Here is a 57,671-nt window from a genome sequence, read left to right on the forward strand (position 1 = left end):
CGACTTGACTTCGTATTCACTGTATGTTGACCACACGTCCTTATAGATTTCCTTCGACCGGAGTACCGAATTGTTGCAAAGCCAAATGGATACCGTTTCAGGAAGTTCATAGTAACGGTACTTGCGTTCCTCTTCCGGCAAGCCCATGAAATAGTCCGAACGGTTGAACTCGTACTTGCCGCGCAGCGTAAGGTACGAATTGTAGAGCTGCATACGGTCGAAAAAGTAAGCATGAACCTTGTTTTGCATCTCGATGTTGAGATACCGATTGTCCCTAGTATGCACCCAGACGTCGAGGCGTGCGGGGTCATTTTCGGGCATAAAGATGTCGATGGGCTTTTCGAATTCGTATTCGAGGTCGATGATTTCATGGTCATGGTCCAGCTGGAGCAGGCTGTTGAGCACATCGCGGATTGTGTCTTTGTCGTCCATCAAGATGCGGAATGTCGCCGCGTATTTGGGCAGCAGGAATTCTTCGCCACGCTCGTTTGTGACGATGTAGTTTTTTGTCGAATGATTGGTATTAGCAGACATGAGTTTCCTTTCGTGTTAAGTTGAGGCGCACTCCCTCTTTACTAACACGCTTTTTTCAGGCATCTGAATACCAGTTTGAGGGTAAAATGTTTTTAACGGAACGCTGGAGGGTGCTTTACAAACGGGTGCGAAAAGACGATAATATATTGAATTTTCTAAATTGTACCTGAACAAAAAGGATTTATTATGGCTGATTGCAACGAAAAGAAAGAAAATGCCCCTTCCGAGATCATGAAGAAGGCTGAAGAATTCCTTGCCTCCAAGCGTAAGATTTTCCTGTGGGGCGGTGTCGATGACGAAAGCGCCGAACGCATTGTGAAGGAACTTTTATACTTGGATTCCTTGAACCACGAAGACATCTATTTCTTCATCAACAGCCCGGGTGGCGTGATTTCTAGCGGCCTCGCCATTTACGACTGCATGAACGCTATCCAGAGCGATGTGGTCACGGTTTGCTGCGGTCAGGCTGCATCCATGGGTGCGGTGCTTTTGACTTCTGGCGCAAAGGGCAAGCGTTATGCATGGCCGAACGCCCGCATCATGATTCACCAGCCGCTCATTCATGGTGAAATTGTCGCCCCTGCAAGCGATATCCAGATTCAGGCCGAAGAAATGCTCCGTATTCGTAACATTACGGGCAAGATTCTTGCCGAAACCTCTGGCCATACCATGGAAGAAATCGACCGCGACACGGAACGCGACAACTTTATGAGCGCCGAAGAAGCCAAGGCCTACGGCCTGGTCGACAAGGTCGAAAGCATCGTTTAACGATTTTACGGAAATTTTCGAATGGGACTTTTTTCTGCCATTAAGAGTGGCCTTGCCAAGACCCGCGACGCCTTGATGGGCGAACTCAAGGGTATTGTCGGTGCAGGCAAAATCACGGACGACACTCTTGAGGAACTCGAAGAACACCTGATTAAGGCTGACGTGGGCGTCGAAGCGGCATTCCTGTTGACCGATGCCTTGCGCGAACAAGCTTTGGGCAAGTCGCTCACGACCGAACAGGTGTTGGGCATTATGCGCAGCGAAGCGGAACGTTTGCTCAAGGATCCGCCGCCGTTTGAACTCAAGGGCAAGCCCCACGTGGTGCTTGTGATTGGCGTGAATGGCGCCGGTAAAACGACTACGATTGGTAAACTTGCCGCCCGCCTGAAAGACGAAGGCAAGAAGGTGATGATTGCGGCTTGCGATACGTTCCGTGCGGCAGCCATCGACCAGCTTGAAACCTGGGCTGAGCGTTCGGGTGCTGAATTCGTGAAACATCAGGAAGGTTCTGACCCTGCGGCTGTGGCGTTTGATGCCTGCAATGCGGCAGTGGCCCGCGGCTGCGACGTGGTATTGATTGATACCGCCGGCCGTCTGCACAACAAAGACTACTTGATGGAAGAACTCAAGAAGATTGTCCGCGTGATCAAGAAGGTGAGCCCCGACATGCCGCACGACATGTGGCTCGTAATCGACGGTAACACCGGACAGAATACCATCAACCAGACGAAGATTTTCAACCAGAGTTTCCCGCTCACCGGCCTTGTGGTGACCAAGCTCGACGGTACGGCCCGTGGCGGCGCAGTGCTTTCGATTGCAAGCTCGCTGCAGATTCCTATCCGCTGGATTGGTATGGGCGAACGCATCGACCAGCTGGTGCCTTTCAGCAAGGCTGAATACGTGGAAGGTCTTTTCGAAAACGCTCTGGAAGAAAACGAACAGTAATCGAGTGTTGTAGATATGTTGAGGGATGTCGGAAAATTATTTTCAAGTCCGCGTGTCATGCAGGGCTTGGTTCGGCATCTCCTTGTAGCCGCGTTGTTTTTTAGTGCGGCTTTCGGCATGAGCGGCTGTAGCGGCGAAGTCTCGGTCGACCAGAAGTTCGTTGACTTGTATATCGAACTGCGCGTTGCCGAAATTACCTACGGCAAGGATTCTCCGATGGGCCGCCTGGTGCGTCAAGATGCTTTGAAGGCCGCTGGCTACACTCGCGAACAGTTCCTCGCCAAGACTGACGAAATCCTGAATGACGAACGCCAGTGGGTGCCGTTCCAGAAGGCGGTGAACGCCCGTATTGATACGCTGCTGGCGCCTCCGGTAAATCCGAATGCAGCGGCCGAGAATACTCCGGCGAAAGGCAATGGCCCGAAAAAGTTGAAGCCTCAGATGCCCGCGCATAAAGGGGGTGTACATTGATTTTTCGTTTGTTGATGCTTGTGGCGCTTTGCGTGTCGGTCTCTTTTGCAGCCCCCTTGAACGATGCGGTGCCTGCCAAGAAGGCCTCGGCTAGAAAGTCTACGGTCCATTGGATGGACTATAACGAGGCACTTGAAAAGGCTCAAAAGTTTCCGAAGCTGATTTTTGTGGATTTGTATGCGGATTGGTGTATTCCTTGCCGCGTGATGGAGGCGAACGTGTTCAGCGACCCCACGGTGGCCTCGCTTTTGAATACTCGCTTTTACGCCGTTAAACTCAACGCCGAATCGCAGGACTCCATTATGTGCGACGGCCAAAAGAAAACGGTGCAACGTTGCTATTTTGATGTTTGGGAACTGAACGCGCTTCCGGCTTTTGTGCTTATCGCTCCGAAGGGCATGAGCATTTTGACGGTGACCGATTCCATGTCGCCGCAAGAGCTGCAATACATGCTGTACCAGTTCCTTGAAAAAGAGAAGGAGTGGATGTCCCGATGAACGAACAATTCCTTTTTTACGCACAAATTGTTTTCTGGGTAATGATTTTCTTGCTGGTGCATTGCTACCTGCTGTTCCCGATGACGCTCCCGTTCGTGAGCGAAATCTTTAAGCGCCGCAAGTCTCCGGAAAAGGGCAATGTTGAATTGCCGACGGTGTCGATTCTGATTTCTGCCTACAACGAAGAGGCGGTGATTGAACGCAAAATCCAGAACATTCTGGAACTTGATTACCCCAAGGATAAGCTCGAAGTTTTGATTGGCGATGACGGCTCTGCCGACAAGACCGCCGAAATCGTCGCCCGCTATGAATCGCAGGGAATCACGCTGGTCAAGGCGCCCAAGAATGCGGGCAAGGCCGCCATGCTGAACCGCCTGAACAAGATTGCAAAGAACGACATCTTGCTCTTCTGCGATGCAAACACGATGTTCTTCCCGAATGTAGTGCGCAAGCTCGTGATCCCGTTCCAAGACAAGAAAATCGGTTGCGCCTGCGGACACTTGATTCTGTCGGACAAGAGCGGTTCTACGCTGGGTCGCGGCGAAAGTTCTTACTGGGACTTGGAATCTGAAATCAAGAAATTTGAAGGCGTGCTCGACATGCTGATTGGCGGTAACGGCGCCCTCTATGCCATCCGTCGCGATTTGTATACGGAACTTCCGGTCAAGAAGAGCGTCATGGATGACTTCTTCGTGACGACCAAGGTTCTCGAAAAGGGCTATTACTGCACGTTCGTGACAAGCGCTATCGGTACCGAACAGACTTCCAAGGAATCGAGCGGTGAATTCCGCCGCAAGGTGCGTATCGGCCGCGCGAATTTTAACTTCTTGTTCTCTTACTTGCCGCTGTTGAATCCGCTGCACCCGCTGCTTGCCTACTTGTTCTTCTCGCACAAGATTCTGCGCTGGTTCTCGCCGCATATTTTGATTTTGTTGTTTGTCGCGAACGCTTGCCTGCTCACGAGCGGTCTTTTCTACCAGATTTTCTTTGGTGTGATGTCGCTTGCCTTGCTGGTCGCCGGTTTCAAGATTGTCCCGAGCGGTTACTATTTCCTCTCGATGAACTACGCCATGCTTAAAGGTTTCTTTATGGCCTTCAAGCCCGAAAAGAGCGGCGGTTGGGCACGCGAAGCCCGCAGCGACGAATAATTTGAATATATTTAGAGTTATCGCATGAAAAAGATTTTCTCTGCCATTCTGTTTGCTTTAGCATTCGCCGTGGTACCGGCAAGTGCGTTTACCATGGATGTGCAGGGAGGTGTCGTCAATCATGTGAGCGAACTCGGTAAGTTCAACTTGAACGTATTTGGTCACTTTTGGTACCCCATTGACCAGATGCTCTTTTTCGGTATCGGCTCGGGTTATCAAGAAATTGACAACGTGAGCTTGATTCCTGTTTCGGGCAGCGTGTGGGTTCGCTTGCCTATCGGCAGCACAGCGCTCCCTGTAGCAACAGGTGACTGGGGCTATCTCTTTGGCTCGAACAATCAGATGTTCTGGCGCGCCGGTGGCGGCCTTGATATCAAGAATGGCGATTATTCGTCTATTATGTTGATGGGCGGTTACCAGTTCCTTGACCATGACGGCAAAGGCTACGCCTACGTACAGGCGGGAATTCTTGTAGAATTATAAAGGCGATGAGTAATGTGAAATGTGTAATTACTCATTTCACATCTCACATCTCACATCTCACATCCTGTAATTTATTTCCCTAATTCCTGTTCTAGGAACTTCTTGTTCTCTTCGACTTTCTGCTTCTGCGGATTGTCCGGATATTCTGTCAGGCACTTGTCCAGCGGGGCGATTGCTTCGTTCAACAGCTTTTTCTTCTTGGCCGCATCTTTTTGCTTTTGGGCCTTGGCGAACATCTGACTCGTTGTCTTGCGTTGCTTGGTGCAGAAGTTGTCTGCAAGCTTTGTGTAAAGCTCGTTGGCCTCTTTGCGTAGCTTGCTGGACTTAAGCTTGTTCAAGAGCTCCTTGGCCTCGCTGAACTTTTCCTTTTGCAAGAGCGTGTCGGCCTTGGCAAGAGCCTGTGCCGGATCGTGCGATTCCCAGTACTTGGTGGCAGCGGCATCGTTCGCCTGCGCCAGTTCGCGAATGTGGTCGATGAGCGCCTGAATATGGAGGTCGTTTTCAAAGTCGCGGTAGCGCATTTGGAACGTGAGGGCCTGCTTTTCGGCTTCGGCGAATTGTGCCTGGTTGTCTGCAAGATCCTTGATGGCGGCGTATTCTTTCTTTGCCTTAACAAGCGTGTTCTTGTAGGCGACGCTCTTTTGCGCCTTGGCCCACTGGGTCAGTGAATCTCCCGGAGCAAGCGCAATCAAACTGTCGGCGGTTTCGGCCACAAGCCCGTAGTCAGAACTGGCGCGGTTCATGTTCTGAATCTGGAATACCATCGGTTCGTAGGCTTTTGCCTTTTCGGCGCGAACCTTTCCGAATTCATTCAGCATGGAATCGGCTTTAGATTCCCATTGTTCCCACAATGGCTTGATGACGCGGAAACGTTCCAGGTAGGCGCTTGCAGAATCGGTGTAGCCTGCTTTGTGCAAGGTGTTTGCATAATCGAAAATGCTCTGGACAATCGCGGGAATTGCTGTGTACGGGTCGGCAATCGCGGCGGTCGTTTTGCCTTCGCTAGTGGCGGGGCCCTGTTCCGGTGCCGTCGGAATGTTTTCTGGGGTGGCCAGGCGGTAGCCATCGAGAGCCTGCGAATTGAAAATCGGACCCGATTGAGAACCCAGTTCCTGCGGGTTCTGGAGCGACGAATCGCTCGACGGGGTGCTAGGCTGCTCTTGTTCAGAAGAATCGTTTGCAGAAACGTTAGTCGGTTCTGTTTCGGGGGCGGGAGCGTTCCCGACGCACGCCGTCAGCGCGAATGCGCTTGCTGATAACAAACTAAGGATTTTGATTCGCATGTTTTCTTCTTTCGCTAAGTTATGTTAACTGCCTGCTTTTTGCAAATTAGTCTGCTTCGATAGGCACAAAGGCGTTCTTGCTGTCAAAGCCTTCAGGCAAATCCCAGTCGTCGTCCTTGGGCATGGCGGCAGCCTTCGGCTGGGCCGGTTGTGCGGGCTGTGCGGGCACGGCCACGGCGGCAGGCTCCGAGGTAGAGCCTTCGGCAGGAGCACTCGGGGCGGCGCCGGCTACATTGGCAGAATCTGCAGGAGCAGCGGGTGCTGCAGCCGGCATGGGCAAGCTGATCATGATTCCGTGGGCGGCGATGTCTTCGGCTGCCGCGGCGTGTACCTGCGGCGGCGTGAATCCCGGAACTTCAATCCACGGGAGCGGGCGGCCTTGTTCTGCGCTACCGCCTGCAATTACGCTACCGGTCATCGGGTCAACGGTCAGCTGGCCGCGTTCGTTCGGGAGAACCAGCGGAACTTCTCCAGCGGCGAGCATCGAAATGTCGAGGAAGTCAATCTTTTCGGGCAGGCCCAGAATGTCGATTTCTTTCTTAGCGAAGTCGGCCCATTGCGGCAAGCCACCGCTGGCGCCTGCAATACGTGTGCGGCCAGACTTAAGTGGCTTGTTGTCGTCAAAGCCTACATAGCTACCGATGGCAATCACGGAATCAGTAGAAATGCCATTCTTCTCGTTCACATAAGTCGGAAGTGCGCCGAGGAAGGCCACGTTGCGGTAATCGTTTGTGGTGCCGGTCTTACCGAGGGCGGGGTAGCGCAGCGTAATGGCTTTATCCGGCGAGGTCACCGTAATGTGCGTGTACTGGCTGCGGGCGGTGCCGTTCGTGAACACGGAATGCAGCATCACTGCCATCTGCGAAGTAATCGAGTCGCCGAGAACCACCTTGCTTTCGCTCTTGTTTCTAAAGATCACCTTGCCGTCGCGGTTCTTGATTTCCTTGATGAAGCACGGGTCGGTCCAGTCACCATCCAGGCACTTGAACACCTTGCCGGTTAAGAGAGTTTGGTAGGCGGTCGAAATTTCAGCCAAGGTAATATCGTTTACGCCCAGCGGCATACTGAACACTTTCTGCAACTTCTGGTGAATACCGATTTCTTTTGCAAAACGAGCATATTCGGCAAAGGCGAGCGAGCGTCTGTAATCGGGCCAGTAACGCAGGTGTTCTGCGTCCAGGTAATCCACTTCGCTGTCCACAGGTTCGATCATGGTCGAAAGGCGCTTCATGTCGGCCAGCGTAAAGTGGTTAAGCAATACCACGGAATCCAGCGGCGGGAGGTCAATCGACGGGTCGAGTTCTTGTGCCTGGCGTTCGCGCAAGATTTCGGAATAGCGCTTGTAGTTGTGCTTAATGAATCCGAGAGTCTTCGCATCTTTCTTGGACTGCTTCACGGCGATATCGTTAAAGGTTCCGTAGCGCAGGTTCAGCACGTCACGGGCTTTGTCGTCTTTACCTTCGAGCCTGTAGCGTTCGGCAAGGGCGTCGCGTGCCTTGGTGAATTCGATTTCGCGCTTGGTGTCTTCTTTCAGAATCAGACCGTACTTGTCGCGCAGGCGTTCAAAGAACTTCTTGGTGTCTTCGTCTTCGTGGCGGGCCATGTCGTTCACGGCAGCAATGTCGTTGAATTCTTCGAGCGAAAGCTTGTCGAGTAAGTGCTCCAAGAGCCAGATGCTTGCGATGTTTTCAGAACGCGTGGCAGACCAAGCAATGCTTACGACGTCACCCTTGTTCTTGTGGTCCGGGCGCGGAAAATAGAACTGGTTCGTGAACTGGAAAACGTTGAAGTCGTTTTCAAGCATGTCCAGGTAATTCCAGTGGTACTTGAGGGCGAGCGCGTAAAGAATCGGTTTCCAGCTAGAACCCAGCTGACGCACGGCCTTAAAACTACGGTCGAATCCGGTATTGTGGAAACCGCCCTGGCTTGCAATCACGTTGCCGTTCTGAATGGCGAAAAGGGCGCCCTGCAACACAGGTTCTGTTTCAATCTGACAAGGAGCGAATCCGTCAACGGTCTTGTCGTCCATCACGCTCACCAAGAGGATTGCTCCCTTCTTGAGCTGCGGGGCCAAAATCTTGTTCACGTCGCCGCCGGCCTTTTTCGCAAAGTCCTTGACCGATGCTTCAGAAACCATACCCTTGAGCTGGCCGAAGCTGAGCGTCAGAGCCTTAAGTCCGCCCTGGTCGTCGACCATGATGCTGTCTACAGTGCCGTACAGGTAGTCACCCTTGCGCGCCGTCTGGGCGCGGTTTGCGAACTGTGCCTTCGGGAGCACGAAGCCGCCGAGCTGCATCTGGAGTCCACTGATGTTTGCCTGCAAAGCGGTCTTTGCGGCGTCCTGGCTGCGGGCATCTACAGTCGTCGTAATCGAAAGCTGAGCTTTGCGCCAGTCCTCGATACCTTCGGCTTCAAACTTTTTTTGGAAGAATTCGCCGTCCAGCTTTTCTTCGATGCGGTCGAGCATGGTGCTCACGCTAAAGCGGAAGTTGCCGTGGTTGAATTCCAGCGGCTTGGCGAGCGCTTCGCTCATATCTTCTTCGGAGATGTAATTCTCTTCGACCATACGGCCAAGCACGTATTCCAAACGTTCCTTACCGCGGGCTAAGGCCTTTTCGCGGCGTTCGGCGCTGCGCTGAATGAACGGGTCGTAGTTGAACGGACCCTTCACCGAACCTGCAATAAAGGCGCATTCGGCAAGTGTTAAATCCTTGAGTTCCTTGTTAAAGAAGTACTGGGCGGCAATGGCCACGCCCTTTCCGGTACCCGAAACGTGGAACTGGTTCAGGTAGAATTCCAGGATGTCTTCTTTGCTAAAGTGCTTTTCCATGCGGAGCGCGTTAATGAGCTCCTTGCCCTTTTCCTTGATGCTTCGTTCTTCGCGGCCAAAAATGTTCTTGACGGTCTGCTGGGTTAGTGTAGAACCGCCCTGGCGCATGTGCCCGCTCTTGATGTTCGAAATCATGGCGCGGGTAAAGCCGTAAATGCTGAATCCGGAGTGCGTCCAGTAGCCGGCGTCTTCGGCAGCGATCAAGGCGTTCACGATATTGGCCGGAATGTCGCCGTAGGGCACGTACACGCGGTGGTTTGCGTCAAAGAAGGCGCCCAAAAGTTCTTCGCCATCATTATAATAGACTCGAGTTTCGCCCGAAAGCACCTGCAAAATGGTGGAACGGTTGAATTGGTTGTCCGGATCCTGGGTCGGGAGTATTTTGAATACTACGATGTAGGCGGGAATGCAGCAAATGAGGCCGACTAAAGCGAAAGCGGCCACGATTTTGAACAATTTGGAGAAGTGACGCATATATAAAATTTAGAAAATTTGGTTTTTCGCTCCATGTAATGTAAAAAAAAGTGCCATTATGGGGCTAAATTTGCCATTTTTGGGTCGATACCCTTGAAATTTTGCCGAATTTTATCTAAAATTTGTGTCCCCAAGATGGGAAGATGGCCGAGCTGGCCGAAGGCGCGTCCCTGCTAAGGACGTATAGGACTTAATCCTATCGCGAGTTCGAATCTCGCTCTTCCCGCTGCAAAGACCCTCTGGAGCAATCCAGGGGGTCTTTTGCTTTTTATATTTTGGTCGTAAAGGAATCGACGATGAACAACTTCCTGAAACTGTTTTTTTCTTGCGCAGCACTGCTTTTGGCGGCGTGCACGACTGATTCTGGTGAATCTAGTGTAGTCGATGATTTTGACGCTAGCATTGTGTGCCCGGCTGAGGGGACAAACGCCTATGGTCAGGAATACAAGTATACGACTATCGGTGAGCAGGTATGGATGGCCGAGAATCTGAACTACAACGCAGTAGGCAGTATTTGCCAAGGCAAGGATGAGTCGAAGTGTGAACTATACGGCAGATTGTATAGGTATACTTGGCCGGATCGGAATACAGGTCGTGATACCATAAATTGGGACTTTATTGATTCCGTATGTCCGCCTGGTTGGCACTTGCCAAAACTGGCTGAATGGGAAAAACTTCAGGGGTCTGTGGGAGAGGAAGGGAAAATTGCTGCGTTAAGATTGAAATCCGTAAAAGGGTGGGAGCGAAGTCATTGGGGCGCGGGAGTGGATGAGTGTGAGTTTTCGGTTCTTCCAGCAGGTACTTTTACATATCAAAGCTCATGTGAGGGGAATTCGGCTGAATTTCTTACAGCTACGGCTGCGAATGAAACTATGAATTATTGGTATTTTTTTGATGAAGCCATGGGGGCCGGTTATGGTCCTAGTTATTTTACAATCCGTTGTATTAAGGACTAAAAGCCAAATTTTCAAGGATTTGCCCCTAAAAATCCTAAAAAAAGACCTCTTTGGGTCTTTTTTTACTTGATTTTTCTATTTTCAGAATGGATATTATAGGAAAAGATTTTTCAAGGAGCTTAAAAATGAAAGCATCAAGTTTTTTTGCTGGTCTTGCCTTGGGCGCTGTTGCTGCTATTGCCGCTTCTAAAAAACTCAAGGCCATGTGCGACGACGAAGATGATTCTTGCGACAACGATGCCGCGCTCAAGGATGCCGAAGACACCGTCCAGAGCCTCCGCAACTCTGCCGACAGCTTGCTGAACGATCTCAAGACCCAGACCGAAGCCAAGCAGACTTACGCCGCCCAGTGCGAAGATCTTAAGGACCAGCTTGCAAAGAAAGACGCCGAAATCAACAACCTGAAGAATGTCTGCGACAAGCAGGCCGGCGAAATCAGCAAGCTCGAAGCCGCCCAGGCAGGCTAATTAACCTCTTGTTTTTGCAATTTATCCGATTTCCGGCTCGGGAATCGGAGTTTTTTTTATAATAAAGGTATATTTGACCCATGACAAAGTACCTTTTTGTTCTGACTAGTTCCCCGAAGGATTTTTTCTGTGAACAGACGCTGGTGGCGATTGCGTCGCTCCGTGTCCATAACCCGGGCGCCTTTGTGACGCTCTTGACCGACGACAAGACGGCAGCGACTCTCACTGGCCCGCGCGCGGTCCTTAAAGAAGCGGTCGACGAACTCAAGGTACTGACTCTCGACGAAAAGTTTACGCCCATGCTGCGTTCCCGCTACCTCAAGACGGTTATGCGCAATGTGGTCGACGGCGATTTTCTGTACATGGATTCCGATATCGCCATCGTGGGCGACCTCTCGATTCCCGAAGAATGGAAGGGCGGCATTTACGCGGTGCTCGATTTCCACACGAACCTCTCGAAGGCCATCAACCGCAAGAAGGTTTTGAACAACGCAAAGATGATGGGCTTCTCGCCGATTCTGAACGACGAAATCTTTAACGGGGGAGTGATGTTTGCCGCAGACACTCCCGAAGCCCGCAAATTCTTCGAAACCTGGCACGAACTCTGGCTCTATTGCGTGTCCAAGAATTTCCCCTACGATATGGCAAGCCTCGCCGAGACAAATTTCAAGTTCAACTACATTACGAAAAAAATGCCCGGCGGTTGGAACTGCCAGCTGGCTTATGGTAACAGGTTCCTCCCGACGGCGAAGGTATTGCACTTCTTCGGTTCGCGAATCATTGATACCCGCGGCCACAAGGTGCCCGCCAGCATGGATCTGTTCTTGCCCAAGATTTTACGCAAGGACTTCTACACGAACCTGAAGAACATTCCGGTAAAAGTCAACGACGACAAGAGCATTACGATTAACGAGTACTACGACGACGTGATTGCCCACGCCAAGGAAGAATTTGAATTCCAGACCCGTAAGGTGGGGGCTGCGGGCGCCTACATTATTCGCAGCTACGCCTTTGCCAAGTCGCTCGCCTGGATTTATAAGAAGATGCCGTTCCTCGTGTTCCCCTTGAGAGTGCTCGGAAAAATCCTCGGGAGGTAACGATGAACCTGCTTTTCAATTTGGTCGCAGTACAGCCGATTCATAGCGCCAAGTTTCACGGCGGTGGTTCCTACGGCGAAGTGATTTTCTGGGCGCTGGTCAAGCGCGGTGTGCAGTTCAGCTGCGCCTACGATAGCCGCAAGTACCTGGACCCCATGATTCTCGATGCCTGCAAGACGCAGAACATCCCGCTGTTCGACATTAACGAAAAAACGCCGCAGCAGATTATCGACGAAAACCAGATTGATACCTTCTACACCCCGCTTTACTCGCTCGAAAAAAAGTGGGATATTAATGTGAAGGATTTCGTGTTTACCTGGCACGGTGTGCGTGCGCTTGAAATGCAGTACAGCTGGGCGGGCGTCGGTTTCGCCAAAAAGCTCGGTCAAAAGTTCGAAGCTTTGGTTCGTTACCGTGAAAGTTGGAAAAAACATTACTACAAGCCCAAGTACCAGGCGCTCGCGGCCCGCATGGCCGAAGGCAAAGCCCGTACCATTACAGTGAGCGAACACAGCCGCGCTTCGATTAAGTCGTTCTTCCCGGAACTTCTGGATTTGGAAATTCCGGTGTTTTATAGTCCCATGACGGCGTACGAACCCGAGGGATTCTTGCCGCCGGGAGTGGCTGCGAAAAAGTATTTCTTGCTCACGAGCGGTGCCCGCTGGGAAAAGAACAACCTGCGTGCGGCTAAGGCTTTCGATGAACTGGTCGGCATGTATCAGTCGCAAGGCAAACCGTTTGATTTCAAGATGGTCATTACCGGGGCGGCAAACCCCAAGGCCTATTTGTGCCACCTCAAGCATAAAGACCGCTTTGTGCTGCTCGGCTATGTCGAAAATAGGGAGCTGGAATTCTTGCACCAGAATGCCTACGCTTTTGTATTCCCGAGCCTGAACGAAGGCTTTGGCTACCCGCCGGTGCAGTCCATGCGTTACGGCGTGCCTGTGGCCGCAAGTGGTACGACTTCGATTCCCGAAGTTTGCGGCGATGCGGTGCTGTACTTTGACCCGTATTCCGTAAGCGAAATCAAGAACCGCCTAGTGCAATTGCTTGATTCCAAGATTTACGACGAGTATGCGGCCCGTGCGCCCAAGCGCTATCTTGAAGTGCATACCCGCCAGAATGAAGACCTTGAACATACCATTGATTTTATTTTAAAGCGTTAACCCAATGTCCTCCCGGCCTTGTGCCGGGATCTCCTTTGTTTGTAAAGATGAGCCTGCTTAATAAATTGAAGAACCTTCTGAAAAATCCCTACCTAGTAATGGCGCTTGTTGCCCTTGTGGTACAGAGCTTGCTGTTGGTGTTTTTCTACAGCCTGCCCGATCCGCTTGGACTTTCGATGTCCGAAATGTTTGAAGGCAAAACGCTTTGGCAGATTTTCATGGCCTTCGGTGCGGTGCTTGCGATGGCAGGTCTCTTCGGCTTTGCTCGCGCTCCGCGCGGTCTTGCGATTTTTTACGGTCTTTACTTTTTTGCTGCGGTAGCGGACTACGATGTCTTTCGCTTTTCACACCAGCGTCTTTCTTTCTCTTTCTTGCGCACGTATTTCCATATTTCAAACATCACCGATGCCACGACGGTTTCGACTCTCGGTGGCGACATGCTCGGGACGGTGCTTTGGGTAACGATGGTAGTCCTCTGCCTTGCGGGCGCAATTGCTTTTGTAACCGTCTACTCGCTCCGGCTCCGTAAACAGCGCCGTACGCTCGTGTTGAATAATGCGGGTGGCGCCTGGAAGCCCGCCTCCCGTAAAGTTCCCGGCGCGATGTTCGCCATTGGCATGGCTCTCTCGCTTACGCCGCTCGTGCTGTTCCTTACGGGCACTCGCGGCTGGATTGAAATCCCCGTGACGCACACGAAAGTCGACATGCGCTTTACGCTCGGCAAGCATACGCTTACCGCTCCGATTTTGCACATTGCGGCAGTCGAGACTTTTGAATTCATTCATGATAACGCCAAAATCACCGAAGAACTGGTGAACGATTTGGATGCCTTCTTGCCGAAGGACTTTGTGGCAGACCGCAAGAATTCCCTTGAACTTCCGATGTACCGGAGTGCTCCTACGCACGAATACAAGGCGAAAAAGCCTTACAACATCGTGTTCATTATGGGCGAATCGTTCAAGGGCCGTATCTTTAACAAGATGCTCGAAGGCGACACGACTGTGGCGCCGAACATCTGGAAACTTGCGAATGGTGGCTACTTTGAAAAAGATTCTGCCGGCAATTCGCTAGGGGGTGGCCTTTGGTTTAAGCATGCCTTTAGCGGCGGTTATCCCACCGTGCGCGGGACCATGGCGACCTACATGGGTTTCCCTTCACACCCGAATCGCGATGTGCCTAGTTTTTATGCCGCAAACAAGTTCAAGGGCTGGCCTGAATTTCTGACAAATTATCAGCGTGCGTATGCGACGGTTTCGAACCCGATTTTTGACCATACGTTGCCTTTTATCGAAAAATTTTTCGATAAAGATTGGCACTTGATTGGCGAAGAACCGAGCGAGGGCACTGCAGACAGCTTGGGCGCAAGCCTTGCGATTGACGTGCTTGCCAAAATGCCGACCGATAAACCTTGGCAGATTTCCTTTAACACCATCGCATCGCATATTCCGTTCTACGGCTATCCCAGTGATTTTGCAGAAAAATCCGACGATGCCATGGCGCGCTACCGCAATGCGATTCGCTATACTGACAAGCAACTTGGCCGATTCTTTGAATCGCTTTCCAAACGCCCCGATTTCAAGAATACGGTTGTCTTTATTTTGGGCGACCACGATACTCCTGTTGATTCGATTGATTACATGGTGCCGCAACCGCTCGGTCTTTCGGCTTCGCAGATTTTCATTGGTGTTTTCTCGGCAGATTCCGCCTTGTTTAACGGACTTACCGTTCGCGAAGATGTCGCCTCGCAGCTGGATTTGGGCCCGACGATTTTCGACCTTGCGCAGGTGCGTGAACCGAACCATTTCTGGGGCTATGACTTGCTCGCGCAGGAACGCCCCGCAGAACAGCCGACGGTGTTCTTCTCGCAAAATGCGTACTATTTGGGCTTCCGTGATCACGTGCTTACGGGCGGCCTCGAAAACGAAGATGTTTACCGCGCAGGTGTCGGCGGCGAAAGCCCCTACGCGATTACGACCGATGCAAATGACCTTGTCTGGAAAAAGAAGGCCGTGGGCGCCGCCAAGGCGGTGCGCTCCGTGCTGCGAAATGACATTATGATGCCTTAGTGTCCTAGGTCCCAATTTTCTATATTGCGAGTAATTATGAGTAATCTGGAAGCAGACAGCAAGTTTTTAAAGAAGGCTGTGATTATCAATGTGGTGGGGGCAATCCTTAAGGTTTGCGGCCCGCTTTTGACTTTTTTGATGGCGCGTGTTTTTGGCGCCGCTGAATTTGGCATTTTTGTCTCTGCGCAAACGCTCCTTTTGACTATTGCCCACTCGGCAACGCTTGGGCTCGATAAGGGCCTGTATTGGTATCTCCCGCAAAACAAGCTGAATAACCGTCCGGCTTATGACGGCATCATGAATTCTTTTTGGGTGTCGGCCGCCATTGCGTTGTTCTGCTCGCTCGTGATTTTTGTGGGCTCCTTTACGCCCTACATTTCCAAGGAACTGCCTTGGTATGGTATTTCGCTTTTGTTCTACGTGGGCACATTTGTCTTTAGCACAGCTTCCGAAGGCAATCGCCGTCCACAAAACGCCGTGTTCGTAAATTCCTTCCTTACGGTAACGCTTGCCCCGGGTGTGTCGATTGCGCTACACTTCCTGGATATTCCCCATGCGCTTCCGTTGGGCTTGTTTGTAGGCCAGATGGCTGGATTCATTGTGCATTTTGTGCTGGTGCGCCGTCAGTTCCCCGACATGCCGCTTCACCCGGCCTTGCGCGTGCCCATGGTTCTTTTGAAGTATTCGCTCCCGCTGGGCTTTGGTGAATTCGTTGCGTCTTTCTTGATTCGTTCTGCCCTCTGGATGGTCATGCTGTTCCTTGGTCCCGAAAAGGCGGGCGCCTTCGGTATCATGGTGACGATTTCAAATGCTCTCCAGACGATTCACGTGGGCTTTACGCCTATTTTGACTCCGGTGGTTGCCGGCATGGAAAAGCAGCGCCTGAATACGGACTTGAAATTCGTCTATAGCTATTGCGTGTTCATGGTGACACTCATTCAGCTGTTGATAGGATTCTTTATCGTCTTGTTCCCGAGCGAAATCCTGAGCATTGCGGGTAAGGACTTTATCGTGCAGCCCGAAGCTTTGGGTATTTTGCTCTTGGTGCACTTGGGTACCGGATTTGGCGGACTTTCCGTACTTGTTTTGAAGGGTATGGGCAAAAGCCTTTACACGTTGATTATGGATACGATTTCCCTTGGCTTGACGCTTGGGATGGGCTATCTGTTGATTCCGAGATTCGGCCTTGTGGGGGCAGCACTTGCCATGTTGAGCTCTACGCTGTTCTCTGCAATCGTCAACAACGGTTACCTGTACAAAATGGGCTTTAGGCTTTATTCGTCCAAGCTTATTTCGCAGGTGCTTTGGATTGTGGCCCTGGTTGCATTCTATATTGCCGTGAATACAGGGAAGTTGCCCATGGTGTTATGGCAAAAGATTGTCGCATATTTGGTGATTGTGGGCCTGCTTGGCCTTTACTGGAAACTCGTAAAGAAGTATTTTTCTGCAAGCGCTATTTCAAACAAAAAGTAAAAGACTATGATTCCCAAGAAAATTCATTACATTTGGCTTTCTAACGATCCGCTGCCGAAGCTTCCTCAGCTGTGTATTGAAAGCTGGAAACGTCATTGTCCGGATTACGAAATTATCCATTGGGACATGGCCAAGTGCGAACAGATTATCAAGAACGTTCCGTTCGTCCGCGAAGCGGTTGAACTCCGTAAGTGGGCTTTCGCAAGCGACTACATTCGCCTTTATGCGATTTCAACAGAGGGCGGCATCTACTTGGACAGCGATGTTTACCTGTACCAGAATTTTGACAGGTTCCTTGATCACCGCTACTTCACGAATATCGAATTTACGTCTCATTTCAAGAGAAATAAATCCTGGAAAAAACTGAACGAAGACGGTACCAAAAAGAATAAGGACGAAATTCCTTTGCCGGGCCTTGCTTTCCAGGCTGCTATTTTCGGTGGCGAAGCGAATCACCCGTTCTTAAAGAAGTGCATGTCGTACTACGAAAATCAGAAATTCGTTTTGCCGAACGGTAAACTGAATATCGAAAATATCGCTCCGTTTGTTTATGCGCACATGGCAATGGACTTTGGCTTTGTCTATAAGAACCAGATGCAGAACTTGAAGGACGACATGGCCATTTACCCGAGCAAGATATTCTTGCCCAGTTGCGACGATGTCGATTACAAACCTGTGGCCATTCATGTTACCAGCGGAAGCTGGCGACCGCTGTCCCACAGAATCGGGCGCTTCTTTAGGCGCTTGCCGATTATCATCCAAAAGTCTTTCAAGCCCAAGCAGACGATTGATGATGTCTTGAATAGTTACGAATCTAAAAAAGCAATAGAATTCTAATACACCTTTTTATTGAAATCCTGATATGGCTACAAAAAAGACGATTCCCGAAAGATTTTCTAATTGGTACATTCCCCTCATTTGCAAGCACCAGTACAAGGCTCTTGCCTTTTACCTGATTCTTGCGGTGATTTTTGCCATTCCTATCTTGTTTAAGCCAGGCCTTAAACTGGACGCGGATCTTTCGCACTTGTTGCCTCAGGATACTCCCAGCGTAAAGGCGCTCGAAGAATCGTATTTGCGCTTTGGTTCTACCGACAAGTTCATGATCGCAATCCAGAGCGAAGACTTGAACTTGGTGGTGGCCCTGCAAGATTCTATTGCCGAATACATCCACAAGAATTGGGAAGGCGATTTCGTTTCGACTCAGGTCGATAACGACAACCAGTTCTTCAAGGATAATGCATTGCTTTACTTGCCGGTAAAGCATTTGGAAAATATCCGCGACAATCTGGAAGACCTGCAACTTGAAATTGGCCGTAAGAATGGTCCGCTTGTTGTGGATTTGCTGAGCGGTGATTCTGCGGCAGTCGCTGATTCTACGAATGCTTCTGCAGGTGCCGCGCCTGCGAAAAAGAAACGCGTGTGGTTTGATGAAAACTTGCCGCAGGAATTGGGTCTCCCTGACGAAGCGGTGAGTGCCTTTGACGCATTCTTCAAGAAATCCAAGGGCGACACAATCGATGCGAAGGCCGCCTCGAACGAAGAAGTGGAATGGGATTCCAAGTCGACGATTCCTTCTGAACTCAAGAACCGCCTGGTCGGTTCGCCGCGCCCCGACAGCACTGGCAAGATTCTCTATAACGGCGTGGTGAACGCGAAACTCATCAAGCCCTCTACCGACTATGAATTTGTGACGCATATTCTGGCTCGTACCGATTCCCTGCTCGCTTATTTCGGCGGCAAGACGTACCCGGTGCCGACCCGCTTTACGGTGGAAGGCACTTACGAAGGCCTCAAGGAAGTGGACGAAGTTGCGAACGATTCTATTTTCTCGTTTGGCATCAGCCTGGTGCTCATTATCTTCCTCACCATCTTCTTCTTCAGGAGCGTGAAGGGCCCGATTCTGGTGACGGCATCGGTGCTGTACGCCTGCCTCCCGACGCTTGCGTTTACTGCCCTCTTCTACGGAAAGCTGAATCCGTTCACGGTGTTTGTCGCCTCCATTATTCTCGGCATCGGTATCGACTACTCCATTCATATTTTGGGGACTTCGCAGAAGTTGATGCACAAGTATGCGACTCTCGAAGAGGTATTGGAAGCGGCCCAGCGCAAGATGCTCAAACCGTTTATCCTTGCAAGCTTTACGACAATTGCCGCATTCCTCACATTGTTGGCGGCTCATTTCCGCGGCTTCTATGAATTCGGCGTGGTGGCCTCGATGGGTGTGCTGTTCAGTATGCTTACCTCGGTGCTGTTCTTGCCGGTGCTCGTGAAGTGCATGGGCGGTATCCCGAAGGCTCCGGATAATTCGTTGTTGCCCAAGTCTTGGGACGAAGCGAAGATTCTCAAGTTCTTCAAGTACTTGGCCTTTGCAGGCTTTGCTCTCGGTGCAGTTTCTATTTGGTTTGCACAAGATGTGGACTTCGAACACAACCTGCGTAACTTGCGCCGCGTCTCGACGAACGTATCGACCTCGAAGAACAAGATTTCTACGAAGGTGACTCGCGCAACGGGCAAGGCCGTGACCTCAACGCCGGCGGCCGTGATGGGTTCCAAGCCCGAACAGCTCGACAAGCTTTACGACACTTTGATGGTGCGCCTGCATGTGGAACACGATTCGACTCTTGGAAGCTTCCTCACGCTCAAGAGCTTTGTGCCGCCCATGGATTCGCAGAAGGCCCGTCTCGAAATTATCGAAGAAATTCGCGACCTCGCTGAAGCCCGCGTCTTTGACCGCGCCGAAGGCGATGATTCCGTGAACATTGCGAACTTGCGTAAACTTTCTGCCGTCGAAGAACCCTTTACGCCCGAAGATGTCCCGAGCTGGACTTTGGACTTGCTACGCGAAAAAGACGGAAGCTACGGTAAGATTGGCTTTATCTACGGCGATTTCCCGAGCTGGGACGCTCATGCGTTGCACCGTTTCCAGGAGCGTTATGGCCACTGGAATTTCGACGGCGAAGATCTCCGTACGTTCTCGTCGCAGTTCATTCTCTCTGACGTGATTGACTCTGTGAAGAAGGATAGCTTCAGGCTCGCGCTCGTGATCATCCTCGTGATTTTCGGTACGCTGGTGGTTTCGTTCCGCAAGCCGAAATACTTCTTGGCCGGTTGCGTCGCCTTTGGTATGGGAGCATTGCTCACGCTAGGCCTTCTCGGATTCCTCACCGACATGTTCGAATTCGGTAAAATCAGTATCTACAACGTGATTGTGATTCCGATGGCTCTCGGTATCGGTATCGATGCCACCATCCACATGATTACCTCGTGGACATCCGACAATAATAAGGGCATGACTCTGCGTCAGTTGATAGATACCACCGGCCGTAACGTGATGGCAAGTTCCACAACGACCATCGCGGGCTTCGTAGGATTCTTGTTCACGACGCACCGCGGCCTGAAGGGTATTGGCGACCTCGCTTGCATTAGCATCGCGATGTTCCTCATCACGAGCATTGTATTCTGTATGTATCTGTGCGGTTCTTGGCTCAAGAAAAAGTAGTCAAAGCCATAAGCATCGTCTAGCTGCGTTCTCGACCCTCTCGCCGTATTATTTATACGGCTTCGGGGTCTGCGGCCTTGCTATACTCGCTTCTGACTTTGACTGTAGTTAAATTGTACAGCTTCGGTCCTGCGGCGTCGTTCTGCTCGCTTCTAGCTTCGGCTTAGTATATAACGTCGTCTTTTACAGGCCTTTTTCGAGGCTATAGTCAGAAATTTTCAGCAATGTATCGAGGGTCGCTGACAAGCGGCCTTCTTCGTTTTGCTGCTTGCCGGTGAGTTCGTTTTCTTGACGCAGGTCGCTGTCAGCGAAGATATGCGTTTCGTCTTGGGCGGGGTACTTTGCGATAAAGCGGTAACCATCCAGCCCGATGGCCGCATAACCCGAGTATGCTCCGAGCGAAAGGCCCGCGAGCACTTGCGGTGCCTGCGGAGCAATCGTAGAATCAATTGCCGCAGAATCGTTGGTGACCGAGTCAGCCTTCGTTACGTTTCCGCGCAGCAAGTTGTGTCCCATAAAAATGTTCGGGACGGCAAAGCCGGCGAGCTCAAGCACGGTGGGCGCAATGTCGATTTGCGCTGCGGTTGTGGTGTCGCGTACAGCGTCAAGTCCTTTTCCGTGAATAAAGAACGGGATCCAGCTCACGTTCGAAAATCCGCCGCCGTTCATTGTTGAAACGCCGTTTTCTCCCAGAGGGAAACCATGGTCGGCCATGATAATCACGTAGGTGTTCTTGTACCATTCCTCGTTTTCGATCGAATGGAAGAATCGGGCGATTTGCCTGTCGGCGTAATTCATAGTCACGTTGATGCGTTCCTGCAACGGACGGTTCTTTTGTTCGTCGGTCATGCCGGCGGCAAAGTTGAACGGGTAGTGGTTCGAACGCGTCATGAGGGTGGCAAGGAAGGGCTTGCCTTCTTTAGAAAGAGTGTCGCGCACGTATTCAATCGCGTTGTCGATGAAGGTGGAATCGTCTTCGCGTTCGCGGTTGTAATGTTCGGTGGTGTACCACTTGGACATCCATACGCCCAGATTATCCCAGGCGGGGTCGGCGGCCGACATGTAATGCGTGCTGTAGCCGTTTTCAGTCAGGACTTGCACAAAGCTCGGGAGCGTTACGTGGGCAAGGTCTGTTGCCTGAGCCAAGCGAGAGTGATGCGGAATACCGATGTGCGTCGAAAGGACACCGCCTGTAGTCGGAACGCCGCTGGTATGCATGCGCATCCACACATGGGAATGGGCAGCGAGCGAATCCATGAAGGGCGTGGGCGAGGGCTGAATTTGCGGATTCATGTAGCCCGTATTGCGGCCGCGCTGCGATTCCATGAGCACCAGAATAAAGTTCGGTTGCATTGCGCGCTGGGCCTTGAGTTTTTCGCTGTTCAAGAGGCTTGCGCTCGGCACGCGGTAAAGCGGGAGCCCGTTGCCTTCCTTGGCGTCAGAGAATTCCCAATCGGAATCGCCTTCAATTTTCTGCCACAAGTTTTGGTAAGCGGCACGGTAATTGCCAAGGTCAGCATCCGTGAGCCCAACTGTTTTCTTGGCGACAAACAGGTCGTTATAAATCAGCGAAACAACTGGGCGGAGCTTTGTCATGCGGGCGTTACCAGTCCAGATAAAGTAAACGAACAGGTAAGAGGCTATGTAGAATATAAGCATCGCGATTGCGGATTTTTTCACGTAGAAGCCGTCGTCCGGGCGGTACCACTTGCAAAGCAATCTGTAAACGATGTAGGTCAGCGGGAGCATGAGCGCAAGCACCACGAACTGCAAGTACGGTACTGACAAATCGTTCGCCACATAATCGTAGAACACGATAATCGAAGACGTGTCCTTGTAAGTATCCACAAGTCCGAAAGTCAGGTGGCCGCCCAGGAATCGCTGGGTTTCGTTATCTAAAAGGGTCAGGAGCAAAATCGCGGTATGGAAAACGGCATAGAGTACTGTGGCGATTTTCACGACGATCGCTTTGGCTGTCGCCTTGGCGGCGGTAATTCGGTAAACGATGCCACCCAGAATCAGGAACACCACGAGGGCGTTCATAATCCACATGAAATCGATACACACGGCGTGGAAAATGAACCAGTCCGGCTTAGAGACAAACGGGAATCCGTAGGGGTTGCTGCGGAACAGGAGCAGTACGCGAAGCAGAATATGCGTGACCCAGGCCGCAAGCGAAATAAGAACCAGTTTCTGGAAGGGGGCAACGCTGGCCGCCACTTTCTTCAAAAAGCCGAGAATAGTAGGTTTCATGTGATTAAAATAGAAAATCAAATTATGTATATTTGGCCTATGATTCTTCAAAAGTGGGCGTTGATACCTTTATTGCTGATCGGTCTCGTTGTGACCGCTTGCGAAGAAATTGAAGAAGAAAAGCCCTGGCTGCAGGTAGAGCGCCCTGAAATGCTTTTTACCGACACCACCCTTATGGATAGCTACGACAAGGGTGTGCTGGCTTGGAAACTTAAAACCGCTTATTTGGAACGCTGGAGCGACAAAGAAGTCGTGTTTGTGCGCCCGGTGTTGGTGGATATTTACGATTCTCTCGGAGAACGTACTGCTTTCTTGCGTGCCGATTCCGGCCGTATGGATTTGAAGTTTACTTACGTGTATGCCTATGGCCATGTTTACGCCCTTACGCCTAAGGGAGCTTCGGTGCGTTCGGACTCCTTGATTTGGAACAAGGGTGACAACCTGGTGACGACTGAAAGCTACGTGCGCGTGGTGAGCGAAGAAGGTGACGTTTTGCAAGGCCGCGGCTTTGTAAGTGACGCCCACATGGACAACTGGCGCATTCTTTCGAACGTAACGGGTATTTTCCAAGATGCCGCCCGCCGCTTAAAAGAAGAAGACAAGTCCCAGGCAAAAGAAATTGAAACCCGCGACAGTGCTCAGGCGGCAAACCCGGCACCCGCCCCTGCTCCTGCACCTACTGCCAAGTCTGCCCCTAGTGCTGCTCCTGTATCAAGTTCCGCGACGCAATCTGCAGCAAAATCTGCAGAATCGGATTCCTTGAAGAAGGCTGCCGCAAAAGCAGCCACCAAAATGGAAATGGACTTGTTCAAAAAAATCAAGAACCGGAGTGAACGCGCCAAAGCAAAGCCGAGGGACGCCGAATGATTTTGCGTCTTTTACCTTTGTTGCTTGCCGCCCTGCTAGCGACAAGTGCTGCCGCGCAGACCTCGCCCTTGATCATGAAACATGCCGACAGCCTTGCTGTCGCCCGCAAGCGCGGAACGCTCTTGCTGCAAGGACGAGTGCACTTTATTCATGACAGCATCCAGTTCCGCACACAGCGCGCCTTCTGGAACAAGAACGACGAAAGCGTGCAATGTAGCGGCGGGTTCCTGTTCACGCACCCCTCGGGCTACATTAAGGCCGTAAACGGCTTCTATCGAAAGAAATCCGGAATTGCAACCGCCTCGAACGATGTGCATGCCGGCGACTCGGCAAATTCCTACTTATTTACGGGCGAATATCTGGAATACGACCGCGAAAACGAAATCCTCACCATGCCGCAAAAGCCCAAGCTTTACCAGTACGAAAAAATGAAGAGCGGCAAAATCGATACGGTGACGATTTCGGCCAAGCGTATCATTTACAACAAGAAGGATTCCTTCGCACAGGCTTTTGATTCGGTAAAGGTGACGCAGAACGACATGATCGTCACTTGCGATACGGGCTATTTTGACCGCAAGAACAACTGGCTTAGCATGAAGGGCCATCCGACTTGCGACATGAAGAATTACCACCTTACGGGCGATTCCATTTTCCTGGTGCTGGACTCTGCGGGCAAGTCGCTTCGTTCTGCACTCGTGATTCGCAATGCCCATGGCGTGCAGCAAGAAGAACCCAAGCGTAATGCCCCAGGCAGTGTGACCGAAGCTTTTGGCGACACCCTTTATGCGCAATTCAACAACGACAAAATCGAGCGCCTTTACGTGAACTTGAACGCTCGCGGATTCTTCTACGAAACCGACCTCAAGGATTACCGCAACCTAATGGATGGCGACCGCCTGGATCTGTATTTCCATCAAGGCAAAATGGACAAGGCCGTGGTTTCGGGCAAGGCGCAGAGCACGTATTTCTATGTGAAAAAGGACCGCTCCGTTTCGGGCAAGAACGAAGCCGCTGGTGATACCATTCACATTCTATTCGATGCTCAAAAGAATGCGGTCAAGTCGCTTAAACTCTTGGGCAGCGCAACCATGGCAAGCGGTCGTTACATCGACATGGAAAAAACGGAACGCCTCAAGAGAGAGGCCGAAGCTGCCAAGGCCAAGGCGGCAGATTCACTCAAGGTGCAGACTGGTGACAATCCGAAGCCAGAAAACATGAAAGCCAAAATGGATATGCTGCGAAAATTCCGCGAAAAGGCTGTCGCCCCACCGAAAGATTTGTAAATTGAGAGCGTATGAAGAATCTTGTTAGTACCATTCGTACAGAGCACCTGAGAAAGGTCTATGGCGGTCGCCAAGTGGTGAGCGACGTGTCCATTCGCGTGTCGCAGGGCGAAATCGTTGGACTCCTCGGCCCTAACGGTGCCGGCAAGACGACCTCGTTCTACATGATTGTGGGTATGGTACGCCCGGAATCGGGCCATATATTCCTCGACGACATCGAAATGACGGACAAGCCCATGTACAAGCGTGCTCGCCTTGGCATCGGTTACTTGCCGCAAGAAGCTTCAATCTTCCGCAAGCTCAGCGTCGAAGACAACATTATGGCCATTCTCGAAACGCAGAACATGAAGCGTTCTGAACGCAAGCGCCGTCTCGAAGAATTGCTTGAAGAATTTAAGATTACGCACATTCGCAAAACCAAGTCCATGAGCTGCTCGGGCGGTGAACGCCGCCGCTTGGAAATTGCGCGCGCTTTGGCGAGCGATCCGTCGTTCCTGTTGCTCGACGAACCGTTTGCAGGTATCGACCCGATTGCTGTGGCGGACATCCAGTCCATTATTTCGGGCCTTAAGGAACGCGGCATGGGCGTGCTCATTACCGACCATAACGTGCGCGAAACGCTTTCGATTACCGACCGCGCCTACATTATGTACAAGAGCCAAGTGTTGACCGAAGGCTCTTCGGAATATTTGGCGAACGACCCCGAAGCCCGTCGTATTTACTTGGGCGATAGCTTTAGCTTAGGTTAGGGGGCTTCGTGGATATTGGGATTCAACTTGGTACAAATCAGCGGCTGGAGCAAAATCTTTCGCCCCAGCTTAGGCAGTTTGTAACAATTCTGCAGAAGAATTCCCTAGAGCTCGATACCGCGATTAAAGAAGAACTTGAAACCAATCCGCTTCTGGAATTGGACGATGCCGCCCCGATGGAAGAACGCGAAGTCCACGAAGACGAACTTCCGGATTCTGGTGCCGAGCTGCGCGAAGCTAAAGATAATTTTGACGACTACGATTCTGGCGACTATTCTAGCCTCGAAGACAGTGCCATAGGCGACAGCAGCCTTTTGGACGGTAGCAACGATATCGATTACGAACAGTACTTGAAAGACGGCTCCATGAACGAAGACGCGCCTTTCAAGGATTTGAACGTGGGTAACGATTCCGATGACGAATGGGACCGCCCCATTAAGGATCATGGCAAAAGCCTGCAAGACCAGTTGCGCGACCAGCTTTCGCTTTGGTCGGGCACTCGCGAACAGTTGGAGCAGCTTGCGCAAAGCAATTGCTCCGAAAAGAAATTCCGTTCGCTGGTGGAATACCTGATCGACTCTCTCGACGAAAACGGATTCCTGCAAGAAGTTTCTGCCGAGGTGGCCCCGCTTCGTGCGTCCGAAGATCCCCTGATTAACGAAATTGAATCCATGCTCCGTAACGAAGTCCCGCTGGAAGAATGTTCCTTGCCGGTGCGCGAAGCGGTGCATGTATTGCAGGGCTTTAATCCGCGCGGCATTGGCGCCCGCAACCAGCGCGAATGCTTTTTGATTCAGGCTTACGCCCTCCCGAGTTTTCCGCCGCTTGGCATCAAGATTCTCGAAGAATGCTACGATGACTTGCTGGCGCTACGTTATGCTAAAATTGGAAAGGCCTTGGGCGTTTCGACCGAAGACGTGCAGCGTGCGGTCGCAAGCTTTGCAAAGCTTAACCCGCATCCGGGTTTCCAGCTTTCCAATTCCCGCGTGCAGACCATTGCCGCCGACCTCAAGGTGGTCGACAAGCATGGTCACATGGAAGTCGAATCCGTACGCTCTTCGATGCAAAAGCGCCTGCGCGTGAACCAGACCTACAAGGCTATTCTTGACGACAAGGGAGCCTCCAAGTCCGACAAGGAATACGTGCGCACGCACCTCTTTAAGGCGGTCGAATTTATCAAGGCGCTTGACAACCGCTACACGACCATGGAACTGGTGATGCGGGCCATTTTCAAGCGCCAAAAGGATTTCTTTAAGAAGGGCCCGGCATTCTTGAAGCCCATGGTGCAGCAAGACATTGCCGACGATATCAAACGTGACGTAAGTACCGTGAACCGCTCGGTCAACGGCAAGTATGTCGACACGCCCTACGGCATTTTCGAACTCAAGCAGTTCTTTACCTCAGGCGTCAAGCAAGATTCCTCGCCCGATGGCGAAGAACTCAGCTCGGCAACCATCTTGGATGCCATCAAGAAGCTCGTGGAAGAAGAAGACAAGAAAAAGCCTCTTTCGGACCAGGCGATTGCAGACAAACTGATGGAACAGGGAATCAAGGTTGCCCGCCGTACGGTGGCAAAATACCGCGAAGAAGAACTGCATTTGCTGCCCGCCAGCAAGCGAAAAAAGCTCATTTAGGCCGTTTTTCGCCCAAAAAGGCGGCTTTTTTAGCAATTATTCCAATTTGGAATAAATTTTTTTGAAAATTTTTGAAAAACCCTTTGTTTTTGAACAAAAAAAGATGTATATACTCTAGACGTGGGGGAAAACTCCACAAATAAAATAAGAACCCTTTTTAAGGAGGTTAATATTATGGATATTCAGTTCTCTGCTCGTCACTTTAATGCTTCTGCCGGACTCCAGGATCGTATTCAAGAAGAAATGGACAAATTAGCTCGATTCTATCCGAATATCACCAGTGCCTCCGTTATCCTTGACCACGAAGTTGAACATCAGCGCCATTGCGAAATTACTGTGAACATTACCGGCTCTCAGGTTGTTGCCTCCGCCGACGAAGAAAACATGGGCAAGGCTGTTGATGTCACTCTCGAACGCATCAAGGTGCAGCTCAAGAAGGCAAACGACAAGCAGAACGATCACCGTGCCCAGCCCGTTTCCGAAGTTGTATAACCGGTTGCAATCGTGGCTGAGTCTAGATTAAAAGACATAAAGATCCTGCACCGGGAACGTCTCCTGGTGCGGGACTTTTTTTTGCATTACGGCAGAGACCTGCAAATGGCCTGCCATTCTCCGGAATCTGCTATGGACGCCCCTATTGCCGAAAGCGGTATTCACCGCCCGGGCCTTGCCATGGCAGGTTACACCAAGGTTTACAGTTCGCAGCAGATTCAGGTAGTCGGGCACACGGAATGGAACTACTTGGAATCGATTGGCCCCGAAGGCCGTGCGAAAGTCTTTGAGAATTTGTCTGTATTCAAGGCCCCGATGTGGGTGGTGACGCATTCGCAGATGCCGCACCCCGAACTCAAGGCCATGTGTGACCGCTTGAACATCCCGCTGTTCTCGACCACGCTTCACACTTACGAATTCAACAAGATCGCCCAGCGTATCTTGGAAGAATTCTTTGCTCCGCATGCCATTATTCACGGTAGCTTGGTCGACGTCTACGGCGTCGGTATGCTCTATGTGGGCGACAGCAACGTGGGTAAGTCCGAATGCGTGCTTGACCTCGTGGAAAGCGGACACCGCATGGTGGCCGATGACGTTGTCCATATCAGTAATGTGGGCCGCGCCATTATCGGACGTCCGGACCCCTTGATCAAGCACCACATGGAAATCCGCGGCGTGGGCATCCTCGATATCCGCTCCATGTTCGGTATCCATGCTATTCGCAAGGTGAAGAAGATCGAAACCATCGTCGAGTTGCAACAATGGCAGCGCGACGGCGGTTACGACCGTACCGGGCTCAACGAGCAGGAAGAAGAGGTCATGGGGGTCAAAATCCCCAAAGTCGTGATTCCTGTGGCTCCTGGTAAGAACCTGACCGTGATTTCCGAGGTCATTGCCATGAATACCTTGATGAAATATAACGGTCAGAACGTGGCTCAGGACTTCAATGAGTCCCTAATGCAAAAGATTAAGGCCAAGGCCAAGGGCGAGTATGTCGATGATTTGTTAGATTTCGACAATCAGAATTGGTCTTACTATGAATAGAATTTCCAGACGTATCAAAGAGAACCTGTTTCCGTTTATTGTATTTGTCATCATTGTGGCATCTTGCAGTGCGGCATGGTTCTTCTTGCATCCGTCTAGCCCGTTCCATGAACGTTACACTTTCGTTGTGTCTTACGATGCAATCGGTACGCTTTCGCCGGGTAATCTTGTCAAAGTGCGCGGTATTCCGTGCGGCCAGATTACCAAGGTGGAACTGACCGATGACGCCGTCTATGTGACGCTTGAAGTCCTTGCGGAAACAATCATTCCCAAGAACTCCGAGTTCCGCCTGATTACGGCCGGCCTCATGGGCGAGCGCGAAATGTGCGTGCTTACGGGCGATTCTAAGGAACTTGTGCACCAGGGCGATACGCTGATCGGTCATTTTGATCAAGGCATGAGCGGCTTTGGCAAAAAGATTGGCGCTATCATGGCAGACCTTGCCGAACTGAAGGATTCGGCCCGCTCGGTCATGGATTCGCTTTCGAATGGCCAGGCCGGAGAACAGCTGGATCGCGTTTCTAGAAAGGCCAAGACGGTTGTCCGCAAGACCAAGGTGAACGTGAATAGCTGGAAAACTCAGGTCGATTCGCTCTTGGATGAATGCGACCACAGCCTGGGGAATGCCCAAGCTGCCTTGGAGGCTATCGCTCAAACTGGAGCCGCCAAGGTTCACGATCTTGGAAACTTGGTGGACCGCACCCGCAAACTGCTGGAAACGGTCAAGGCTCTCAAGGAACAGTCTGCCTCTGTTTTGGGCAAACTCACGCAAGACGACAATACCGCCGGTTTGATTATCAGTCAGGATTCCCCGTTCAACAAGGGACTGGATAAGCTGCTTCAGGACGTGGATGCCCTGCTGAATGACATCAAAAAGAGCGGTTTGGATATTAATATTGATATTTTCTAAAAAAAGTTTACCCTTTTTCCGAAAAAAAAGTTATTTATCACTTTATTGGTACAAACGAGTTTAATCGCAACCAAGGAGAAAACCATGGCTGAAAAGAAACCTGTAAAAATGAGCGATGCTGACCTCAAGTTTTTTGAGGATATGTTGATTGAAAAACGTAGGCAGATTGTTACGGCCCAGACCGATTTCGATAAGACCGAAACGTTCAAGAATCAGGCACAGGCGGGTGAAGGTGGCGAATCGAACAGTGCCGACCTGGCAACTGACTATAATGCTCTCGAAACGAACTTCTCCTTGGCTGCCCGCGAAGGCAAGTATCTGGTTTACCTCGAAGAAGCGCTCAAGCGCATCAAGAAGGGTACCTTCGGTATTTGCAAGGTTTGTGGCGAACTCATTCCCAAGGCCCGCTTGATTGCCGTGCCGACGGCTACCAAGTGCGTGAACTGCAAGGAAGAAACCAAGCGCAAGGAAAAGGAAGACAGCCGTCTTGAAATGGCTCGTATGCTTGCCGAAGCCCAGCGCCGTGAAATGCAGAAGCGCGCTGCCGGTAAGTAGCCTTCTGTTGAATTTAAAAGAAGCGCCTCGCATAACGCGGGGCGCTTTTTAATTTTGCTGTTTGCTGCCGTTAACCCTTGGCGAGCAGTTCCATGAGCTCGTTGTCGAGGCGGTCCGGATTGTTGTACTGCTCGAGGCTGTTGTGGAGCGATTCGCCCTTCGACACAATGCCGAAGTCGAGGTTCTTGTAGTTCCAGTAGCTGTAGCCTACGTCGGCGTCGCGCAAGATTTCCATGAAGTCGTGCATCCAGGCGAGTTGGTACTTTCTCGGCACCTGTACGTACACACCGAATTCGTTGCAGGCGACGGGCAGGTCGTACTTTGCGCGGAAGTCGAGGGCGTTCTGAATGCTTTCTTGCAGACGGGCCTTGTCCCACTTACCGAATTCCACGTTGAGGCGGGTGGTGGCACCGGCCTCGGGAGCGGCGTAGTCGCCTGGCCACGGGCGTTCAATCTTGAAGAACGGGTCGTTGATCCAGGCGGCACCCTGGTGCGTAAAGGTCACCGGGGTGTAGGTATGAAAGCTGTAGATGGCGTTGTCGTCGTCCATCGGGGTCAGGTACTTGAATTCGTGGGCGCTGTTCCACTTGTTGCTGCCGACCACGATCGTGTTCTTGGGAGCGTGCTTGCGGATTGCCCAGAAAATTTCGTCTTTTACTTTGTCCCAAACCAGGGAGTCGGCCGCAGCGGGCTCGTTCAGGAGCTCCATCATCACGCGGGACTCGCCGCTGTAACGTTCGGCCATAAACGACCAGACCTTGGCGGTATCCTTGCGGGCATCGGCACTTACAAAGAATGGCTGCTCCTGGTAAGAGCCGAGGTGAAAGTCGTGGCCCGGGCACTTGTGCAGGTCAAGAATCACGTACAGGTCATTTGCCAGAATGTCCTTGATGGCCTTGTCCAGCAGAGCGAAAACTTCTTCTTTAGGCTTGATCGTTCCTTCGTCGAACAAGTTGAAGTAGTCCACCGGCAGGCGCACGTGGTTGAACCCCGCACCGCGGATGCGCTTGAAATCCGCGTCGCCGAGGAATGTCTTGATGTGTTCAATGATCCCGGGAAACCCTACGGGATCTTTTTCCTGGATGCAGTCTACCTGACTGAACCATCCACCCAAATTCACTCCCCGCAGTCTTTCATTGATCATTGTATCATCCCTGTGTGCGAAAAGGCTGAATTGCCTTACTCGTTAACAATTGTCAGGTCTTCTTCGGCGATGTTCAAGCTCATGATCACTTCCATGTCATCCGGAAGATCCTTGAAATCAACAACCAGGCCGACCTTCTTCGATTCGTCCTTCTGCTTTTCGAACAGGACGACATCAAAAATCTTCATTCTTACCACCGCCTCTTGTGTGACGGGGATTTCTACAGTCATGCCCTTGCTAATTGGGCCTTCAACAATCTTGCCCTTGAACACCAGAGACGTCTGGTCGTCGCCGAGCGATGTCTTCTTTACATGAAATACAGCCATTATACCTTAGCCATTATCGGTTATTCATCTGTTATTTGAATTTTGACCCTGTTGCAGGTCGTGGCGAAAAATTAACTTTTTTACATGGCTTTACGAGTTGGACGAATCCCATTTTTGGTCTGTGCGCCGTTTTTTCATGACTTCCTTGGTCGAGAGTCTGAATTTAGTGATGTTGAATTTGTGGACGGAGTGCCGAGCGTGCATTGCGCGGGACTGAAAAACGGTTCTATCCATTTGTCGCCGGCGTCGTCGATTACGTTTGCGCAGCAGCCTGGAGACTTTGTGCTTGCGCCCGACATTTGCACGTCCTGTTCTTTTGAAGTGCGTTCCGTAAAGCTGTTTTCCAAGGTGCCTATCGAAGAACTTTCGCGCAAGTCGGTGTGCCTTACGGCGCAGAGCATGACCTCTATCAACCTGCTCAAAATCTTGCTGCAGGAACGGTTCGGACTTTCGCCCGAATACAAGGCCGGGCCTTACGCCGCAAGCGATGACGCGTGCTTGCTGATTGGCGACCAAGCGCTCGAAGAAAACGAACGCCACCGCTTTGCCTACGATTACGACTTGGGTACGCTTTGGCAGGATTGGCAACACGTACCGTTTGTCTTTGGCGCCTGGATTATTGCAAAGAGCGCTCTTGAACCTGGTTTAGAACAAACTTTAAACCGTTACCTGCAGGCGACTCGCGAAAGCATTGAACGGTTCCGCGAGAACCCTTCAAAATGCCTTGACCGCTGGCTTGCCCGGTACCCCGTCGATTTGCCGCGAGCGGTCGTAGAAAACTACTATTCGTCCATCGATTACCGTTTTACCGATGAACGCAAACGCTCGCTTTCGCTGTTTTTTGAGCATGCTGCTGCCTTGAGGCTTATCAAACGGGCGCCTACCCTAGAATTTTTATAGACAATCTCAAAAAACAATATTAATTTAAGGGAATCCCAAGGTTGTTTAATGGGAGGTTGTTCTATGGTTGAAGAAAAAATTCTTGTTGTTGACGACAATGAAGAAATCCTGGACAAGACCAAGGATCTCTTGCAACGTGTCGGCTATAGCGTTGAATGCTGCAATTCCGGAAAAGACGCTCTTGATTACTTGAGTGAAAACAAGGTGGACTTGGTGCTGCTTGACATCAATATGCCGAAGATGAACGGCTTTGATGTCTGCTTGCGCATTCGTCAGCGCCATGCTCTCGATGACCTTCCGGTAATCTTCCTTACGAACCGCGAAGATTCCGATAGCGTGACCAAGGGTTTCCAGGCGGGGGCATCGGACTTTGTGAGCAAGAGTGCCATTGCCGAAATCCTGCTTGCCCGTGTGAACGTGCATATTCGCTTGGCCCGTTCGCTCCGTAACCTCCGCGACATTTCTTTGACCGACGACATGACGGGCTGCTTCAATCGCCGTCATGGCATGTTCTCGCTGCGTGAATGGTTCTCGCGCTCTAAGCGCTATGGCACGCAGTTCGCTATCATTTATTTTGACTTGAACGGTCTGAAGTTCACCAACGACCAGTACGGCCATCAGGCCGGTGACTTGCTGTTGCGTTCGGTGGCGACCGCTGTTAAAGACATCTTGCGCGAAACTGACCAGCTCTTTAGAATGGGCGGCGACGAATTCATGGTCATTTGCCCCGAAACCGATGTGAAGGGCGCGTTCGTTTGTGCTGAACGTATGGAAAAGATCGTGTCTGAAATCAAGATTGTTGACAAGCAGGCTTCTTTTGCCTACGGTGTCGCGCATTCCAGCGAAGACTACAAGGAAGTCGATGACATGCTGCACAGCGCCGACGTTTCCATGTACAAGATGAAGCAGGAAATGCGAAAGTAAAAATGTCATGCCCGACTTGTTCGGGCTTTTCCTTCTGAAAAAGGTCCCGCTTAAGGCGGGCCTTTTCTGTATAAAGTAATCCATCTGCCAGGGGGATGTTCTTTGGTCTGCTATGGAAGAAAGAATGTGCTGAAGAAGAAAAAGTGCTACCAGGTGAATGTTTCAAAACCTTTACGAACGAAGCGTCCGTGACAAAGAAACGTTTGCGAACAACGGGAGAATTTGTATACAAATTCTGAAAAAAGAGTGACGTGAATAAATTTTTACATACAGCTTTACGCAATCCGTTTTTTCGCAGATTCTTTTAAATAAAGGGGTGAAAGGACTTTAGTATGCGCTAAAAATTGCGGATAGTAAATTTTTACAAACTACATTCATTTATTAATAAAATATTATTTTATATTGACAATTTAGATAAATTAAGCAAAAAAGTGTGATTTATGAGCGAAAATAAAAACCCTTCGAACGAAAGCTCCACTCAGGACCCTCCTTCTGTAACCTACTTCATTGAAAAACTGGCGACGGTTCTTTCGCGAGTTAAAGACTGTATCTTACAAGATATATTAGATGAGTTTATAAAAGAAGGTGCCTCCTGGGAAGATTTCCAGAAGGAATTGCAACAGGCTCAGCAGAACAGCTTAAGTGAAAATCTTAAAGATTTTAAGGTCTTTGTTGACAAAATCGTAAAAAAACTCGGCTATGACATTGAAGCTGCTGAGACGGAATGTGGCGAACTTTACGAAGTGCTTGAGCAGCTAGTTGTATCTGGCGAAAAGTTGGGTGTTGCTGTAAAAAAACTTTTTAAGGAATACGAAGACAAAGATCCTCAAGAGGTTGTTGAAAAACTTATATCGGGGTTCAATCTCAAAGTAAATGAAGATAAAGCCGGTGAAAATTCTACGCTTGTCACTTTGTCTGATGTAAAAAATAGCTTCAGTTCTCTTGGTAACCTCTGTGATGAAGCTAAAAAATTGGGCGATAGCGACACCATATTAATCGGAACCGACAAGTTTAATATAAGCTTGGCTGCTGAGGGTGATTATGGCAAAATTGTGCCCATTCTCAACATAATTCAAGAACTTCTTGATCTTATCAAGAAGTTCTCGGATATTGAATGGGGAAAAATAAAGGATGAGCTCAAGGGCGTTGGCGACTTTATATACGATTCGTGTTTTACAGAGGAATTTGGCAAGCGAATCTTGGATTACATCCTTATCCTCGTTTTGAAAAACGCCAAGGATGTTTTCAAGGAAGACCTTAATGCCCTTTTAGATGGGCTCAAGAAGTGTAAAGATGAAGCTGGCAGAGCCCTTAAAGAAACTTTGAATGACCCTAAATATGGGTTTGTTAAAGATGCTGTTGATTTTTTTGCCAAGTTCAGTAACAAAAAGGATGGCGATGTAATTCTGGACTTGTTAGACAAAATTCTTGGTCTGAAAGATGAAATAGACAATCTTAAATCTAAAGTAGCAACAGAACTACAAGATGCTCTAAATAAAGCCAAAGATGAAATTGATGCCGCGCAAAAAGCAATAGGGGACGAGGTAAAAGAGCTCGCAGAAACAGCTGAAAAATCTCCGACTGGTGCGGTTGAAGGTGCTGAAGGAGCTCTCGAAAATCTCGGAGAAACTGCTGGTGATTCCGTTTCTAAGATTGGCGGAATCGCTGAAGATGCGGTGTCAAATATTGCCGACAAGTTAGAGGAAACCGGTTCTCAAATTAAGGATAATATTGAGCAAAAAATAAAAGAGGCTCAAGATCGAATCAAAAAAGAAATTGAAGACCGTATTAAGGAAGAAGTCTCTCGTCGTGTGCAGGCGGCCATTAAGGTTGCCGAAGAAGAGATCAATAAGCTCGTTAAGGAAGCGTTCCCTCAATACGATTCCCTTGCAAGAATATTCCACAAGGTTTATGCCGTATTGGAATTTACCGGCATAATCGGTAAGGAAAAGGTCAAGCTTGAGACCTATATTCCTAAGCAGGTAGACGATAATGATGGCGGCGTTTTGGATCCCATCAAGTCAATAGAAATTCCCGCTTTCCACTGGGAATTCTTGACGAAAATATTTACAAACCCCAAGGAATATTTAGACGAAAACTTCCCGTTGAATAATTGCGACGATGTCGAAAATCTGATTGTCAAGGTTTCCGATTTGTTGGGCGCTTTCGGTTGCGATATTCCCAAGATAAGTTCTATTAAGGATTTCTTATGGGAATTGGTTGCTCGCGTTGAAGCGGAAATTAAGAAAAGTACCGCTCCTGAATTAAAGGAATTTGTTGAAAAATTGAAAGCATTCAAGGCTTATCTTTATACAGCCTTGATTACGTTGGAAGAAATTGTTGCTGAAACAAAGAATCAACTGATGAGCGCTTTTGAACAAGGTGCAAATGACGCGGAAAGCCTTGTTAAAAAGCTAGAAACTCGTGCAATAGCTGAGTTGAACGCTCTCGATAATGATGCTAGGAATGCAATCGGTGCTTTTGCTGAGGAATTGAATTTTGCATCAATAGATAAAGATCACCCTTTGTACAAGATCTTTGTTGAAACCTTGGGTGATGCTGCATATGAGGAAATTTCGACATCCTTTAAAGACGTTAAACTGAGTAAACCCGGAATCCTTGAAAAATGCAAAAAAAGTGCCAATGATTCTGCCAAAAAACTCAGTAAGGAAGTAAATGATTTAGTAACGAAAATCAATACCTTCCTTGATCCTAATGAGTGGGAAAAAAGTTTTAATGATACAGTAAAAAAGCTGAAGACAGAATTTGAAGCTCAGACAGCAGGGATTCCTAAGAATAAAAAAGATGTTGAAAAAGCGGTTGTCGATTCCATTGATGATTTGTTAAGTGGAAATACTCCGAAAAATCCATTTGATGGGATTGATTTTTCCAAGTATTACGATATTGTCGCGAATGCCATTGAAGAACGACTTCCGAAAGATTTAGATAAGGAATTTGAAGATGTCGGCAATGCTTTAAATGAGGCAATAAATGGTTTAACTGAAGCCATCTGTAGGGATGCCGAAAATCTGAAAGATAATGCTGATCAAAATGTTGACGAAATTGTCAAATATTCAGAAGGCTTCCCACAACTTGCTTGCAATATTCTAAATACATGGCTTGAAAAGGTTAAAGAAAAATTCTATGAAATCATTATCAAGCCGATAATCTCTCAAGTTCGTAAAGCAGTAAAGGCTTGGTTCAATGAAATTCTTAGCGTAGTTCTTAAAGAAGTCAAAAAGTCTTTGGCAGATTTGCTCAAAGATCCAAAGATCAAGGACTTTGTAGACACGCTAGAGAAGATTTTTGGCGATGCAAATAAAGCCATTGAAAAAATAACCAATACGATTTCTGAAATTCAGGGAATAGTTGATGAAGCTAAAGGCTTGATCGATGATGCCAAAAAGGTTGACACTTGGAAGAGCGGCTTCCTGTTTGCGGTAAAGGTGATCAATGCCATTCCTGAAGACGTCAGAAATATGCTTCTTGAAGCCTGCAATTTCCCGAAGCTGCCAAAGTGTTTGGAAAATATCAGTCTGCCTGACTACAAGTTTGATGCAGCGAATAGACTCTTGATTGTGAACTTGTGGACTAAAGAAACAGCGGGTGGCAGAAAGAATGCTTCTGGAACGGCCGAAATTTGTCTACAACTTGCGTTGTTTGTGGGTGAAAAAGACGTTGGCGGTTCGAAACATGATGGTCTTTACATTGTGCCCATTGTGACGGGTTCTTTCGGCGCCAAGATTGATGTTGGAAAGAATCATATATTTGAATTTGGTGGAGAAGCGTCGTTAAATAAAGATAGCGGCCCGGAAAAGGAAAAATTGGATGGAACGACATCTATTTTTATTGATGTTGATGAATCCATCGGAAATAACCCAGTTAGTGTAACTGGTAATAAGGAATCTGTTAGCGCAAAAGCTTCCTTAAAGTTTGGAAGGAAAGAAGGCGCGGATGAATTAAGTTTTTTTGATACAGATATTGCTTCCTTGTCAATAAAAAATTACTCTGTAGGGACGTCTGTTTACTACAACAAGGAAAATTCAGGCAAGGGCTTTGACTTTGAAGTAAATGGTTTATTAGATACTTTAGTCCTTACATTGAAGCTTCGTAATCAAAATGATTTCTTCAAGAAGATTCTCAGTGATGATATTGCCATTAAGTTAAGCAAACTTGACGTTGGCTATTCCTTAAATAAAGGTTTCAACATTGATGGGGGACTCTATGTCAAGATACCCATCAACAGTGATATTGACTTGAAATTTGTCAAGTTCAATAACATTGGCTTGGAAATTGGCGGCGAAAAGGGGAATCTCATTGCCAACCTGTTGACGACCTTTGTTGTGGACCTGGAAGGAGTCGTTATCACCTTCCCAGAAATGGGTCTTGGCATTAAATGCAATGTATTGGATTCCGATTTCAAGCCCGGTTCCTTCAAAATATCCCCGAAGTTCAAGTTCCCCAGTGGCCTTGGCATTTCTATCGACGTAGAGGCTGTTAAGGGTTCCGGGTTTGTGGATTGGAACGAAGAAAAGGGCCGCTTCTTTGGACAAGTGGAATTGACCATTCTTGACAAGTGCGGAGCCAGCGGAAGAATCCTGTTTACCACGGGCAAGAACAATTCGCCGTACTCCTTTAGCGGTGCTCTCAGCGTATTCTTTACCCCAGGCATACAATTGGGCATGGGATTCTCGTTAACGGCTATTGGTGGCTCCCTTGGCGTAAACAGAGGCTTGAACATTGATAAGCTGCGTGATGCTGTATACGACGGCACGCTCACTTCTGTTTTGCTGACCAAGAATATTGACAAGGATATTGAAAAGATCCTTGCAAATATCGATAGTTACTATCCAATTCATGAAGGGCAAATGTATTTTGGCCTCTTGGGGCAGATTACCTGGGGCGAAATCCTTAAAGCGGACCTTGGCCTGTTTATTCAGGCTCCGAGCCCCGTTGCCATTATTATTGCCGGTAATGTGGGTGTAAAAATCGAAAATGAAAGCGCCAAAAAATTAATTGCCATTAATGCAAGCTTTATGGGTGGCTATCAGGCCGATAAGGGTATTTTCTTTGACGCCCACCTTTATGATTCCCATATTGTAGGAATTGATCTTTATGGCGATGTAGCCATGCGTATTTACTGGGCAGGCAGCACTAAGGGATTTATATTATCTGCCGGTGGTTTCCATCCGCAGTACAAACCTGAAAGTGGCTTCAATCTTCCAGAAATGAAGCGCATGGGGATGAAACTGGATTATGACATTTTGAAAATGTCATTGGAAGCGTACTTTGCGATAACTTCGAATACGGTTCAGTTCGGCACTGACCTTCAGATGAAAATCGGTTGGGATAAGTTTGGAATCTCTGGATATGCAGGGTTCAATGCGCTGTTCCAATTCCATCCCTTCAAGTTCGTTGTGGATATGTCCGCAGGCCTTGCTGTCAAGGTGGGTAGTTGTACCATTTGCTCCATTAGTTTGTACTTTGAACTTGGTGGTCCTGCTCAATGGCATGCCAAGGGCACTGCCAGCTTCTGGATTTTGTTCATTGAAGTTAAGGTGTCCTTTAATCTTACTTGGGGCAAAAAACAGGTTGAGGATAACCGCAGCCGAATCGATGTGTTGCCGCTTTATACCAACGCCTTCAACGACAGGAACAATTGGAGATTTATTTCCTCAGATCTTGTCGACAACATGGTCACCTTGGTGAAATTTGACAAGAACGAATTTGTGTTGCAGCCATCTGAAAGTATTATGTTCAACCAGTCTGCCGTTCCGTTCTACAAAAAAATGGAATGCTATGGTGAAGACGTTGTAAATGATTACAACTGCTTGACTATTAAAGATATTTTAATAGGTGATACCTCCATCAAAAATTACAAACTTGAGGAAGAGTATTTTGCACCAAGTCTGATTAAGAAGTTGAGCGAAAAAGAAAAGCTTAGTTCTAAGTCATACGAAAAGATGCTTTCGGGTTTCCAGATACAAACGGATCTTGGAGCAACCAATGTAAAGCCCATAGAGCAATATTGCAACTATGATGAACAGGTTTATACAAACGGATGCAGTGAAAAAGAATGGAATGCGTACGTGAACAAATGTAAAGGAAATGGGGATAAGATGGGAAATAACGTGTCAGGGGGCCAAACTGGCTCCAAGCGCTTAAGTCAGTCTAAACTCTCTTCAAGAAGGTCACGTACAGGCTTTGAAAGAAGCGTTAAGCAAATGGATCAGGCGTTGACTAAATCCTCAAAAATTTCCCAGTTGATCAACAAACTTTAATTTTGGCATAAAAAATATGAGCGACATTATTCAAAGAAAAGAAACTTCTGAAGAAAAAAAACGTATTGCGGCTCTTTTGCGCCAAAATATAAGCGAATTAGATTTTTCTGTACGAACCCAAAACTGCCTCAAAGGCGCGAATATAACGACAGTTGGCTCTCTTGTACAGTTTCAAGAAAGTGACTTGCTCCAAGTTAGAAACATGGGGAAAAAATCGCTGTCTGAAATAGATGAAAAAATAAAGTCTATGGGACTGTCCCTTGGGATGAATGTAGAATCATATTTGCCAGAATATCTTTTCCCATTTGTCAGAAAGGGAATCAGTCAAGAAATCAAGCAAAAGGACTTGCTTGGGGAATCCGCTGGCGACGAGCCCCTGTATCGTGAACGCGCGTCAATAGAAATTACCGCTAAAATTGCAGCCGGTATATCGGAAAACGATATAGATCCTCAAAAAAAAGAGGAAGAAAAAAAATTCCAAGAAAATGGAACGGTTATTTCAGAAATAAAGCCCATTAAAATTGTCGGTCCGGGAGACGTTTTGTCCATAAATAGCAATGCTGTTATGAATGTCTCGCCGGCGAACGGAGATGAAGGCTTTTCTCGGGATTATTACCCCTATATTGAATTTTGGGATCCGGATTTCGCTTGGCGTTATACCCCTGCTGCTGCTAAAGATGAAAAACTTCGTCCTTGGATAGCTCTAGTTACATGCGAAACGTCCAAATGTGATATTCAAAAAAATACAAGTGGACAGGATCTTGTTACCTTCAAAATTAGTGGTGATAGCGAATATAAGGCGATATTCCCATCCAAAAAAGAGATTTGGAAAGCGGCTCACGCGCAAGGGCAATGCAGCGAAAATGCAGATTTTTGCCGCATTCTAGGAATAAGGCGTGAGGGTATAAGCCTAAGTGAAAAAACGGACTACACTGCATTTCTCATTCCCGTTTTTGAAGTTGGACGCCTTCGCGGAATTGGCTGTTCTGAAGATAAACTTAAGGATGTCATTGCGCAGTCTGCAGCATGGGAAGATGATTTAGAAAGTCAAACACAACAACATGATATGCCGTTGTGTTTCCCGGTATATTATTCTTGGTCCTTTAAAACAGGTACGTATAGTTTTGATACTCTTGTTGAAAACCTGCAAATATGTCAGGCCCCCCAAAGCGGAATCGATGTTAGTGTAACATCTCTCGGGCAGGGATTTAATTACGAGAGTCTTAAAAAGGCTCCCCGAAAACAAACGATTTTAATGCCTGCCGCAACAAAAGCGCCTGCTCAACAGTCCGAAGCAGTCTTCCCGAATCCTAAAAAAGAAGACGAAGAAGAACTTTTCAAGTCATTAAAAAATTTACTTAGTTTGAGCCCCGTCTTTTCAGAAAATGAACAACTCCGAAACGAACGTGGAAATAAAAATCTTGTTCAGAATGACGACGATCCTTGGGTTGTTCCTCCTATATACGGTGGAAAGCACAGTATGGCGCGGTCGTTTGATTGCGAGGATACTCCAGAATGGGTTCGCCAAGTCAACTTGGATCTCCATTATAGGGCTGTTGCGGGCCTCGGTAAAAAGACCATCCAAAAGTATCAAGAAGAATTTGTCAACCGAGCCTGGAAACAGGTGGAGGCTGTTCAAGCCCTGAACAGGGCGTTGTACCAAAGGATTCTAAGCATTAAAGTTAATGCTTCTGTCAAGGGGATGAACTATGAATGGATGAATCGAAAGAGCGGTGATGGACAAGAATACGATGAAAATGCGTTTATTGCCGGTTTTATGCAGCATTTGCCCATGATGCAGAATACGGGTTCGACAAATACAGGAAAGTCTTTAAGCAATATTTTGAAAGATAAAGGGATCCCGGCATCATTTGCTTCGGCAACATTCCAACGAGTTACGGACCGATTGGCACAAAAGTTCAAAAATTTGAACTTGACGACAATGATGGAGAACATTGCTGCAAAACAAATTTTCAAAGACGAACGGCTGCCGTTCCAAGATCGTCCATCAATTGAACAGTTGGGAAAATTGGTTGACGAAATTTATCCTGGAGCAGTCGCTCATATTATTAGAACGACAATAGGTGGTTTCGTTTCTTTCAAAGAGAAAATGAATTATGTCACTATAAAGTCGAATGAGGAATTTTTATCATTATTTTCAAAATATTGCTTCGCTTTAAAGCCTTTAAACATTGTAAAAGGATACATTGATGTAAATCAATTGGCGAATTATGCCATTCCTTTTTATCACTTAACAAATTATCGCGACCATATAAGAGGCTGTGCAAATAATAATGATTTATATCAAAAAATTCGTGCATTCTTAGATAATCATTTTGACGAACTTCCTTGTTTTGGTAGTACAGACGGATCAAAACCAAGTCTTACGATAAGTGAAAATAGGGCGACAGGATACACCAATCAAAAGCCTGATGATTCTATGGACTCTATTGTAAATAAGAGCGTCCTCAATGTTATTGGACTGCAGGATGCTTGTTATACAAGATTCTTTGGAAATGCCAAGCCTATAACAAAAATAAATACGGAGTCTGCGTCCACAAGCGTATATTTTATTTCTGTAAAAAAGATGTATGAACTTAGGAAAACGGACAATTCGTTGAAAGAGGCCGTTAAATATTACACCAATTTTATATATGACCAAGCATATAGCTCTTACGATTACGGAACTGCCAAAGGTTACCATATATATAATAATATTACAGACCTTGACACTCTCATAAGTGACTCTTATGTTGAATGGTTCACTACGAAATTGTCAAATAGACATGTAAATATGTATTCGTCTGAAGAGGACCTTTTCAGACACACTAAAGATGTAAGCGGTTGCTACCATTACGCATATTACCAAGGTGTAAATGCTGAAATAAAAGATTCTCTAGATGAATTTGATTCCGCAACGCATGACCTTTACCTTTCTTATAGAAGTAGAATAAAAGATTATCTTTTAACAACTCCTGATTTTATATCAGTTGATGTGAAAAAACTTGATGAAAATAAATACGTACAAACGTTTAATACTCCATACGATTACGCCGCTTTCCTGCAGAGTTCTGAAGATGTAAAAGACAACAAGTTGATTCAGTTGTTAAAAGAAATGAAACAGTCTGTTGCGGATATAAAAAATAATTTCAAGACATCGCAAAAAGAAAACGAAAAATCACAAACAACTTCAGTACGTGAAATTAATAAGTTCAAAGATGACGTTCTTGATGATAGAGCGTACAGGCGTATTGTAGAAGTTGCAACCGATTATTACACAGAATTCATTTCAGATGAGAAAAAGCAAGATAATTACATAGAAGACCTACTTCAGTCAAGATACCCCATTATGGCGTATCCCATATTCCCTGAACCAGTTTACTATTACCTCAATAATGCTTCTGATAAATTCATAATTCCTTCTGCCAAAGACATTCCAAACAATAGCGTCACGATGTTTGAAAATAACGCTGCGTTTGTGGAAGCCTACTTATGCGGCATGAACACTGAAATGGGACGTGAACTGTTGTGGCGTGAATACCCAACGGATCAACGAGGCTCCTACTTTAAGAAGTTCTGGGATTCCGAAACCGACATAGAATCTATTCGCAATGATGAATTCTTTGACGTGAAATCTTTGCACACATGGAAGGGAAAACTTGGAGATAATCATTGTGAGGGAAAAGATAATTTGCTGATGTTCGCTATTAAAAGTGATCTTGTAAAACTTTATCCTAACACGGAAATTTATCTTCACAAAGCTAAAGCAACAATAAAAAATGGATTGGTTTCATTTGATTTTGCGCCGAGAAATGAAAAGGATGTAATATTAAAGCCTGTTTCAGAAGCGTATCTGAATGACATTTTTATTGTTGGCTTCAAGATTTCTCTAATAGAAGCATTAGGTGCTCCTAATGGATCAAATCAGGGGTATCTGCTGACCTTTAAGCAAGCGGTTGAAGATCTTGCTTTCAAGGACGTGGAAAATAAAGAGATGAAAATCAATGATTCATCTGCGGGATATGCTAATTCCCACATTGATACGCCATCAATTATCGGCAGACACATTTTAACCTTCCTAAAAGGGAACTAATTACAATGATTGCATCGACAAAATCTACCAATAATCAAGTTGTCCCCAAAAAAGTTATACTAGACAATATTCTTAATGCAACTAGTGCTCAGCGTCCTTTCATGCTGTTCCCTTTACGGTTGGAAACTCATTTTCGTAAGGTGAAGAATCAAAAACAGCTGTGTGTGAGAGTGATTCCAGATGAAATCATGCTGGATTACCATACTGAAAAGTTGACAAAAGAAGAAATTGAAGATGGTAAGTTCTTTTGGATGCAATGGTACATTGCCAGTGGTAGTGATGTAAGGGAATTTGAAGCGTGGGAGGTCCTTTGCAAAAAGTATCCCGTGTATCGTGCAGCTTGGATATGCCGTTGCTTAAGACCAGCGTATATTGACGATTATAGGCCTGGGAAAAAGTTTTTTTATCGTCGTCCTTTCCATAAGCTGGACGTTATTGAAGAAAATTGTCAAAAGATTTATGATTATGTAGCGAAGATTTCTCTTTATCTTAGTGAAGAGCAAAAAACAACAAGTGAAGATGACGAAAATGATGGAAATATACCTGCGGAAGAAAAAACGCCTGCGACAGGTGAATATTTGATAGAATTCCATATTCGTACAAAATTGACTGAAATTCAAAGGATGCTTTTCGAAATAGAATCAGCTATTTCTAGTTGCAAATACCTTGTTGATTATCTGTACGATAATGTTAACAGTACGGTAGCTTATTTGGCTAGAACATTGGATTCCTATATCCTTTTTTACGAAAGATTCCCAAAAGCAATTGGTAATAATGTTCGTCGATTGGAATTGTGGGATGTTGATTTTACTGTTCTGCAATCACTGCGCAAAGACGTAGACAATTTTATGAAGACCATGAAAGAGAATAGAATGTCTCTTGATGATATGGTGAAAGCATATCTTAAAGATGATTCTCTTTTCAATTTTAATAAAATTAACGAAACCACAAAAATTGATATTCCCGTATCAAACATTCTTCCAAAGAATTTCTTTTTCATAGGTGAAGTGGCCAATGCAAACAAGGATAAGATATATGCCTGCTCTAACGATATCCCGTCTGATTTGCAAATGGGTATAGATCCTAATGAAACCGAAGTGGATGAAAATGGCCAAAAAGTTTCGCCGTTCCAAATAAACCTTACTACGGGCGACATGGAAATTAAGGGGGGGGCGAAATGGATGACGGATTATGACGAAGCTGAAAAGTGTGGCATGGCCATAACCGTTCCCATAGCAAATAATGTGAATGAGTTCAATTATATCTATGTCTTGGGAATAAATGATTTTTCCGAAATTGAAAGCTATGAAAGGCTCACGAATCTGTTTAATGGGCACAACTATACATCGTCAGGAATTTCTTATGTTGCTGCAGGAACTCCCACGAATAGTCTTGATGGCAAATTTAAGGACGAGACTGAGCAAATAAAGCGAGAACGCTTTGATATCGAAGTTAATGACAAGTATAAAACGAGTGATGCCCTTGCTGAAGAATCCTCCATTTTGGCGAATTTCACTGGGATGGATTATGAATCTTGCTGGAGGCGGATTGCTGGCGGAGACCAAAAACAAGATTCAATAGCAAAACGAGTGTACAGTGAACTTTGGGATCACTTTAGAAATAATATTAAAAGCGACGATGAATACTTAAACCATTTACTTGATTCTGTGGGAGACTTTGTTGTCAACAATGTTCGTGCTCGTGGTATTTTGCCAACTATAAAAGTAGGTTCCCTTCCGTATGGACTCTTGCCTACAGCGGATTTCAAAAAGTTCTTGGAGACTCTTGACAGTAGCAGCGCTGAAGCCAGATTGCTAAAACTGTGTATATCCCTTGCGAATGTGTGGAAGGAAATCCGAAATAAACAAGTTCCCCATTCTAAAACATTGGTGGGAGCTAATGCAGAGAAAGATTACCTGAAAATGGCAGGACAGACGCCATATTCTGCATCTTTTATAGAACGTTGTGTTGTAAGATCTCCTTTCCTGGAAAAAAACTATTTGAAAGATCCGTTGACGGGTGCTATTTCTGATCTAAATGATATGGAATTTTTTGCGGATCAGCCGATTGCTGATGCGTATAAAGAGGTTTCTCTAGAAGGTTTAAAGAATTGCCTTAGCGAGGACTTAAGAAATGATGTTCAAGATGATGATTTGAACATTTTTGTAGCCGAATTTCTGGATTTGTTCACTTATCGACTTGATGCTTGGTTTACTGGTTTTATTAAATCAGCGAAAGAGCAGTTCACAAAAGAAAAAGGAAATGTTCTTCCGCAAATAGGTTCTTACGGATGGGTGTTTAATCTCAGAGAAAACAATCGCGAAAAAATCAGTGATTTGAACAAGTGTCGGGATATTGTTCGCGAAATGAGCTTGGGGATAGATCCAAGAACAAGTGCTATATACAAAAATGTGGGCAGCGATAAAGCCCATTATGTTGTTGCTCCTTCTATCCAACAAGCTTTGACTACGGCGGTTTTAAGAAGTGCGTACTTAAAGTCCAAAGGGAGTGCTACAGATTCCCATATTTGTGTGAATATGTCTTCTATGCGTGTTCGCCAAGCCTTGCGTCTTGTTGACGGAGTCAGGCGCGGCATGTCTACCAGCGTCGTGCTGGGGGTAGATCTTGAACGTTATTTGCACGATGCTAAAGGCTTGTTTGATGTGGAACTCGACGAATTTATTTACCCGTTGCGAAAGATGTTCAGACAGGTCGTCGATTTAAAGGCACAAACCGCAGAAGCCGATGATTATACCATGCAGGTAATTAATGGCGAGGCTCTTCTTAATACATTTATTGGAGAGTGGAACTGGTCTAAATCGGTCTCTAGTTGGTTAGAGGAAAATTGTCAAGGGGCCGCCTGCCTAGAATGGCTTCACCGGCTTAATGAAGAATCTAATTGTAACTTATTTGGTGAAGACGATGATGCAACAAAAAAAAGACATGTATTCTTCAAGCAAATTGAACGCTTGATGGATTCTTACGATGCTCTGAACGATTTGTTGCTTTCAGAAGGTGTTCATCGCCTTGTTATGGGCGATAAAAGTTCTTTCTACGCAATCAGCAATTTCCTTAGCACAGGTGAAGGCAGCATTCCAGAACCGGAAATTCTAAAGATTCCTTCAGAACATGTCGTAGTAGCACACAAGGCTGGTCTAATGTTGCCTATAGTTGAGGAATGTCCGCAAAAAGCTTTTGCTATCGCGGATCCTTCCGTAAACGCATGGATAGAAAGTGTAATTGGAGACATGGATAAGCTTAGGTTCTTTGTCAGAACGAAAAATTCTAAAGGGGATGTTGCGACTTATCCGTGCTCTTTGAAGGACATAAATATAAGCGGTTCTGAATACCTGTATTTGTCATCTTATGAAGGAACTTTCAAGAACTATTTGGAAGTTAAATGGCGTTTGTCTAGCTCAAATTTCTCTGATGAAATTGAAATTCTTGAAAGATCTGACGATGACAAATTGATTCCCGAAGATGATGAATTGAGCCTCGAGGAAGATAAAGTTCGCTTGAAGGCGTTAAGATCTATTGTATTGCATAGTCGTGAAATGCGGGCTTCGGATTTGCAAAGTGCCCTATGGGAAGGAGCCGGAGAAGAGGAATATACTGATATTGAAGAATTATACAAACAGCGATATGAACTCTTGATTTCACGCACAAACAGGCTGCTTTTAGATGTCGACGATTGGATTAGGAATGCTAGCAATAAGGGAAATGACATATATGACAACTCCCTTTTACTGGATGCCTATAAGTACCTTTGCGAATGTGTAGAGACCGGCGTTATTGACTGCTTAGACAAATTTAACACGGATATATTTACATCAGATATTGATCTGATTATGTGGCCGGAAAGAATCGAGAAGGCGCAAACGTTGCAACAAGAACTTTTGAACGCAATGGAGGACGTAAAACAAAAACTCTCTGCAAAGTTGGAAAATGCAAAGTCTATAGTAGAATCAAAGACCGTTAATAATCTTGTTTCCGCAATACAGACTCTTACGCTGGAAAAAATTAAGGTCATTCCTCATTTTTATGTGTTGAAAAACGAACTTGCAAATATTACAGATATTAATTTGCTTGAACGGGCGTTAAAAGTTGATAACGCTATCAAGAGCGGCCCCAATTTCTATAAGAATTTAGATTATGACGCCTTTGACCAATGGGAAGATGAAGTTTCTGAAGTAAGAGATGGCATGAAGAATATCCATCAACTGTCCATGTTCCAGACGGCAATCGATAGGGACTTGGGCCGTGTAGCAGTTCTTCAAACAGAATCTACGAAATCGGATGTTGTTGCCGGTAATTGGCTTGGCCTAGCCGTTAATGAAGAATCTGAATTGCAAGATGTGGACTCTATGGTGCTTTACAATACAGAAGTCTACAATACTCAATCTTCAAGAAATGTGCTGTCTTTGGCCGCCAACGCAGGCTTTGTTGTTGATTCATGGCTTGAATACATTCCCTACAAAAAGCACAACGCGGGTTTAGTGTTCCACGCTGACAGGCCCGACAACGAAGCTCCGCAAGCAATTCTTGTAGCGGTAAACCACCAAATCAATAGTTCGCAGAAAAATAAATCGAATCAGGTTCCCGAAAAAGGAACAAATTCATCAGTAGATTCAAAGAGGATGAATTCTGCGTCAAGGAAACTGTGCTGGTGCCCTGCTTGCAGAAAGGAAAATTTGTTTAGCCGGAATCATTTGCAGCAAGATGAAAAATGGGATATCGATTCCTTGCTCGGTATTTTGGATGAGACCCGTTTTATGATGATGAACAGGGCTGTGGATCCGGATGCGGTTTATGCTAATGTGGAAATAAATACAATTTTCCCGTTGCTTAGCAATATTGAATTTACGGATTTAAAACAGTTAAGTGCGTCAGCAGGAATAACATCAGGCACCTATAGTACGTCTGATATCTTTAGTTCAATTAGTGGAAATAAAAACATTAAGGAGTAGGCCGTGCCGTCAGTAAAAAAATTATATACGGACTTTTTTTCTTATTCCAAAAGCCATCCAAATTATTTTAATGATTTGGATTACTCTCGAAAAACGGCTGTTTTTAGCAGGCTTGAGCCTAAGACTCATACAAAAGATTACCAGAAAGCACTTTCTTTTGAGACGTTTGATCCTTATTGGTCTTTAGCGCGTCAATGGCAGTTTGGACGTTTTGAAGGAAATGATTGCGGAACTCCCGTATCCGTGAAGGTTAAGACGGTAAGAAAAAAATTTGATCAAGTTTGCCTAAAAAACGAAAATGATCAACTCGAAAAGATCAAATATTCCACAGAGACTCCTTTGGAGTACGAAGTGGAAAAAATGAATGCTGAGATAACGCCTTACATTCGTATACAATCTGCGATGCAGTTCAAGAAGAAGCTTCGTCGCAAATTTGATTCGGTAGATTATCTTAAAATTCATGAATGGCTATTGAGCAAATTCTGTAGTGAAAAGTTCAGCAAACATTCCGATGCCAATAATCCCATAGAGGATTTGAAAGTTAAGAATATCTCTGCGCTGAAGGATTTTTCTGCGGCATACTATAAACGTACGTTTGATGGGTATGAACTTTATAAAAGAGCCGATTCACAAAAATTTGAATTGGAACGAGAACTCAAGGAATCGTTGCCTTCGTCAGCCTCAAAGTTGATGAAATTGCTAGAGGAATATGTAGCTTGGTTTGATTCAAAGTATTTTCCCACTAAATATACAGATGGCGCTTGGAGTAACAAAAAGTTAGGATACCAGGTAGAAATTCATCAAGGTACGACAAAGTACGAAGCTGAAGATTATGATAACGGACGTCTTTCTTGGTATTCCTTTGATAACAAGAATCTTAATTATGTCAAAAGAAATGATGGCGCAGATGTAGTACAGAGGAATTCTTCTCAATTTGGTGCGAATTTTCCAACGCAGGGCAATATTTTAAACTATGTCAGTGGTGGCTCAAATATCAGCTCGGAATCAATCATTGAAAAAAATTCCCCAGAGAATGAAATCGACAAATTGCTTACGTACATTCCTGTTCCTGCCAACTTTGCTGGAGCTCCGTCACAAAAGCTATGGGAATTTGAGAACACTAAAGTTAATATGGTAGCTGACAACGAACAGGACTTTAGCATGTTGGCAACAGCTGCCATTATGCAATACATTAGCATGTACAGTAATGATTGGATGATAATCCCTTTGGAAACAGAAACAGGTGTGGTTCTTGATGTAAAGGGAGTTGTCATAAAGGATTCCTTTGGCGAACGTCTTTACATGGAAGAAGATGCAGAGGATGTGGACGGCAATAAGGACTCCGATGAATTTACCGATCGTTGGAACCTATTTGGTACCGCTAGTACACAGGCGTTTGCCAAAGATAACTTTACTACAGCTAGGGGGCTATTGTTCCCTCCTGTGGTAAAGAAGACGGAGGAAGGGGCGCCCATTGAGGAAGTGCAGTTCTTAAGAGACGAAATGGCCAATATGGTGTGGGGTGTTGAAACAAAGATTAATGACGGCTGTGGAGGAACGGTAGATGGCAAGACATTGTCTGACGCCGTGTTTAGAGATGTTGATGAGCAGAATGCTCTGAATGCAAATACAAGTGCGTCTGCAGAAGAATCGGATACAACGAAGGAGCCGGAATATTCTTTGCTTATCCAAAATCGTGTTCCTTTGAACTGGATTCCCTTCCTTCCGCAACAGCTACAAGACGGTCGTAATATTTGCTTCCGTCGAGGGAAAATGCCTCTATTCTACAATAGGGAATTCCTCCCTGTCAGACCATCAACACAGCTGTTATCTGTAAAACGAAACAATCGAACTGGGGCTGTGAACCCGTTCTATATTGATGAAAATCAGATTTCGGGTTATGGAACCAAGCTTGTTAAAACAGCTCAGAGAACTAGATGGTTCCTTGGAAAAACTTTTAACTGGATTGGAAACCGTACCATCATTAGCGAGTATCAGGCCAATAGTGGCTTGTTGTTTGATGAGTTGATTCCTACGGCGAAGAAGCGTAAAACAATAGAATTGGAAGAAGAACACCAGGAACCAGAAAACTTGGAAAATACAAATGATTAAAGGACTTCATGTCAATAGTACGGCACCTTTTTTTGCAAAAAACAAAGGGAAAGAATATTTTATAGAAGATTTTGAAATTCTTACTACGATTTTGTCCGCATTGATGTGGAGAAAGTGTAATGGGTCCATAAAGCTTTACACAGATGACGTGGGTTTGGAATATTACAAATCTCTAGGCCTTATGGACCTGTGGAATGGGGGTGTTGACACCGAAACTATATCGAATATTCCCGATTCTATAGATCAGAATATATTTTGGGCTGGAGCCAAATTGTTTGCTCTTAAAAATGAAGGCTCTCCCGTTGCATTGATTGATACGGATTTGATTGTTTGGAAGGATCTTAATGAAGTCCTTTCCAAGGAAAAATTTGCATGTTTACACCGAGAAGACTTTGTAGATTGCTATTTGCCTTTGGAACTGCTTAAGAAACGTAAGGGATATGCTCCAGACCCTAAGTGGGATTGGTCTGTGCGTCCATGCAATACTGCTTTTGCCTATTTTGGTGACAAAGATTTGCTGGAGTACTACACAAAGTGTTCCATTGATTTTATGATGGACAATAAGGAAATGCCCTGCGAATTTATAACTCAAATGGTGTTTGCGGAGCAGCGTGTTGTGGCTATGTGCGCAAATGCTTTGAATGTTCCCATATATGCGTTTTTGAACGATCCATATCAAGAGAACAACGACAGTTTCTCCCATTTGTGGGGGGCAAAAAGCGTAGCTCGTGATCGTAGAAGTCAGCGGGTTGCTCTTTGTTGTGCCCTGATGAAAAAGATCAACAAACTTTTCCCGGATTACAAAAACGACTCGGAAACGTTTAATGCGATTATGGAAAATTACTTTTAAAAAGGGTTTCCTTTTTTAAAAGTAATTATGGTGCAAAGAAGGTTTCTTCTTTGCACCGCATTGCAGACTACTTAATCGAAGCGAGGAGTTTCTTCAGGCGCTCGGCAATGGTTGCCCAGTCGCCTGCGGCCATCAGCTTCGGGTCGTAAATACTTGCGCCGAACGAAAGCAGGTTTGCGCCGGCCTTCAAGTAGCTTGCGGCGTTCTCCGGGTTCACGCCGCCGCAGGCCATCAAGGGAATGTCGCGGAACGGCCCGCGCAACGCCTTAATGTATTCGGGGCCGCCCACGCAGTTCACCGGGAAAATTTTGACGGCGGTAGCGCCCAAGTCAAAAGCCTTCTGCACTTCGGTCGGGGTTAAGGCACCCGGAATAATCGGAATGCGTGCCGTGGCCGAAAGGCGGATGATTTCATTGCGCGTATTGGGCGTTACAATGAATTCGGCGCCGGCGGCAATGGCCTTGTCCAAGTCACTCCCGTGACGGACGGTCCCTGCGCCTACGGAAATCCCGTGAGGCTTGGCGGCGGTCTTGAGGGCACTAATAATCGATTCGGCGTTAGCGGTGTTCATGGTGACTTCGATCGCCTTGAGCCCGCATTCAACAGCGGTCTTGACGCATGCTTCTTCTGCGCCTTGGGGAATGTCGCGGAGAATGCCCACGACCGGCATCGGTTGTAAAAATTCAAGCAGATTCATGCCCTAAATATATATGAAAAATTCCCGAAAGAGTACCACGAAAAAACAAAAAAAGTCGGCTTTGTGGGCCGACTTTTTTCATGATATGTAATGAACTTACTTGATTCTGATGCTCTGGGTTGCAAGGACCTTGCCGTTTTGCACGACTCTTGCAATCAGGGCGCCGCGGTGCGGGAGCTTTGCGAGGTTCACTTCGGCACGGGTGCCGTCGAAGGTCTTGACCGTCAGCTGGTTGCCGAGCAGGTCAAAGATTTTCACGGTCTTGGTGCCTTGTGCATTGGCAAGCACGTAGAGCTTGTTCTTGGCGACCTGCATGCGGGCCCTGGCGATGACGGTGGGCTTGACAAAGCCTACGCGGTCGCTGGTGGTTTCGCCTGGGCCGTAACCCCACAAGAGCTTGCCCTTGCTGCGGAGAACGATGTAGGGGTCTTGGGGTGGATCTTGGTACCTGTCTTGATTCATAGGCCAGCTGGGGGCGCCTGCGTAAACGGGTGCATCCTTGGTCGTGGAGTGTGCGGTAAAGCTCCATGCGTCGGCAAGTTTGATTTCGCTGGTAGAACCGCTGTCAGCGGTAAAGTACAAAATAAGTTTCTTTAATGTTCCGAGACCAAGTGATCCGATGTCAATCTGTTGCTCCCAGGTATTGAAAGTGCCTTCGACCTTTTTCGGTTCACTTTTTATCATATCCTTTTTATCTTCAGGACAGAGCTGCATTAAACCGTCCAAACCGTATAGCTCACAGTTTAAAATGAAGGGTTTTGCTCCGCTAGAAATGTCCTCTTCGGTTGCTTCAAAGTAAACGTAGGCTACAACGCTGTCAATATCTTCTAGGCTTTCGTTATGGAAATTGATGTTGAACATGCCTAAGGTGTTTTCAGAGTAAGTACATGCCGTTGCATAGGTTTCTCCGGAGAAGGGTGATGTTTCTCCGCTTTTGCAGTTGTCGCACTTCTTTTCGTAGTAGTCGCTGCCGCCGTTACTTACAAGGGTCAGGGCAGACAAGAGAAGTGTTGAGCCCTCAAGACAGGTTTCCTCGATGATGAAGTTAGACCAACTATTATTCCAAGAGTTTTGTTCAGAGGGGGTGGGGCCGCCCAAAAGACCACCGACGGGGCAGACGTATTTGTAGTTAAGTCCAGGCATGCTTTTGCCTTCGGGGTTTGCTGCTCTGTGGTGCGGGTGGGCGTCGTTCTTGTCGCCAACGCCGAATACAAAGGAAACATCCCAGGGGTTCACGCCGAACAAGTAGTTCAGCTGGTTAATGCCGAGTTGGCGCATTTCGCTAGCCTTGAATTCGGAACCCTCAATGTTCGGGAGGGTGATTCCCTGTTTTTCAATGTCGGCAGCCACTTCGGCGTAGGCAAGAACATCGAAGATATTTCCGGCTTGATCGAAGTTATAAAGCGATCCAATGGAATATAAGGAATACCATGTGGAATCGTAGTGAAGCGGGTATGTGTTTCGAGCAGTGGTAGGAAGGGTGATCAATCCGTTTCCTGATGTGGCCTCGTCGGCTAAATTTTCAATCATGCTGGCAAGGCAGTCTTCGATAGCGGCTAGGTGTTCTTCTTCGGTAAGGCCGTATTCCGTTGTGGCCTTGGTCTTGTCGGCAAGAATCAGCTTGTACAAGGCATACAGGGCGTAGGTGTGCATGTCTGCAAAGTTGGTGCTTGTTCCCCCCTTAAGCATTGATCCGCTGAAGCCTGTAAACCATCCTCCCGCAAAGTAACCTGCGCCTCCGATGTCGTTAACTTGTTGCAATTTAAAAAGATCTTTGGCGCGAATCATATCGTCGGCATAGTCCTTCTTGCTTGTGGCATAAAGGAGTGCAACCGAGGCGAGAGCAAGCTTGTCGTAGACGCGATTGTTGTTGATGTAGGTGGAAGATGTAAAAGTGGCTTTGTTGTTCTTGTATGTTTCGCCTTGAGCCAAGGACTTGGCAAAGTCGTACAATTTTTCAGCGACCGTCAAGCAACTGTCTGCAAAGGCCTTGTCGTAAGTCTTGTAATTCTTGGCCAAAATGGCGAGGCCAGCTGCAATTTCAGCGGAAACGTTGGCGCCGAGTTCGCCGAGTCGCACATCGCGGCCCGCAGAACCTCCGCGTGCTGCGGGCATATAATCTTGGGCTTCCGGGCGGTTCCACGACATATGATCGTTGCTAGTATTGCCCACGGACACGGGCATGTCGTCAATAACGCCCTTGGCAAATTCGTAAGCCCTCAGGAAAAAGTCTGCGCCATGTTTCGCTTCGCGCAAAACGTCGGGAATACCGTCGGTCGTTACAAATTCACCTTGATTGTAGGCGTAGTGGTCCACGTCCTTGGTCGGGTTCGTGGCAGACATCAAGGCGAGTGCTGCAAAGGCAAATGCTTGCGTCTGCGATTCCTTCAGGTGGTCGCCACAGTCGTACCAACCGCCCTGCAAGGCTCCTTCTTTTGACGTATAGCCTTCAGCGGCATCTTTTCCGAGTACTACCTTGCCTGCGCCGTCTTTTAGATGACTTGGGCCGTGGAACCAAGATTCGGAGTTGCCGCTGCGTTGGATACCGAAGAACTTGAGTGCAGCATCCTTTGTCATGGTGTAAACGTCGTCGCTTACAATAAAGGTGCTAGAGACTTCGTCACCCACTTTAATGCGCAGGCGTGTGTTGGTGGGTACGTTTTGCGGAATCTTGCCGACAAAGATATAACCGGAAGGGCCGGTAAATGCCACCTTGTAACGATAGGATACAGCATCTCTGCTTCCGACAATTGTCCAGTCGCTCTGGGTTGTAACTAGGGTGTTGGATAATAATCCGGTTACCTTGGTCTTGAGCGATTTGCCGTCTGCATCCACAACTTCAAATTCTTTGGCAGAACCTATGTAGTAGAACAGACGTTCCTTGTCACTTTCCAAATAGCCCGCCTGGTTCACGCGAATCGGCGAAATCTTGGAGTTGATAGCATCAAAGTAGGCCTGGTCCAAGGTGTCGGGCATCAGGGCGCCCGCCTTAAAGCTTGCGGGAGTCTTATCGATGTTTAAAGCATCGATCATACCTGTTCCCGTAGTATCGAACTTGCTGAATGCTGTGGAGTCCCAGCTCAAAGGCCAGGTGGGGCGAATCAAATCGTAGGGGGTGGTGGCGGCCATTGCAGCCGTAGCCGAAAATGCAAGAGACGCGGCAACTGCAATTGGCTTGATTTTCTTGAGCCTTCTCATAAAAACCTCCGAGGGTGACGTAAGGTAATTATAAGAAATCTTCGGCTAAGTTTCAATCAGGTTTGCAAACAAATGTATTACATTGCATTTTCTTGTGACCGTGTTTACCTTATTCGAACCTTAAGGCTTCAATCGGGTCCAAGCGGCTTGCCTTCAATAAAATTTTTATCTTTCCCTTGCATTTTTTTGGAGGTGCTAGGTGAAAAATATATTTCTTCGTTTGACCGTGACTTTTGCTCTGCTCACTCTTCTCGCTTGTGACGATTCCACATCGGCAAAAGCAGATGAGTCGAGTTCTTCCCGAAAAGCACAGAGTTCCTCTTCATCTTCTTTGGTTAATTCATCTAGTTCAAACACGAACGAGATTGAGAGCAGTTCTTCGGTATCTGGACCCGCTTTATGCAAAACGGAAAACGAAGACAGTTGTGAATATGGCGAAATCATTGATGACAGGGATTGCCAAATCTACAAGACTGTTAAAATCGGACGTCAGAGATGGATGGCAGAAAACCTGAATTATAAGACAAGCGACAGTCGCTGCTACAATGACTCGGCGGAATACTGTAAAAAATATGGTAGCCTCTATGACGGATGGGGCTTATCTGAACTATGCCCTTCCGGCTGGCATATACCTAGTCGGGATGAATGGAACGAACTGATTAATTTGGTAGGAAAATACGAAGCAGGAAAAATCTTGAGAACGAAAGAAGGCTGGAATATAACTGAAATTCCCGTGGACGGACTCGGATTTTCTGCTCGTCCGGCAGGTTACTGCAACTCGAAAGAGTGTGGTGACGAGGGAAAAGAATCAAGCTTTTGGGGTACCACGGAATGGTGGCATGACTCTTCGATGATGCATTCCGGCTGGTCTACGAATTTTCTGTACGGATTGAACCTAGACAAATATGGCGCTTGTGTGACTACTCTCAACCGATATACGTGGTGGTCAGTCCGCTGCGTGCAGGATTCGATTGAAAAAGAACCTCTATTCCACGATAGGGAACAATGTATAGAAGAAAGATTCTGTACCGATTCTGTGGCAACCCCATGCAAAACTGCCGATACAGATACATGTAAATACGGAAAGATTGTCGATGAGATATCGGGTAAAATTTATAAGACGGTAAAAATCGGTTGCCAAATGTGGATGGCAGAAAATGTCAATGATGAATCCTCGCGCGATCGATTTGGCGGAATCTATTGCTATAACGACTCTGTTAGCTATTGCGATCAATATGGCACATTACATACATTTCATAATGCTTTTTGTCCGAGTAGTTCGGGATATCATTTACCAGACGATACCGATTTCGAAACGTTATTCCGTACGGTAGGTGGCGACTCTATCGCAGGGAAAATGCTCAAATCAACAAGCGGCTGGAAAGACGGGGCGAATGGAATCGATGCCTTCGGTTTTTCGCTTCTCCCTTCGGGAGTATTGTCTGATGACTATAGTGGCATCGGCGAAAGGGCCTATTTTTGGAGCGGTCCGGAAGACAGCTATTCTTATAACTACTATTTCATCTTTTCTTCAGCCGATTCTGTAGTAAAATACACGAGCCGTGATACGGACGGAATGGCCGTCCGCTGTATGAAGAATCTTCCATGGTATGATGATCTATTCGAACCTTAAGGCTTCAATCGGGTCAAGGCGGCTTGCCTTGCGGGCGGGGTACCAGCCAAAGAATACGCCTGTCGCAAAGCACACGGCAAAGCTCACGATCACGCTGGTCACCGAGACGCTCATGGGCATGTTGAAGGCTATTTTCACGACTTCGGAGGCGGCGATGCCGAGAGCAATCCCGATAATGCCGCCTAGCAGGCTGATTATCACCGATTCAAACAAAAACTGGAACATAATATCTTTGCCGCGGGCACCGATGGCCATGCGCAGGCCAATTTCTTTGGTACGTTCCGTGACGGAAACATACATGATGTTCATGATACCGATACCGCCTACAAACAAACTAATGCCTGCGATAATCGTGAGCACCAGAGAAATCATGTCAGACGTACTCGTGATGGTCTGAATCATTTCTTCTTGCGTAAATACGCGGAACGGGTCAACGGGCTTAGTCCATCCGCGACGTTCCTTCAGGATTCCCATAATTTCTTCAGTCGCCTTTTCGGCGTAGCCTTCGCCAATGGAATTCGCAAAAATCTGGCGGATGTTTGTGGTTGCAGAGAACCTGCGCATCACCGTCTGGTAAGGCGTGAAAATCACGTCATCGT

At 47.3% G+C, this 57,671-nt stretch carries 39 protein-coding genes and 1 tRNA gene (1 of these 40 running past the window's edge); 31 read left to right on the forward strand and 9 right to left on the reverse strand.

The window, feature by feature from the left end; genetic code table 11:
• The coding region (locus QZN53_RS04845; RefSeq protein WP_205428122.1) for a PD-(D/E)XK nuclease family transposase at positions 1–534 on the reverse strand (534 nt) is incomplete at its 3' end.
• Between the two features lie 186 nt (positions 535–720).
• Between QZN53_RS04845 and QZN53_RS04850 the strand changes: the two genes are divergently transcribed.
• From QZN53_RS04850 to QZN53_RS04875, 6 genes are all read left to right on the forward strand, one after another.
• Positions 721–1,302 carry an ATP-dependent Clp protease proteolytic subunit gene (locus tag QZN53_RS04850; RefSeq protein WP_072798113.1) on the forward strand — a complete coding sequence of 194 codons (582 nt, stop codon included), beginning with the start codon at positions 721–723 and terminating at the stop codon, positions 1,300–1,302.
• Positions 1,303–1,323: 21 nt separating this feature from the next.
• A complete protein-coding gene (ftsY, locus tag QZN53_RS04855) occupies positions 1,324–2,247 on the forward strand; it encodes a signal recognition particle-docking protein FtsY (RefSeq protein ID WP_163437774.1) in 924 nt (307 codons plus the stop codon).
• A gap of 117 nt (positions 2,248–2,364) precedes the next feature.
• Positions 2,365–2,718, forward strand: coding sequence for a hypothetical protein (locus QZN53_RS04860; RefSeq protein ID WP_205428123.1), 354 nt, complete (start codon positions 2,365–2,367; stop codon positions 2,716–2,718).
• Entirely contained in the window at positions 2,715–3,215 is a 501-nt protein-coding gene (locus QZN53_RS04865; protein WP_294651921.1) for a thioredoxin family protein, read from the forward strand. Before QZN53_RS04860 ends, QZN53_RS04865 begins: the two co-directional genes overlap by 4 nt.
• Positions 3,212–4,363: a glycosyltransferase family 2 protein gene (locus tag QZN53_RS04870; RefSeq protein ID WP_163437775.1), complete on the forward strand. Its 1,152-nt coding sequence runs from the start codon at positions 3,212–3,214 to the stop codon at positions 4,361–4,363. The genes QZN53_RS04865 and QZN53_RS04870 overlap by 4 nt, the downstream gene beginning before the upstream one ends.
• Before the next feature lie 24 nt (positions 4,364–4,387).
• Positions 4,388–4,846, forward strand: a complete 459-nt coding sequence (locus QZN53_RS04875; protein ID WP_163437776.1) for a hypothetical protein — start codon at positions 4,388–4,390, stop codon at positions 4,844–4,846.
• Between the two features lie 71 nt (positions 4,847–4,917).
• On the opposite strand, the gene QZN53_RS04880 is transcribed toward QZN53_RS04875, so the two are convergent.
• Entirely contained in the window at positions 4,918–6,129 is a 1,212-nt protein-coding gene (locus tag QZN53_RS04880; protein ID WP_163437777.1) for a hypothetical protein, read from the reverse strand.
• Positions 6,130–6,175: 46 nt separating this feature from the next.
• Complete coding sequence (locus QZN53_RS04885) at positions 6,176–9,433, reverse strand: transglycosylase domain-containing protein (protein WP_163437778.1); 3,258 nt, start codon at positions 9,431–9,433, stop codon at positions 6,176–6,178.
• A 137-nt stretch (positions 9,434–9,570) separates the two neighbouring features.
• Here QZN53_RS04885 and QZN53_RS04890 point away from each other — a divergent pair.
• From QZN53_RS04890 to QZN53_RS04930, 9 genes are all read left to right on the forward strand, one after another.
• Positions 9,571–9,659 (forward strand) — tRNA-Ser (locus QZN53_RS04890).
• 70 nt (positions 9,660–9,729) lie between these two features.
• Complete coding sequence (locus QZN53_RS04895) at positions 9,730–10,389, forward strand: FISUMP domain-containing protein (RefSeq protein ID WP_163437779.1); 660 nt, start codon at positions 9,730–9,732, stop codon at positions 10,387–10,389.
• A 125-nt stretch (positions 10,390–10,514) separates the two neighbouring features.
• A complete protein-coding gene (locus QZN53_RS04900; RefSeq protein WP_072798295.1) occupies positions 10,515–10,856 on the forward strand; it encodes a hypothetical protein in 342 nt (113 codons plus the stop codon).
• A gap of 80 nt (positions 10,857–10,936) precedes the next feature.
• Complete coding sequence (locus tag QZN53_RS04905; protein ID WP_163437780.1) at positions 10,937–11,953, forward strand: hypothetical protein; 1,017 nt, start codon at positions 10,937–10,939, stop codon at positions 11,951–11,953.
• A 2-nt stretch (positions 11,954–11,955) separates the two neighbouring features.
• Positions 11,956–13,119: a glycosyltransferase gene (locus QZN53_RS04910; RefSeq protein ID WP_163437781.1), complete on the forward strand. Its 1,164-nt coding sequence runs from the start codon at positions 11,956–11,958 to the stop codon at positions 13,117–13,119.
• A gap of 47 nt (positions 13,120–13,166) precedes the next feature.
• Positions 13,167–15,185 (forward strand): sulfatase-like hydrolase/transferase, encoded by a 2,019-nt coding sequence (locus QZN53_RS04915; protein ID WP_294651928.1) that lies wholly within the window; start codon positions 13,167–13,169, stop codon positions 15,183–15,185.
• Positions 15,186–15,221: 36 nt separating this feature from the next.
• Entirely contained in the window at positions 15,222–16,658 is a 1,437-nt protein-coding gene (locus QZN53_RS04920) for a polysaccharide biosynthesis C-terminal domain-containing protein (protein WP_163437782.1), read from the forward strand.
• A 6-nt stretch (positions 16,659–16,664) separates the two neighbouring features.
• The gene (locus QZN53_RS04925; protein WP_163437783.1) at positions 16,665–17,495 is read left to right on the forward strand and encodes a glycosyltransferase family 32 protein; all 831 of its coding nucleotides are present in this window, start codon (positions 16,665–16,667) and stop codon (positions 17,493–17,495) included.
• Between the two features lie 25 nt (positions 17,496–17,520).
• Complete coding sequence (locus tag QZN53_RS04930; protein ID WP_163437784.1) at positions 17,521–20,160, forward strand: MMPL family transporter; 2,640 nt, start codon at positions 17,521–17,523, stop codon at positions 20,158–20,160.
• 183 nt (positions 20,161–20,343) lie between these two features.
• On the opposite strand, the gene QZN53_RS04935 is transcribed toward QZN53_RS04930, so the two are convergent.
• Positions 20,344–22,413 carry an LTA synthase family protein gene (locus QZN53_RS04935; protein ID WP_163437785.1) on the reverse strand — a complete coding sequence of 690 codons (2,070 nt, stop codon included), beginning with the start codon at positions 22,411–22,413 and terminating at the stop codon, positions 20,344–20,346.
• A gap of 39 nt (positions 22,414–22,452) precedes the next feature.
• Here QZN53_RS04935 and lptC point away from each other — a divergent pair, with 39 nt between their 5' ends.
• The 8 genes from lptC (at position 22,453) to QZN53_RS04975 (ending at position 29,947) form a co-directional block, all read left to right on the forward strand.
• Complete coding sequence (gene lptC, locus QZN53_RS04940; RefSeq protein WP_294651933.1) at positions 22,453–23,280, forward strand: LPS export ABC transporter periplasmic protein LptC; 828 nt, start codon at positions 22,453–22,455, stop codon at positions 23,278–23,280.
• The gene (locus tag QZN53_RS04945; protein ID WP_294651935.1) at positions 23,277–24,563 is read left to right on the forward strand and encodes a hypothetical protein; all 1,287 of its coding nucleotides are present in this window, start codon (positions 23,277–23,279) and stop codon (positions 24,561–24,563) included. The genes lptC and QZN53_RS04945 overlap by 4 nt, the downstream gene beginning before the upstream one ends.
• Before the next feature lie 11 nt (positions 24,564–24,574).
• Positions 24,575–25,312 carry an LPS export ABC transporter ATP-binding protein gene (gene lptB, locus QZN53_RS04950; protein ID WP_088626871.1) on the forward strand — a complete coding sequence of 246 codons (738 nt, stop codon included), beginning with the start codon at positions 24,575–24,577 and terminating at the stop codon, positions 25,310–25,312.
• Positions 25,313–25,320: 8 nt separating this feature from the next.
• Positions 25,321–26,946 carry an RNA polymerase factor sigma-54 gene (gene rpoN / locus QZN53_RS04955; RefSeq protein WP_163437787.1) on the forward strand — a complete coding sequence of 542 codons (1,626 nt, stop codon included), beginning with the start codon at positions 25,321–25,323 and terminating at the stop codon, positions 26,944–26,946.
• Positions 26,947–27,120: 174 nt separating this feature from the next.
• Positions 27,121–27,438 carry a ribosome-associated translation inhibitor RaiA gene (gene raiA / locus QZN53_RS04960; protein WP_072979834.1) on the forward strand — a complete coding sequence of 106 codons (318 nt, stop codon included), beginning with the start codon at positions 27,121–27,123 and terminating at the stop codon, positions 27,436–27,438.
• Between the two features lie 66 nt (positions 27,439–27,504).
• Entirely contained in the window at positions 27,505–28,482 is a 978-nt protein-coding gene (gene hprK, locus QZN53_RS04965; protein WP_294651938.1) for an HPr(Ser) kinase/phosphatase, read from the forward strand.
• Entirely contained in the window at positions 28,475–29,392 is a 918-nt protein-coding gene (locus QZN53_RS04970) for an MlaD family protein (protein WP_163437788.1), read from the forward strand. Before hprK ends, QZN53_RS04970 begins: the two co-directional genes overlap by 8 nt.
• A gap of 84 nt (positions 29,393–29,476) precedes the next feature.
• On the forward strand, positions 29,477–29,947 hold the full coding sequence (locus tag QZN53_RS04975) for a TraR/DksA C4-type zinc finger protein (RefSeq protein ID WP_072798329.1): 471 nt from the start codon (positions 29,477–29,479) through the stop codon (positions 29,945–29,947).
• 70 nt (positions 29,948–30,017) lie between these two features.
• Here QZN53_RS04975 and QZN53_RS04980 read toward each other — a convergent pair whose 3' ends face one another.
• Both QZN53_RS04980 and QZN53_RS04985 read right to left on the reverse strand, forming a co-directional pair.
• Complete coding sequence (locus QZN53_RS04980; RefSeq protein ID WP_163437789.1) at positions 30,018–31,091, reverse strand: glycoside hydrolase family 5 protein; 1,074 nt, start codon at positions 31,089–31,091, stop codon at positions 30,018–30,020.
• Between the two features lie 35 nt (positions 31,092–31,126).
• Positions 31,127–31,417: a hypothetical protein gene (locus QZN53_RS04985; RefSeq protein ID WP_072798334.1), complete on the reverse strand. Its 291-nt coding sequence runs from the start codon at positions 31,415–31,417 to the stop codon at positions 31,127–31,129.
• 84 nt (positions 31,418–31,501) lie between these two features.
• On the opposite strand from QZN53_RS04985, the gene QZN53_RS04990 reads away from it, so the two are divergent.
• The 7 genes from QZN53_RS04990 to QZN53_RS05020 all read left to right on the forward strand — a co-directional run bounded on the left by QZN53_RS04990 (position 31,502) and on the right by QZN53_RS05020 (position 51,544).
• Positions 31,502–32,317: a menaquinone biosynthetic enzyme MqnA/MqnD family protein gene (locus tag QZN53_RS04990; RefSeq protein ID WP_163437790.1), complete on the forward strand. Its 816-nt coding sequence runs from the start codon at positions 31,502–31,504 to the stop codon at positions 32,315–32,317.
• 63 nt (positions 32,318–32,380) lie between these two features.
• Positions 32,381–33,241, forward strand: coding sequence for a diguanylate cyclase (locus QZN53_RS04995; RefSeq protein ID WP_088626877.1), 861 nt, complete (start codon positions 32,381–32,383; stop codon positions 33,239–33,241).
• Positions 33,242–33,681: 440 nt separating this feature from the next.
• Positions 33,682–39,522, forward strand: a complete 5,841-nt coding sequence (locus QZN53_RS05000; protein ID WP_163437791.1) for an apolipoprotein A1/A4/E family protein — start codon at positions 33,682–33,684, stop codon at positions 39,520–39,522.
• A 16-nt stretch (positions 39,523–39,538) separates the two neighbouring features.
• On the forward strand, positions 39,539–43,615 hold the full coding sequence (locus QZN53_RS05005; protein WP_163437792.1) for a DNA-directed RNA polymerase subunit alpha C-terminal domain-containing protein: 4,077 nt from the start codon (positions 39,539–39,541) through the stop codon (positions 43,613–43,615).
• 140 nt (positions 43,616–43,755) lie between these two features.
• Positions 43,756–48,582: a hypothetical protein gene (locus QZN53_RS05010; RefSeq protein WP_163437793.1), complete on the forward strand. Its 4,827-nt coding sequence runs from the start codon at positions 43,756–43,758 to the stop codon at positions 48,580–48,582.
• Positions 48,583–48,585: 3 nt separating this feature from the next.
• Positions 48,586–50,694 carry a hypothetical protein gene (locus QZN53_RS05015; protein ID WP_163437794.1) on the forward strand — a complete coding sequence of 703 codons (2,109 nt, stop codon included), beginning with the start codon at positions 48,586–48,588 and terminating at the stop codon, positions 50,692–50,694.
• Entirely contained in the window at positions 50,687–51,544 is an 858-nt protein-coding gene (locus QZN53_RS05020; protein WP_163437795.1) for a DUF6734 family protein, read from the forward strand. Before QZN53_RS05015 ends, QZN53_RS05020 begins: the two co-directional genes overlap by 8 nt.
• Before the next feature lie 67 nt (positions 51,545–51,611).
• On the opposite strand, the gene QZN53_RS05025 is transcribed toward QZN53_RS05020, so the two are convergent.
• Complete coding sequence (locus QZN53_RS05025) at positions 51,612–52,241, reverse strand: bifunctional 4-hydroxy-2-oxoglutarate aldolase/2-dehydro-3-deoxy-phosphogluconate aldolase (protein WP_088626878.1); 630 nt, start codon at positions 52,239–52,241, stop codon at positions 51,612–51,614.
• Positions 52,242–52,337: 96 nt separating this feature from the next.
• A complete protein-coding gene (locus QZN53_RS05030; protein WP_163437796.1) occupies positions 52,338–55,439 on the reverse strand; it encodes a glycoside hydrolase family 9 protein in 3,102 nt (1,033 codons plus the stop codon).
• A 199-nt stretch (positions 55,440–55,638) separates the two neighbouring features.
• Here QZN53_RS05030 and QZN53_RS05035 point away from each other — a divergent pair, with 199 nt between their 5' ends.
• A complete protein-coding gene (locus QZN53_RS05035; protein ID WP_163437797.1) occupies positions 55,639–57,072 on the forward strand; it encodes an FISUMP domain-containing protein in 1,434 nt (477 codons plus the stop codon).
• Here the strand turns inward: QZN53_RS05035 and QZN53_RS05040 are convergent.
• A protein-coding gene (locus QZN53_RS05040) for an ABC transporter permease (protein ID WP_163437798.1) crosses the window boundary here: on the reverse strand, positions 57,058–57,671 show its 3' portion. Its footprint extends 595 nt past the window's final position; only the last 614 of its 1,209 coding nucleotides appear in the window; the start codon falls outside the window, past its right edge; its stop codon occupies positions 57,058–57,060. The genes QZN53_RS05035 and QZN53_RS05040 overlap by 15 nt on opposite strands.

Source organism: uncultured Fibrobacter sp. (genome assembly GCF_900316465.1).
Lineage (GTDB): Bacteria > Fibrobacterota > Fibrobacteria > Fibrobacterales > Fibrobacteraceae > Fibrobacter.

Bases quoted from the DNA above. Each gene is read 5' to 3' on its own strand.
- QZN53_RS05025 (WP_088626878.1), bottom strand. From the start codon at position 52,241: ATGAATCTGCTTGAATTTTTACAACCGATGCCGGTCGTGGGCATTCTC.
- QZN53_RS04920 (WP_163437782.1), top strand. From the start codon at position 15,222: ATGAGTAATCTGGAAGCAGACAGCAAGTTTTTAAAGAAGGCTGTGATT.
- QZN53_RS04895 (WP_163437779.1), top strand. From the start codon at position 9,730: ATGAACAACTTCCTGAAACTGTTTTTTTCTTGCGCAGCACTGCTTTTG.
- QZN53_RS04970 (WP_163437788.1), top strand. From the start codon at position 28,475: ATGAATAGAATTTCCAGACGTATCAAAGAGAACCTGTTTCCGTTTATT.
- lptC (WP_294651933.1), top strand. From the start codon at position 22,453: ATGATTCTTCAAAAGTGGGCGTTGATACCTTTATTGCTGATCGGTCTC.
- QZN53_RS05005 (WP_163437792.1), top strand. From the start codon at position 39,539: ATGAGCGACATTATTCAAAGAAAAGAAACTTCTGAAGAAAAAAAACGT.
- QZN53_RS04975 (WP_072798329.1), top strand. From the start codon at position 29,477: ATGGCTGAAAAGAAACCTGTAAAAATGAGCGATGCTGACCTCAAGTTT.
- QZN53_RS04860 (WP_205428123.1), top strand. From the start codon at position 2,365: ATGAGCGGCTGTAGCGGCGAAGTCTCGGTCGACCAGAAGTTCGTTGAC.
- QZN53_RS04990 (WP_163437790.1), top strand. From the start codon at position 31,502: ATGGCTTTACGAGTTGGACGAATCCCATTTTTGGTCTGTGCGCCGTTT.
- QZN53_RS04900 (WP_072798295.1), top strand. From the start codon at position 10,515: ATGAAAGCATCAAGTTTTTTTGCTGGTCTTGCCTTGGGCGCTGTTGCT.
- QZN53_RS05030 (WP_163437796.1), bottom strand. From the start codon at position 55,439: ATGAGAAGGCTCAAGAAAATCAAGCCAATTGCAGTTGCCGCGTCTCTT.
- QZN53_RS04885 (WP_163437778.1), bottom strand. From the start codon at position 9,433: ATGCGTCACTTCTCCAAATTGTTCAAAATCGTGGCCGCTTTCGCTTTA.
- ftsY (WP_163437774.1), top strand. From the start codon at position 1,324: ATGGGACTTTTTTCTGCCATTAAGAGTGGCCTTGCCAAGACCCGCGAC.
- raiA (WP_072979834.1), top strand. From the start codon at position 27,121: ATGGATATTCAGTTCTCTGCTCGTCACTTTAATGCTTCTGCCGGACTC.
- QZN53_RS05000 (WP_163437791.1), top strand. From the start codon at position 33,682: ATGAGCGAAAATAAAAACCCTTCGAACGAAAGCTCCACTCAGGACCCT.
- QZN53_RS04915 (WP_294651928.1), top strand. From the start codon at position 13,167: ATGAGCCTGCTTAATAAATTGAAGAACCTTCTGAAAAATCCCTACCTA.
- QZN53_RS04850 (WP_072798113.1), top strand. From the start codon at position 721: ATGGCTGATTGCAACGAAAAGAAAGAAAATGCCCCTTCCGAGATCATG.
- QZN53_RS04980 (WP_163437789.1), bottom strand. From the start codon at position 31,091: ATGATCAATGAAAGACTGCGGGGAGTGAATTTGGGTGGATGGTTCAGT.
- QZN53_RS04905 (WP_163437780.1), top strand. From the start codon at position 10,937: ATGACAAAGTACCTTTTTGTTCTGACTAGTTCCCCGAAGGATTTTTTC.
- QZN53_RS05020 (WP_163437795.1), top strand. From the start codon at position 50,687: ATGATTAAAGGACTTCATGTCAATAGTACGGCACCTTTTTTTGCAAAA.
- QZN53_RS04945 (WP_294651935.1), top strand. From the start codon at position 23,277: ATGATTTTGCGTCTTTTACCTTTGTTGCTTGCCGCCCTGCTAGCGACA.
- QZN53_RS04870 (WP_163437775.1), top strand. From the start codon at position 3,212: ATGAACGAACAATTCCTTTTTTACGCACAAATTGTTTTCTGGGTAATG.
- QZN53_RS04985 (WP_072798334.1), bottom strand. From the start codon at position 31,417: ATGGCTGTATTTCATGTAAAGAAGACATCGCTCGGCGACGACCAGACG.
- lptB (WP_088626871.1), top strand. From the start codon at position 24,575: ATGAAGAATCTTGTTAGTACCATTCGTACAGAGCACCTGAGAAAGGTC.
- QZN53_RS04910 (WP_163437781.1), top strand. From the start codon at position 11,956: ATGAACCTGCTTTTCAATTTGGTCGCAGTACAGCCGATTCATAGCGCC.
- QZN53_RS04875 (WP_163437776.1), top strand. From the start codon at position 4,388: ATGAAAAAGATTTTCTCTGCCATTCTGTTTGCTTTAGCATTCGCCGTG.
- QZN53_RS04925 (WP_163437783.1), top strand. From the start codon at position 16,665: ATGATTCCCAAGAAAATTCATTACATTTGGCTTTCTAACGATCCGCTG.
- QZN53_RS04995 (WP_088626877.1), top strand. From the start codon at position 32,381: ATGGTTGAAGAAAAAATTCTTGTTGTTGACGACAATGAAGAAATCCTG.
- QZN53_RS04935 (WP_163437785.1), bottom strand. From the start codon at position 22,413: ATGAAACCTACTATTCTCGGCTTTTTGAAGAAAGTGGCGGCCAGCGTT.
- QZN53_RS04930 (WP_163437784.1), top strand. From the start codon at position 17,521: ATGGCTACAAAAAAGACGATTCCCGAAAGATTTTCTAATTGGTACATT.
- QZN53_RS04880 (WP_163437777.1), bottom strand. From the start codon at position 6,129: ATGCGAATCAAAATCCTTAGTTTGTTATCAGCAAGCGCATTCGCGCTG.